Source organism: Aromatoleum buckelii (genome assembly GCF_012910785.2).
Classification (GTDB): Bacteria; Pseudomonadota; Gammaproteobacteria; order Burkholderiales; family Rhodocyclaceae; genus Aromatoleum; species Aromatoleum buckelii.
Genome location: NZ_WTVH02000001.1, coordinates 229,122 through 286,792, shown reverse-complemented (window position 1 = coordinate 286,792; position 57,671 = coordinate 229,122). Strand labels below are relative to the sequence as shown.

Genomic DNA, 57,671 nt, shown 5'->3' with positions numbered 1-57,671 from the left:
GAAGGGCAAGCGCAACAAGCCGCTGTCCGAGTGCCAGCAGCGACGCAACAAACGCATCGCCAAGACGCGTGCGCGGGTCGAGCACGTGTTCGGGGCCATCGAGCAGATGGGCGGCAAGCTGCTGCGCACCATCGGTCAGGCGCGGGCGAACTTTGCGATGACGATGATGGCTGCCTGCTACAACCTGAAGCGGCTGGTCTATTTCAGGAAGGCCGGAATCGAGGCCTTCTGACGCCCGAAATGGGCCGCATCGCCGATGTCCGAGGCGATTCGAGGCAAAAACTGAGCGACACCGCGGGAAGAAGCGGTGATTTGCCGAAGGAACTGAACCGAATTCGGTCGCGGTCATCGTGTCGCACCGGGGTTCATTGAAAACCTCGGGTTATTCGAGGTGCCCAACCTTTGGTTTTGCTCGGTCGGCTATTTATCGGTTAACTACTCTTATGCATAAAACGCGTCGAATGTCAGCTTCTCAATCCTGCAAACACTGTGCGTTACTATTAAATTGCGATGTCATTCAGACCCTGCCAAACTACCGCCACTCCAAAGAATAGGGGGCTCCGTGACTTACATTCTGATAGTTCTGACGGTACTCATAGGCTTTGCGGCGGCGTGGGTCGTGTTTCGGGAAAAGCCCGCGCAAACGGAGCCGGTATCGGCAAGTAGCACGCCTGGCGAAACATCGAAGAACTACGCACTTTTCCTCGATCTCGAAACGACAGGCCTGGATCCTGAGAACGACAGGATTACGGAAATTTGCTTGTTTCGTGCAGCTTTTGGGGAAACCGTCCACGACGGACTGGGTACCTTGATTAATCCTGGTCGGCCAATTCCCCGACGGGTTGTCGAGTTGACGGGGATTACCGACGAAATGGTGACCGACAAACCGGGAGAGGAAATCCTTCACAAATTTTTTGACTACATCGGCGCCGATCCGGTACATGCTTACAACGCCGATTTCGACATGGGCTTTCTGCGAGCGGCCGCAAAGCGTCTGGGGCGATCTTTTAACAATGAATCCCGTTGTGTGCTTGAACTGCTACGCGAGAAGCATCCGAATTTGCGCTCGTATAAGCTGGGGGATGCCTGCACCGCGCTCGGCATCCATCCCGAGGGCAAAGCGCATAGGGCGCAAGGAGACGCAATCCGGGCGATTGCTCTATGGGATGCTATAAGAACAAAAAAGCAGCCTGATGCCACGTATCTGCGTCATTCCTATGTCGACAACGATGACGATGACGAGGAATGCGAAGTTTACGGCCATTTCAACATGGCCGGAGAGTGCTTTTACGTGCGGACTGTGCGCGGAGGGCAATCAACAATCCCCGACAAGGATCCGATCTGGGCATTTTACACTGAGCAAATGGTTGCTGGTAAATACGATATTCGCCTGCTGGATAACGGACTTACATATGAAAAAGCACTAGCTGTCAAAGACAAATTGCTAAAAACTCACGCAAAAACGGTACTCAATCGCGCTAACCCATGGCGGAAATACAACGCAAAGGCGCAGGAGAGATATCAATCGCTAAAAGGCCAAATTGATACCCTGATTAATTCCGGGAAGCTCGTCGAAAAAACTAATCCAGATGATGCGTTGGACGCCTACCGACGGGCGATCAAGCTGGGGGAAGAGCAGTTGGATCTGTTACTGGAAGACAGTTTGCTTGGAGAGGTTGATCGAGCTTACGGAAAGATTCATCGATGTAATTCGCTATTGAAAGCGGTGGATCGGATAACGATGGTTTTATGCCGGAACAAACTACACGTCGAAGCGGCTGCCACGGCTGATGATCTATTTAATCGTTATCCAGGCACAAATTCGCTCCCCGGGGCGGAGAAAATCCGTGACCGTATTTCAAAGAGGTTGGGAAAGGGTAGCTCGCGGCAACAGCACCCGGATACATGCTAACGGCGATAACTGTTAATCGAGGATTGCGTTTTTAGCAGACCTTCGATGTCTGCGTCGACCATATGTAGCAGCAAGAGTGGGCGGGCTGCTTACCTTATTCGTTAGGCGCTTAGCAACATGCGTGAGTTTAAGACCGAGACATGAACGAAGAAAGATTAAGCTACGTTTACAGCTTTAAGTGCGGAGATGACATTAAGCATTTGGAAAAGCTGTCAGATCAAGTGCAAAGTAATATAGAGCGTTACATAGTTCAAGTTATCTCCGAATCCTTTGTTAAACCGGGAGACGAGGATTATATAACCGCTCGGTTATTGGCTCAAAAAGGAATGCACCGCGCATTTTTCTGGGCAGCCTCGCAAGCAGTGGAAAAATACCTAAAGGCTTTTTTGTTGATGAGAGGGGCTTCGGTCAACGAAATACGTTTCCAAGGGCATCCGATAGGCGACTTATTTCATGAAGCGTGCTCGGTAGATGAAGAGCTAGCCTCTGTCGATACGAATCCACATTCAAGAATTAAGTTTCATCCGAATGTCGCTGACTCTTTTGATGAAATCTCAGTAGCTAGACTCATAAATGATCTTGAAGCGCAAGGAAGTCCAGACAACCGTTACAACTCATTCGGTGTTAGCTTTAGCTCGGGCTATTTGTTTGCGCTTGATAGCTTTGCTTTTGGTCTTAGGCAGCTAATTGGTGTGCCTCCCATACAGGAAACGCTTAGGAAATTGGATCAAAGCCTAGTTGAGACATTCTATTTCTACAATCCATGGTTCGCGCAAAGCGACACCGGTCTTGCTGAAATTCCTAATGAGAATTTTAAACTGAGGTTATCTGACTCCGTCACGACCTTGGAACAGCTTATCAGCACACACTCGCCATATGGTTCTAGATATGCGCTTCAATGGCTTGACAAGAAAATGAAACTACCAGGAAAGGTGAAGCGATATTTGAGGGGGGTTTAATGTACTATTCGCGTAATGCGCTTAATAATCAGCTACAACGGAGCAAATTCCGCTGTGTTTCATTTGCCCGCTGATTCGGGCGTTGAGCGGTAGTTTTCCTCAAAGCTCAACGGCCGCATTGGGTTAGGCCAGGCATTCAGATGTCCGATTTGGAGCGGAAATGGCTGGCCGCTTATGGCCGAGCTGAGGCCCCGGGAAGGCGATGGCCAACCTCTGGAGCGCTCAGAAAGCTGCCCGTCGTACGCCAAAAGTCGCGTACGCAGGGCAACGGCGGCTTGCGGGTGCGCTGTCCCACTCAACGTCAGCTTTGGGGAAAACGGCCATTGGCCGTTTGTGGCCGGTAGCGAGCCCTCAAGATCTCGCCGGTGAGCAGCCGGTACTGCTTGAAGGGCTGTGATCGCGCTGCCACCTCGAATCGGATGCCGCTCAGGGTGATCGCTGGGCGGCCGGTGCAGGCCAGCGGACTTGGTGGATGCAACACCTAGCGGCCTGTCGGACTACGCCACCGACGGTAGCGAAGTCCGACAGGGTGCTAGGGACCCAAGGCGCTATCAGCACGTAGCCGCGCAACCGCAAGATCGACGAAGCTGCGCACCTTCGCCGAGCCATGGCGCCCCTCCCGATGGACCACATGTACCGGCAGATCGGGCGCCTCGCAGTCGGTGAGGACGGCCCGCAATTCTCCCGAAGCGAGTTCTGGCGCGATCTGGTAGGACAACAGGCGCGTCAATCCGTAACCTCGCCGGGCGGCCTCGAGGGCGGCGTCGTTGGTATTCACGATGATGCGCGGTTGCACGCGCACGGTCCGTTTCTCGCTGGCCGACTGAAAGACCCAGTCGTTTGTCGGGGAGACCCCGCTCGCGGCAACGAGACGATGCCTCGCCAAATCTTCCGGCCTTTCGGGCACGCCGTGCTCGTGGAAGTATGCCGGGGCGCCCACAACGACCCGGTGCACCTGTCCGACACGGATCGCGCGCAGCGACGAATCGGGCAGTTGGCCGATGCGGATGCCGACGTCGATGCCCTCCTCCACGAGGTTCACGAGCCGGTCGACGAATAGCGCGGACACCGACGTCTGCTCGAAGGCCGACTGATATTCCGCAATGACCGGCATCACATACAACTTGCCGAAAAGCACAGGGGCGGTGACAGCCAAGTGACCGCGCGGCGCGGCGTTAACACCCGCGGCCGCGACATCGGCCTCGTCCAGTTCCATCATGATGCGGCAGGCATCCTCAAGGTAGCGCGCGCCGGCTTCCGTCACCCGCACGACACGCGTGGTGCGGGTGAGCAAGCGCACCCCAAGGCGCTCTTCGAGAGCGACGACGGCGCGCGTGACAGCGGGCGGCGAAAGCCGCAGGCGACGGGCCGCTCCAGCGAAGCTCTCCGCTTCGGCCACGGCGACGAAGACGTTCATCAGGTGAAAGCGGTCCATCAGTATTACGCCGTACGGAATAATGAATTTCATTCTACGGCTATTCTTGCCTGAAATCGCCTTTGGCAAAGTGGTGAGCGTCGACGGTGCTCCGACACCCAAATCCGCTCATCACGCAAAGGAGAAACATCATGGCCCGCATCAACGTCGTCACGCACGAGACTGCCAATGCCGAACAGAAGGCGCTTTTCGACGTCATCCAGTCCAAACTCGGCATCGTTCCGAACTTCCTCAAGGTGTTCGCGAATTCGCCGGAGGCCCTCAAGGCCTTCCTTGGCCTGCACGGCATCGCCAACACGGGCAGTCTCGATGCGCTGACGCGGGAGCGCATCGCGCTCGCCCTGGCACAGCACAACGCCTGCCAGTACTGCCTGTCGGCCCACACCGCGATCGGTCGCAAGGCGGGGCTCGACAATGCCGAGATCGAAGCCAACCGGGCGGGCGGCAGCCACGATGCCAAGGCCGCCGCGGCCGTCAGGTTTGCCCGCGCCCTCGTCGCTCACTCCGGCGAGGTCACCTCCGCCGAGCTGGCCGACGTGCGCAACGCCGGCTATGGCGATGCGGAGATCGTCGAGATCATCACTCACGTCGGCATGAACATTCTCACCAACATCCTCGGCAAGGCCAGCCGCGTCGACATCGATTTTCCGCAGGTCGAACTGAGGCCCGCCGCTTGAGATCGACGCGAGCGCGGAAGGCCTTCCCCTTCCGCGCTACTTCCAGGAGAACTCAATGGCCAACGCATTCATGGAGATTGCCTTCACCCCGAACGTTCGGGCGCTGCAGGCACGCATGGGGAGCCGCGACGCGTATGCCCGTGGCGATGAGGACGTTGTAAAAGAGCCCGTGCTCGGTCCATACGAGATTCCCTTCATCGAAGCACGCGACAGCTTCTACCTGGGGACGGTGAGCGAGACCGGATGGCCGTATGTCCAGCACCGCGGCGGGCCGACGGGTTTCCTCAAAGTACTCGACTCGCGCACGATCGGCTTCGCGGATTTCAGCGGAAACCGACAGTACGTCTCGACCGGCAATCTGGCCGGCGACAACCGCGTCAGCCTGTTCCTGATGGACTATCCGCGCCAGACGCGCCTGAAAATCCTGGGGCGGGCACGGGTCGTCGACGAGGACAGCGAATCGGAATTGATGGCACGCCTCGACAACCCGCATTACCGCGCGCGAGTCGAGCGCGGGATCGTTATCCGCATCGAGGGTTTCGACTGGAACTGCCCGAAGTACATCACCCCTCGGTATACGGAAGAGGAAGTCGCGCAGCGAATCCGGGATGCTGTCGAGGCCCACGCGGGAACCGTGTCGCAGGGAAGCCCGGGATCCGATGAGCCGCTCGGCAGCGGGGAACTTGCGCTTGCGGTCACCGGCGTCCGGCAACTGACCTTGCGCGTAAGAGCCTACGAGTTGCGTGCAGAAGGTGCGGGCCTCTTGCCGCCGGCGGAGGCGGGGTCACACCTCGAAGTGCCGGTACGGCTTGCGGACGGATCCGTCGTCACGCGGCAGTATTCGCTTGCCGCAGACCCCGCAAGCTGCGATGCCTATGAAATCGCGGTGCTCCGCGAAAGCGAGGGACGCGGAGGATCGCTTGCGATCCATGAAACGTGGCAGATCGGTACGCGGCTGCGTGTGTCGCGGCCGATCAACCACTTTCCGCTACACGCCGACTCACGGCCGGCGGTGCTGATTGCAGGCGGCATCGGGATCACTGCGATCAAGGCCATGGCGGAAGCGCTGCGACGGCGGAACTCCAGGTTCGAACTGCATTACACCGGGCGAACTCCTGCCGATATGGCCTATCACCGGCAGCTCGCTCGGGAGCTGCCGGCAAGCTATTTCACCTATTCCAGTCGTGTTCCGGGTGAAGAGCGTCTCGACGTCTCGAAGGTGCTCCCAGGCCCGTGCGCGGATGCGGTGTTCTACGTCTGCGGACCCGCCGCCTTAATCGAGGCCGTGCGCAGCGAGGCCCGACGACTCGGCATTGCGCCGGAGCGGGTGCAGTCCGAATCGTTCACCTGACTGTCGAGAAACTCGCAACCACGCCTCGATGAGAGGGCTTCGACTTGGACGATTGGGAGTCCTTCCTACTCACAGCCCTCGGCACGACACCGCACTTCGGACATGGACCCCTTGACGGCCCGCACCGCCAGCCTGGTGACCGCGACGCCGCCGATGAGGACCAGATCGGTCGGCAACGCCGATGGCCACAGTGCAGGAATTGCGGGGAGCAGCAAAGTATCGTTGCCCTCGGATCAGCGCGACACCACTCCCCCTCAGCGCACCGCCAACAGCCGAGCGCAAGCACACGGAGGCTGGTGCGGTGCGCATGTGAAAGGAATTGCGCTGCCGTGCGGAAAGCAGCATGCCTGTGGGCATCCTCAAGGTCGACCGCACCTTCGTCACCGAGCTCGCCGATACCGGCCCGGACCCCGCTATCGTCCGCGGCATCATCGCCCTCGCTCACCAACTGGAACTCGAAGTCATTGTCGAAGGCGTAGAGACAGCGATCCAGTACGATTTAGTTCGCAAAATGGGCTGCGACGTCGTGCAGGGCTACCGGCCCGGCAGGGCGATCTCCCCGCTAACGGCCACAGCACCACTCCGGTCAGAGATTTTCTCGCCGACTGGCCCGCAGCGGGCAGCGAATCGCATCTCTGGGGTTCCGCCCATTGCCAACGATCATGCATCTTTGGTCCGCCGTCGGCCGCCTAAGGGAGCCGCCGTTTGCCACGTTGGGGTGAATTCCGGCTTATCGGCCAATGCCGCCGGCCGCCTCGCGCCGTATGAGCGGCGGCCGTGAAGCGTACAGCTGCCGCATACTCTCCACCCTGGGGCGTCCAGGCGCTCGGTTGCCCACCACCGTACGAAACGCATGAGCTGGGCCCTCGGCCCGGGGCCAGCGCCCTCATCTATGCTGATGTCGTGACCGCGTGCGCCAGCTCGCGTAGCAGCGAACTACCGTCGCCGCGCCAAGCGCTACCGTGCATACACGCCAGCGTCTTCGGCTCCTCGCTAGCCAGCCGGTTCAACGTGGCGCTGGTGCTCGGCGCATGGGCGAAGTAGTCCATCGGCCGCCGGAATGCTTCACTTGGGGCCAGGATGTCGGCTTCCGTCAGTGCCGCCTCGCCGCTGCCCGGCTGTGTGAACAGGTCGCCACAGAAGAAGGTGCGGGTGGACTCCTCCATCATCAGTCCGCATTCCCAAGCGTGTGGCACGTGCGGCGTGTCGAACCAGCGCATCGCATGGCGGCCGAGCACGAGCAGCTCGCCGTCGGCCATCGCCCGCGGTGCACGGTCCGCCAGGTCGTTCATCGAGACCATGGCGGCGATCTGCCCGCACAGAGGCACGGCCCGCGGGGCGATCGCGAGGAATTCGTTCATCGAGCCGCATTCGTCGGCTTCCACATGTGACAGGCCGACGTAGCGCAGCCGCTCGAGCGGGAGCACGTGCCCGATCGCCTCGCTTACCACAGGGAACAGCTTGCGCGGTCCCGTGTGGAAGAGCAGCGGGTCCTCATCCACCACCAGATACTGGTTGAAGCTGAACCGCGCTCCATCCGGCAATCGGATCGGGGTGTTGATGCGGTAGATGCCCTCGGCGATCTCGTGGACGTTCGTGCCTGACTGGGAGTTGGTGATCATGGACGCCTCCTGTGAAAAGACTGCAGGATGTGTCGCCACCCGGCAGATCGTTACAAGCTTTTTCGCGCGACACGGGGGCTATACTGCTCCGCCATGGACCCGGAAGACGTCGGCAAGGAAGACATCGAAGCGCAGCTGGCCCGCCGCATCGCCGGGGCCCCAGCGGGCGAGGCCCTGGACGCGGAAGCCCGCCTGTACCGCCTGCTGGCACCGCGTGCCCGTCGTTATGGCCTGCGCCATCTGCGCGACGAGCATGCCGCTTCCGACCTGATGCAGCATGTGATGACGCTGACCATTGAACAGTTGCGAAGCGGCGCGTTGCGCGAGCCGGGACGCGTCGTGTCGTTCGTGCTCGGCGCGTGCCGCATGACCGTACTGGAGATGCGCCGTGGCTGGCGGCGCCGCGAGGCCTTGCTCGAGCGCTATGGCGATACGCTCTCCATCGCCGACATCACCGCGCCGCAGCGGCTCGACCATGAACGCGTGGCCGACTGCCTGCAACGTCTGCCGGAGCGAGAGCGCTCTGTGCTCGTGATGAGTTTCTACGAAGATCGACCTTCGGAAGACGTGGCGTCCATGCTCGGCCTGAGTCCCGGGAACGTGCGCGTGATCCGCCACCGGGGCATCGGGAGGCTGCGCACTTGCATTGAATCCGGAGGGAAGCGGCCATGACGAAGACATCCGCCCGCGATCACCCCGACTTCGGCGATCTGCTTGACTACTGGTTGGGGGACAGCGACGAGACGACCACCGATGCCCTCGACGAGCATCTGTTCGGCTGCGAGGCCTGCGGCGCGCAACTCGACCGCATCGCCGCCCTGACTCGCGGTGTGCGCGAGGCGTTCGATGCCGGACGCCTGAGCGTCGTCGTGACCCCGCGCTTTGTCGCCCGGCTGGCCGAACAGGGGCGGCGGATGCGCGAGTACCGGGTGCCACTCAATGGAAGCGTCAACTGTTCGGTGGGTACGGACGACGAGGTGGTCGTCGGCCGGTTGCAGGTGCCGCTGGAGGGCGTGCAACGGCTGGATATTACCGCCGACGCCTCGCTGGGCGGGGACACCGAATGGCTGCGCGACATCCCTTTCGATGCCGCCAGCGGGGAGGTGGTGCTCCTGTCCAAGCTCGCCGAACTGCGCGAGATGCCAGCCCATGAAATGCGCGTACGCGTGCTGGCGGTTGAAGACCAAGGCTCACGCGAGATCGGGCACTTCACCTTTCGGCATACGCCATCAGCAGCACCTTAAGTTGGCGTAAGTCAGCTGCTAGTCACGATGTGGATAATTGGTGTGGCGTGGCGGCCTATCGTCACGACGATCACGCGGCGGTTCTCAGCAGCGGCCAGCAGCGGATCGCCTTCAACAGCTGCCGCAACCGGCATTGTCCGAAGTACCAAGCGCTCACGCGCGCGGAGCGGCTCGAGAATCGGCGTGCCGAGCTCCTCCCGGTCGAGTACTTCCATGTCGTCTTCACCTCGCCGCAGCAATGCCGGGTCTGCTTTGTTACCTGCCGTTAAACCCATAATGGTGGCAATGGCTGGGTCGGAAGCACCCAGTCACCGTCACTCGACACCCGCCATTCTTGATCGCAGCTTCCCGCCGCACGACCGGCAGGTTTAGCGGGAAGGGCGCTTCCCAGGCAACAGTTCAAACCCCAGGTGCTGCGTCAACGCGTCGTACGAGATGGGCCTGCCCAGGCGAGCTTCATCAGTGTTGGGCAGCCAGTGCGCCCACGCGCGGTTCTTGGTAGCGTCATACACGAGCTTGTACACATGGGTTGGTACCGCGACGGGACTGGAGCCAATGGTGGCTCGGTGCCCTTGCCATGCGGGGCCTGTAAACACGTGAACGGTCGAGCCGCTGCGCTTCACGTAGGCCCGGGTATCCCGCTCGACTTTGGCCCAAGTCCGCCTGTTGTTGTTCGGCGCCTGGGGAACCACGTTCGCCAACGAAAAACTCTGCGCCATCGCTTGAGCGGTTGGCATGTCAGCTGCCGGCGCCATGTGACCACGGTCGAAGCCCGACCGGTGGTAATCGTCGAGGTGCGCGCGCTCTAATCTGGGCAGGCGGGCGTCGGCGAAGAACCGATTGGTCCGTTCCTCGTCGTCCGCGTCGGTCAAGCTTGCGCGGGTGAGCTTCTCAACCACGAACAGCGGCGTGCGGGTTTTGCCCGAATGCAGAAGTGCGAACGCGTCGTAGCACAGTTCGCGCAGCTTCCAATCCGCGGACCGCTTGATGACCGGAGGGGGGCCCGGGAAAGCGTCCGGGCAACTGCGAAAGCCGTTGCCTGCGGCATAGTTAGTGGTTGTTAGCAGCAGGGCGGCTAGGGCAACGACGGAACGCGTTCGCATACGTTTTCGTGGGTCAGTCTTGGGCGGGGGGCGCCACCATAACCCACTGGACGACCGCAGCGTCGACGAGAGGTGCCGCCTACAAACGGGCTAAGTGTTCTGCGGCATCGCGATCTGAGTGTACCCCAGGAGAATTCAACTTGAAGACGTCATGATGATGGGGTACCTTGGCTGCGCTATTGGCGTGATCGAGCCCCCTGCGGAGATATAAATGCGCGCGTTGATTCTGGCTCTTCTAATGGCACTCGTCAGTCTCGCAAGCCATGCGGAAGAAGGCTCTTGCAGTGCTCGATCTGCCGAGAAGAAGCTGTCAGGCGCCGCCAAAGCGAGCTTCATGAAGAAGTGTTCGCGGGACGCACAAGCGGCTTGCGAAGTCGCGGCGACCGAGAAGAAACTCGCGGGCGCTGCACGTGCCAGCTTCACCAAGAAGTGCGCGCGCGATGCCGTCGGGAACTGAGCTGCCTTGAGCCAACTTACGGCAGGTAGCCGAAGCCCCTCGGCTGATCGTTCGTGCGGGGAGCTTTTTTGGCAGCCAGCTTCTGCGGTCGCCTTTCAGGTTGCTTTTCCGGCCGTTTAGGCATCTCCCGAAGTTCTGCGACTGTCACGGTCGTCTGCGCGTCGGAACCGTAGGCCACCTGAAGCAGGATCTTCACTGGATTCGGGATAGTGCGCCCGGATTCATAGCGAGATGCCCCGGATTGCGTGATGCCGAGCCGCATCCAGAATTCACTCTGGTTCAGGCCGAGCATCTTGCGTCGAGCGACAACGTCGGCGTTTGTCTGGAACCAAAAATTGCTGGTCTTCGCAGGTGGCATGTGACGGTCCTCACTGGTCGATGTCGAATCGTCGGATATTCTATCGGCATTTCATGCGTCGTTGCGACATCGACGATCTCCCGTGGCTCTTTTCGTGCAAACGATCGGAGCTGCTCAGGCCGGCGAGCCTCGCGGTGTTCGCGGACTGATTGGGCGAGACGCTCGCCCGGCCGATGCGGGGGACTGCCATGCGGGCCGGCAGATCGCAGCGGTGCGTCCCGATCCGCCATGACGGCAGGATTCAGAAGATGTGTTCCAACTATCGACCTGCTCGGAGTGCCGAGCTTGCGCACTTTGGCCCTCGCAGCGTTTTGCAGCAAGCCAAGAAGCTCTAGCAAAATGAAGTCTATGCCTTCTGCAAGTGTTGCCAGCAGAAGATGCAGCAGGCGATCTCGAAGGCTTCGTAGCCAATGACGGGGATGCGCTCGAAGCGGATGCGAAGTCCGCGAAAGGGGTGCAGCGAGCCGAGCGTATGCTCGACGAGCAGCAGCCTTTACCGAGGCCTCCGGTGCTGCTCCCCGTTTCGGGCAAGCTGGGTTTCCATTGGCACGGGCGCCAGTTGATCTCGGGCTAGACGCGACTGCCGCTGCCTGCGTACCATGCATGGGGTAGTTTGAACGCGATCAGCGGCGCCGCACCTCCTCACACTGGGCTTGCGAGCCGTGATTCGGGTCGCAATTGTCCGGCGGCAAAGGGCTGCTGCCGACGCGAGCGATACAGGGCGTAGAGCGTTTGCGCGCCGACATCAGTGATGCAGGTCTAAATTCACCCCGATCAAGCGGGGTCCAGCGAAGAGGAACACGAGAGATGGCAGAGCGCGTGGCCGTATTGGCCGTCGACGATCGGCCGGTAAACCTGTCCGCCATCGAGGCGCTTCTCAACGACCAGGAGGTCGATGTGGTGAAGGCGCTGTCGGGAAACGACGCGCTGCGCCACACGCTCACGCGAGAATTCGCGCTCGTGCTCCTCGACGTGCAGATGCCCGGCATGGACGGCTTCGAGACGGCCGAACTGATGCGCGCCAATCCGAAGACGCGCCATCTGCCGATCATTTTTGTCACGGCCGGCATTTCCAACAGGGGTATGCAGTTCAAGGGCTACGAGCTCGGCGCGGTCGACTACCTGATCAAACCCTTCGAGCCGCACGTGCTGCGCGGCAAGGTCATGGTCTTCTGTGACCTCTTCCGCCAACGCCGCGAACTCGAAGCGGCGAAAGCGCTGCTGGAGGCGAGGATCGAAGAGCGGGTCGAGCAGTTGCGGGAAAGCGAGGAGCGCTTCCGCCTGCTCGCTACCCACGCGCCGGTCGGCATCTATCAGCTCGACCGCGACGGTAATTGCTTGTCCGCGAATCCCCGTTGGTACGAGCTCTGCGGCCTCGCGCCGGAAGCTGCTGCGGGCCAAGGGTGGCGGGTCACGCTCCATCCCGACGATCAGCTGCTGGTCGACGCGGCAACTCGGAACGCCTTCGAGCACGATACCGGATATGCGCTCGAATACCGCATCGTGAGCGGAAGCGGGCCTACGCGGACCGTCCTTGCCCGGGCCGAAATGATCCGGGATCACAACCGCCGGCCGCGGCACCTTTTCGGGACGCTACTCGACATCACGGAGCAAAAGACAGTCGAAAACGAACTGGTGCTGGCCAAGGCTGAGGCCGAGCGGGCGAACGAAGCCAAGTCGCGCTTTCTGGCCGCCGCGAGCCACGACCTGCGTCAGCCCTTGGCGGCTATGACGTTGTACCTCGACGTTCTGCGACAGGAAGTGCCGGCGAGCAGCCAGAAGCTCGTCGGGAATCTGCGCCAGTGCGTCAGCAGCTTGAGCAAGCTGCTGACTGACCTGCTGGACATGAGCAAACTCGAAGCTGGCGTCGTGACGCCCACGATCTCGGATTTTCCGATCAACGACATCCTTGCGAGCGTGCTCGCAGTTCATGCGCCGGAAGCACGCCTTAAGGGCCTGTGGCTGACCTATGTATCGACGCGCCTCACGGCCCGCACCGACGCCGTCCTGTTCCAGCGCATGCTCGGCAACCTGATCGCCAACGCGGTCCGCTACACCGAGCACGGCCGAATTCTGGTCGGCTGCCGGCGCCGAGGTGGCAAGGCGTGGGTCGAGGTCTGGGATACCGGGGTCGGTATTCCGGAAAACAAAATGAGCGAGATTTTCGAGGAGTTCAAGCAGTTGGGCGACGGTGCCCGCACCCGCGGTAGCGGCCTCGGACTTGCGATCGTTGCCAAAACCGCCGCGCTGCTTGGTTTGCAGATTCGGGTCGGATCGCGACTTGGACGCGGCTCCATGTTCGCGCTCGAATTGCCGCTCGGCAAAGCGCCCCGCCAACTGCCGCAGCAGCCGGGGCCGCAGCGCCGTTCGCTACGCATTGCGCTCGTTGAGGATAACCCCGCCGTTCTGGACGCCGTGAAGTGCGCGCTGGAGTCCGTCGGACACGAGGTCATCGCGGCACAAAGCCGCCACGAAATGCTCGAGGCGCTCGGCGAGCGCCGCCCGGACGCCGTGGTGTCGGACTATCGGCTCATGGATGGCGAAACGGGCCTCGACGTCATCGAGTCGGTGTGGGAACTGCACGACAGTATGATCCCGGCCCTCGTTTTGACCGGGGAAACCGCTCCCAGCTTCATCCGCAATATGGCAGATCGTGCGATCGCGGTGCAGCACAAGCCATTGGATCTCGAGGCGTTGCAGGTCTGTCTGGCCAATTTGGTCGCCGCTGTCTCCGGAATCGATCCGTTGACGGGTGTCCGGAACCTCCGGCGCATCGAGTACGCTTCGCGCCATGCCATTCGCACCGGAGCCCGGCGTGACCAAGCGCCGTCGCTGATCTTGTTTGACATCGATTGCTTCCAAGATTTCGCCGGCGAGTTTGGTTCCCAGCGCGGGGACGATGTTCTGCGCGAGATTGCGCGACGAGCGGGCGCCACCCTGCGCGAGGGCGACGAACTGGGGCGCAAGGGGGGCGCAGCGTTCCTCGTACTTGCCCAAAATACTTCCCCCGCGGCCGGCGAGACGCTCGCCGAGAGTCTGCGCCGCGCCATCGAGGCCGAGCCCTGTCCGACCGTCGGCAAGGTCACCGCGAGCTTTGGCGTAGCCGAACACCTAGCCGGCGAGCCGTTCGAGGAATGGCTGGCACGTGCCGATGACGCCGTACGCCTCGCGAAGAACGCCGGCGGTAACTGCGTACGCCTGCATCCGGCTAACCTCTTGTGGAAGCCGCGGCGACCGGTCGACGGGCAGTTCGTCCAGCTCGTCTGGCATGAACACTACTGCTGCGGGGAGCCGACACTCGACGCCCAGCACCGAGCTCTGGTCGAACAGGCTAATGCGCTGCTGACGGACCTTATGGGGGGAAGGTGCCCGACGCCCGAACTCGTGCTGGCGGCGCGGCGCGTTTTGAGCGAGGTGGCGCAGCATTGTCGCGACGAAGAACAGATTCTCGAAGCGGCCGCTTATCCCGACCTCGACTGCCACCGGGCCGAACACGCCGCCCTGCTGCGCAGAGCAGAGAATTTCCTGGCACGCCTCGGCAATGGCGCGCAGAACGTAGCCGGGCTGCTCGAGTTCATCGCCTACGAATTCGTCGCGTTGCATATGCTCGGCACCGACCGGGAGTACGCAACTCACCTCGGAGCGTTAAATTCAATGGCAAGCAGTTCGCCCGGTTAGAACCTCCAGCATCAAGAATCGGGCGGCCGAAGCGGAAGCGACGGTCGACGAGATGTTCGGCCGGATGAGCAACCTGGAAGTGCGCGAGATGAACAAGGCGCTGGACGAGGATCCGGGGATCGGTGCGGGGCGTTATCAGACGATGCGCGAGCACCGGCTGGCCGAGGAAATTCTGGCCGAGAGGCTGAAGTTTCCACGGAGCCGCACGACGACCGCGACTTGAGGCCTTCATCCTGGCGCAATATCAATTTACCCGCCCAGGGGTTCAGCGGGCTCATCGCTCGCGCATTGATCGAGTGGAAAGGTTATGGTGAGACAGCGATAGCCGCACCCGGCATCTCGGCTGGGCCCACGCCGCTTTCGTCCAGCGCAGCCGAAGAATCGGGCCGTCGGGACAGTCAAGCGGGAGCCAGCCTCGTCGCCCGGCTGCAGCTCGTCGCGAAGAAGATGCGAAATGGGGAGCTCTGCGTCCTGGCGACGCTTGCGGATCTTTCTGATGGTACAGACGCAGCAGTAGCCGATTACGGCAAGTAGGGCCAGCACAGCCGCGACCTGTTCCATGACGTCCTCCGTGCTCGGGCGCCGACGCGCCCACGAGTGCTGCATGAACCAACCAAGCGAGTGTGGCGATCGTTTCGCACTTTGGTTCGCACCGAAGTTCGCACTTCAGGTTCGCGCCCGATTCGCGCGCGTGTCTACCCTTTCCCTGCCTGGGCCCTGAGCGACTCGTAGAGCTTCCCGGGCCCCAGCAGAATCGACTTGAGGTCGGCGCGGATCTTCTCGGACTCCAGCGCCTGCTTGCTCATCGACGTGAAGGCCGACAGCGCCTCCATCACGGCGTCCAGGATTCGGTTGTCGAGGTCGGGCGAGTTGCTAAACTGCTCCTTGAGGCCAGCCGATTCACTGGCGAAGCGTCGGGCCAGACAGCGCAGCGCATGGAGGAGTATTCCCCTCGGAGCACGATCCTGGAGACGTGGCACCGACGCCATCCCTGCCGTGAGGCTTGGCGATTCGATGCCGAACAGGTGAATCAAGCCTGGCACGTGGTGCCGGCTCGGCCCATCCAGGCGGAAGTCCGCTTCCGGCATGCACGACCCTGCGATCTTCGGGCGCACCCCGGCATATCCCGGCACGAGCCGTCCGTCTTCGAATGCCGGCCACCAGCTGCGGATCGCGGCGTAAAAACGCTGCGCCCGTACGGGATCGACGTCGTAGGCGGGCGCGTCGATCCATTCGACGTCCGGTCCGAACTACGCCTGCCCGCCCAGATCGAGCGTCAGATGCACCCCAAGCCCGCCGGGCTCGGGGATCGGAATGTCCACTCAGCACCGGACTACCGAATGCGAACATTGCGCCGTCGCGTTCGGCGTCGCCGAGCAGCGCAAGCATCAGCGCGTGGCTGTCCACAATGCCCGTCGAAGGCGACAGCAGCGCCGCGTGGACGTCCAGCGCCGGTTCAAGCGCGGCAACTGCCGCTCGATCGAGCTCGCGCAGGTCGCCCACGCCGTCGGCTTCGGCGCGCGCCGCGACGACGAGCATGTCGCAGCGCGCATGGGGATCATCCGCTCCTGGCAGAACGCGTAGAGCATTTCGCGCCCCTCGACGCATAACCGCGCCTTGAGCGAGCCGGGCGCATAGTAAAGACCAGCGTGGATCACTTCGCTCTTGCGCGAGCTCACGCCAGTTCCGAAAGTGCGTTCTCGCTCGGTTGTCCGGATTTTGCAGAGGTATTCAGCGAGATAACGCGTTCGCCCCCTCTGCGGCCTGGAACCGGTCGTCGCACCGGGCCGCAAAAGTGAGCACCGGCTGAGCTTCGGCCGCCCCGCCTCGCGTGGACAATCGGCTGTTCGAACCGGACCGGACTTGTCCTAGTCCGCCCTCGCGCCATTGGCTCGAAACTGCAGGAGACCGCCCGGCGGCGCGCGGACAAATTTGCCCGGTGCTGCGCCCCCTCGGCTTGAAATTCCGCCTTCCGTCACGTCTCGCGCTGGCATGCGCTATGCAACAGCAGGTTCGGTGGGTGCTGTTCGTGCAAACCCTTCTCGAGCGCCGAATAAATGTACACAAGCCTTGCCGCAACCAGCGAAACGCTGCGCCAATTATTGTTGGATTCGATGACGACCGATGTCGGACCAAGCGGGCTGGCAACGTTCTTCACCGGAACGACGACGGTTTCGCTTGAAACCCCGCAGGAAATGGTGGCTGCCGGGCGCCAGGGGCTGTCGGTCTGGCTCTACCGGATCGCCCGCGACGAATTCCGGCTCAACGAGCCGCCGAGCGTGCGCACCCTGCCGGGCGGCGCCACCGAACTCGTGCCGCCGCCGCTGCCGGTCCGTCTGCATTACCTGCTTACGCCGCTCGCCCCCGGGATCCCGGACACCGAGCAGCGCATCCTCGGCCGCGCACTGCAGCTCTTCCACACGCATCCGGTGGTCGCCGGCGCCTTGCTGCGCGCCGAGTTCGCCGGCACCGATGCCGAAATCCACATCCACCTCGAGGCCCTGAACATTGAGGAAATAACGCGAGTCTGGGAGGCACTTGAAGGCTCCTACCAGCTCGCGGTCTCGTACGAAGTGACGCTGGCCAATATCGATAGCGGCGCCGACCCGCTCACCGCGCCGCTCGTCGAGTCGGTGCGGAGCGACGAGGCGGTGATCGTCGGGAGCGAAAGCTGATGGCGCGTCGCGAGGTCGTCCACGACTCGATCCGCTATACCATCGCCGACGGTGATCCGCCGCCCGCTGACCTTTCAATCTGGGCAGTGCTGCGCACGCGCGTCATCGACGAGCTGACGCTGGCGCCGCCGGCCAACCGGATCCGGCTGACGACGAATCTGCGCCGCGCCACGGTACGGATCGCCGAAGGCGGCTATTGCGGACTCGTCGCGCGGCCACGCGACGTCTCGGCGGCGCTCGTGATGCCGGGCGCACTGAGCGCGAGCGTCGAGGCTGCAGGCTACCTGCCGCGTGACCTGACGCCGGCGATCGACGCCGCCCGCCGCGCGCTGAACGCCCCTGCGAACCCCGGTGCCGCCAGCCTCGACGTGCTGCCGCCGGACACCGTACCGCCGCTGCAGTTTCGACCTGGGCGCGGGGTGCTGCTAGAGCGCACGGCCTCGATCGAAGCCGAGCAGTTCACGAACGTCGTTTCCCCGCCGCCGGCACCGGCGACGGTGCCGATCGCCGACGGCCCGCAAGTCCTCCGTCCGTCCGGTACGCGCGTCAGCGGGGTGCCGCTTGCACTGCCCACGCAGCCGCTGCACCGTGCAGCGCCGCTCGCGCTGCGCGTTCTGATGCGCCGGCGCAGCAGCCCGACAAGCATGGTGGCGGCGACCGGTGCCGAGATCGGCATCGCCGGAATTTGGTTGGCATACCCGGACACGCAGACTTCGCCTCCGGTTGCCGGCGATTTCTGCGCGGTCGAGCCCGGCTTGCGGTTTGCGCACCCTGTCGGCGCCCCGATCCACCGCTGCACACTCACCGCGTCGGGTGCGCCGCGCCACCTGCATGAGCTCGCGCCGCGCGGCGCGACATCGATCACGGTGGCGCCGAACGCCGGGCTCAATCCGGCCGGGGGCGACTTGCTGCGCCTCGGCGATCCCCTGCTGCCCGAGGTCGAGATCGTCGTCAGCGCCGGCTTCGGCCCGGTCGCCGACCCGAACGCCGCGGTGACGATCCGCCTCACCGCGCCCACGGCGGCGATTCATCGCGTGACCGAGCCGGTGAGCGACCTCGCCGTCAGCGCCGCAACCCCCGGCGGCAACGTCAGCCGCGAGGCGCTGCCCGGTGACGCAGTCGTCTTCGCCGCCGGAATCGGCGCGCTTCCGACCTCGAGCGTGATCGCCATCGAGCACCTGACCCCCCACGCCGCGTATTACACCGCGACGCAGTACCCGGCGTGGGACGGCGTCAATTTCACACACCAGACGGTGCTCGACGCGAACGGGCGGACGGTGTGGCCGCCTCTTGCGCGCATCGCCCAACTGCGACTGTTCGCGCGCCGCCCGCCGCACCCGGACCAGCAGCTCGACTTCGCGCTCGAGCAGATGGCCGACAACCTGGTTTCGATCGTGTTCAGCTGAAGGAGAACCTCGATGCCCGAATACCTGTCCCCCGCGGTCTATGTCGAGGAAGTCGACACGGGCAGCAAGCCGATCGAGGGCGTGTCGACCAGCACCGCCGGCATGATCGGCGTGGCCGAGCGCGGCCCGGCGCACGTGCCGATTCTCGTCACCAGCTACGGCGAGTACCAGCGCTGGTTCGGACAGGGCCTCAATGCCGCGGTGTACGGCGAACACCGTTTCCTGCCGCACGGCGTCGAGGGTTTCTTCATCAACGGCGGCAAGCGCGTCTATGTCACGCGCGTGCTCGAGATCGACCAGGCCTTGCCGGCGAATCGTCAGCTCGTCGCGCCCGACCTCGCTGCACCGTTGTCGGCGCGGCTGATCGTGCCGTCCGCGCCGACAGAGACGACGATCACGATCGACGCCGACCCGGGGTTTCTCGTCGGCAATACGCTCCAGCTCGGCGAGGGCATCAGCGCCGAATTCGATGATGTCGCCGCCCCCGCGGTCGCCGCGAATACCGTGACGCTGCATCTGCCCCTGTCGTTCGACCACGCCAGCCCGCAGGCTGTCGACCAGCTGCCGATCACCGACGCCGCGCCACCGGCGTCGCATTCGTCGTCGCTGGCTTCCCCCACCGCGATCGGCGCGACCTCGGTGCTGCTCGGCGCCGGGGCGTTCGCGCCGGCGATCACCGCCGGCGACGTCTTCCGCATCGACACCGGCGACCTTGAGGAACTGGTCGTCGCCGCCGGGCCAGTCGCCGGCAACCGGCTGAACCTGCGCGCCCCGCTCTTGCTCGCGCACGCTGCGGCGGCGCAGCTGCGCCGGCAGGCGATCGGCGCCGTCGCCGCCGCCCGCCAAGTGGCGCCCGGGGCGGGAGTCGCGCCGGGCAGCGCGGTCGTGCTCGTCAACAGCAACGCCGGGCTGACGACCCCCGGCGACGGCGTGCGATTCGCGCATCCCGACCCGGCTCGGGTCGAGTACCGCCGCATCGGCGCGCTGACGCGGCTGACCTTGTCGCAGCCGGCGTACGCCGACTATCCGGTGGGCACGCGCGTTTCGGAGGTCACGCTCGGCGCCGCGTCCGCAGCGACGACGCTCGGCGCGAACGCGGCCCCTGGGGCGACGACGATCGCCGTGCTCGACCGAACGACGATGAATGTCGGTGACATGCTGGAGATCGGCACGCTCGGGGACACCGAGTTCGTCGAGATCGTCGCGCTGCCGGCGCGTCTGCCAGCACCCGATGCCGGCAACGTGGTGCTGCGCGCGCCACTACGCGTGCAGCACCTGAGCGGCGCCAGCGTCGCACGACGTGCTCCGCCGACCGCGGCGACCCTCAACACCGTCGTCGCGCTGGCGGCCGCGGTCGGCTCGCCCGACGTCGTCGTCGCCCTGGGCGGCTATGCTGCCAGTGATGCGTTGCGCATCGAACCGCTGGCCGGCGGGCCGTTCTATCACGTCGTTGCCGGTGCGCCGGCGGCCGTGACCCCGCAGACGCTGACGCTCGTCAATCCTCTGACGCAGCCGCACGGCGCAGGGGCGCTCGTCGCCCGCCGCAACCCGATGATCCTCGTGCGGGCGCTCGACGCCGGCGCGTGGGGCAACCGCCTGCGCGTCGCGATGGAGGCGATGAACCCGCCGCAGGACGCGCCGCTGCTGACGACGCGCGTGCGCCAAGTGCTGCCCGGCAACCGCCTGCGCCTGAACTCGGCGGCCGGCGTCGAGACCGGCAGCGAGCTGCTGGTCACCGATTCGACGAACACGACGACGCCGCTGAAGGTGCTGTCGATCGACCGCCAGAACGACTTCCTCATCACGCTCGAAGCATCGACGCCGCTGCCGGGCATCGTGGTCGCCGGCGACGCGGTGAGGAGCCGCGAGTACCGTCTGGTCGTCGAGCTGCTGCGCCAGCCTGACGCGGCGTATCCGGCGCGCGACACGACCGCGATCGACCGCGAAGTCTTCGCCGGCCTGTCGCTCGACCCACGGCATTCGCGCTACTTCCAGCGCGTCGTCGGGACGACGTGGAACATGACGACGACGGCCACCACCTTCGACGACGCGGGCCGGCCGCTGCGCCGCGCCGACCGCCGCTCCGAAGGCGAGTCGGACTACATTCGCGTCCTCGATGTGGCGCCGTCGACGGGCGTGCGCCCCGGACCGGTCGCCACTTACGACGTCCGCCCGGGCGTACCGCCGCGGCTCGTGCTGCTGCCGCTCGGCAACGGCACGGACATGGTGCCGGGCATCACCGACGCGACGTACATCGGCACGGACAGCGTCGACCCCGAGCAGCGCACGGGGCTCTTCACGCTGCGCAACGTCGAGGAGATCAGCATCGTCGCGGCGCCGGGCCGCACCAACGTGCAGATGCAAAGCGCGCTGATCAACCACTGCGAGCTGATGCGCTACCGCTTCGTCGCGCTCGATGGTGCGCCGCCGCCGGCCGATTCGATGAGCGACATCCAGGCCCAGCGGCAGCAGTTCGACACCAAGTATGCGGCGCTGTACCACCCCTGGCTGCTGATCCCCGACCCGTACCCGACCAACCTCGCGGCGGTCGCCGACTACCCGATACCGCCCAGCGGTCACGTGCTGGGCATCTTTGCGCGCACCGACATCGAGCGCGGCGTGCACAAGGCGCCGGCGAACGAAGTCGTGCGCGGCGTCGTCGGGCTGCAGCGGCTGCTCAACAAGGAGCAGCACGACATCCTCAACCCCTACCCGGTCAATATCAACGTCATCCGCGATTTCCGCCCCAACAACCGCGGCATCCGCGTCTATGGCGGACGCGTGATCACCAGCGATTCCGACTGGAAGTATGTCAATGTCAGAAGACTGCTGATCTTCATCGAGGCGTCGATCGACCGCGGGCTGCAGTGGGTCGTCTTCGAGCCCAACGCCGAGCCGTTGTGGGCGCGCGTGCGCCGCGCGATCAGCAACTTCCTGACGCTGGTGTGGCGCAACGGCGGCCTCGAAGGGACGAAGGTCGAGGAGGCCTACTTCGTCAAGTGCGACCGCACGACGATGACGCAGACCGACATCGACCAAGGCCGGCTGATCGTCCTGGTCGGCGTCGCGCCGGTGAAGCCGGCCGAGTTCGTCATCGTCCGCATCGGATTGTGGACGGCGCACGCCGAAGACTAGGAGAAACGACATGCCAGCGACCGACCAGCGCAACGACCCCGTCCGCGGCTACAACTTCTCGCTTGAGATCGACAACGTCTCGCGCGGCGCCTTCTCCGAGGTCGGCGGGCTGACTGCCGACGGCGACAGCGTCGACTACCGCGAGGGCACCGACCTGCAGTCGAACGTGCGCAAGCTGATGGGCCTCAGGAAATACACCAACATCACCCTCAAGCGTGGCTACACGCAGGACAAGGAACTGTGGCAGTGGTACGTGAACATCATGAACGGCGTCCCCGACCGGCGCAACGTGACGATCGTGCTGATGAACGAGGCGCGTCAGCCGGTGCTGCGCTGGCACGCTGAGAACGCGTGGATCAACAAGATCGAAGGCCCGGCGCTGAAAGCGTCGTCGAACGACGTGGCAATGGAGTCGCTCGAGCTCGTGCATGAAGGGCTGACGCTCGAGATGTGATCCGGGTCGCGACCATGCGCATCTACGAAACTCCCGGCGTCCATTACGAGCGGGCCGACGCTTCCGGCGGCGGCATCGCGGCGCTGCGCACCGACATCGCCGGCTTCGTCGGCCTCACCCGGCGCGGGCCGCCTGGGATCGCGGTGCCGGTGGAGTCGGCACGCCAGTTCGAGGCGTGGTTCGGCGAGCCGATCGACAACGGCTACCTCGCCTACTCGGCTCGCGCGTTCTTCGAGAACGGCGGGCGACGCATGTGGGCGGTACGCGTGGCGTCGGACGCGGCGTCGACCGCAGGGCTCACGCTCGAGGACGCGGCCGGGCCAGCGTGGCGCATCGACGCGTCGAGTCCCGGCGTGTGGGGCAACGCGCTGGCACTGCGCGTCACCGAGCAGCGCCGGGCGCAGACGCGCGCGATCGTCGACGCAGTCGATCTCGCCCGCGTGCACGTCGCCGACAGCGCCGGCTTCGCCGCGGCTTCGCTCGTCGAATGCCGCGCCGGGGCGCTCGTCGAGACGGCGCGCGTCGCGGCCGTCGAGGCCGCGTCCCATACCCTCGTGCTGGGCGCGCCGCTGGCGCTTCTGCCGGCCAACGCGGCGCTGCGCGTCGAGACGATCACTTATGCGCTGGAGGTTTTCGATGGCGGCCGCCTGGTCGCGCTCCATGACGGCCTGTCGCTGATTCCCGAGGCCGGCCGCTACGGGCCGCTGGTGCTGAAGCAGCCGTGGCAGACGCCGGATACGCGCCGCCCCGACGAGAACGGCTCGCGTGCCCCGCAAGCCGATCTCGCGCTCGACTACTTCCGCGTCGCACGCAACCGCGGCGCCGTCGCACCGCCGGTGGTCGTGATCCGCGAGCTGCGCAGCCAGCCGCGCCGCGACGCGCTGCGCCCGCTCGTCAGCGTCGGCGGCGCCGCGCCGGCCGCGCCGATGCCGCTGCGCGGCGGTGCCGATGGTCTGGCTGCGCTGGTCGCCGACGACTTCATCGGGGCGGTCGCACCGCCGGGAACCGACACCGAGAGCGCTGCCGCGATGCGCCGCGGCCTCGCCTGTCTCGAAGCGGTCGATGAAATCGCGCTGGTCGCCGTGCCCGACATCCACATCCAGCCGCGCCCGCCGCATGGCACGCTGCCGCCGCCCGAATGCGTCGTCGACCGCTGCATCCCGGTGTCGCCGCCGGCGGCGAGCCCGCTGCCGCCGCCAGTCGGCGACAGGCCGCCGCGCTTCCCGCTCGCCGACATCTACCGCGTGCAGGCGGCGATGGTCGGGCACTGCGAGAAGAAGCGCGACCGCCTCGCGCTGCTCGACGCGCCGTTCGACGCGTGCGCGAAACTGAGCTACTCGGTCAATGAGCTGCGTGCCTGGCGCAGCCGCTTCGAGACGAAGTTCGCGGCGCTCTACGCACCGTGGCTCGCGGTCGTCGACCCGCTGCGCTCGCGCGGCGCCCGCGCGCTGACGCGGGCGATTCCGCCCAGCGGCCACGTCGCCGGGCAATGCGCGGCGATCGATCTGCGGGCGGGGGTGCATGTCGCGCCGGCGAACGTCGCGCTGCAATGGGTGCAGGACACGACCCTCGCGTTCGACGAGGAACGGCACGGGGTTTTGAACACGCTCGGCCTCAACGTCGTGCGCGCGCTCCCGGGGCGCGGCGTGCGCGTGCTCGGCGCGCGCGCGCTGTCGTCAGACAGCGATTGGCGCTTCATCAACGTGCGCCGCCTCATGTCGATGATCGAGAAGGCGATCGACGTCTCGATCCAGTGGGCCGTGTTCGAGCCGAACGACTGGCGCACACGCGCCAAGCTGACGCTGGTCCTCAGCTCGTTTCTGCGCGAGCTGTGGGCGCACGGCGCGCTCGTCGGCAGCTCGGCCGACGAAGCGTATTTCGTGCGCTGCGACGAGACGAACAATCCGCCCGCCGCCAGGGACCGCGGCGAGTTGCTGATCGAGGTCGGCGTCGCCGCGACCGTGCCGTTCGAGTTCATCGTGTTGCGCATCGGGCGCGACGCGAGCGGCTTCGCGGTCAGCGGCGAAGGCTTTGCCGCGACGGAGGGCGCATGAACCGGTATCCCGTCCCCCCGCCGACCGTCCACTTGTAACGGAGCAACAGAGCAATGGCCCTCCTCGCCCCTACTGCGCTGCGCGCCGATCCGGTGCTCAACCACAACTTCGTCGTCAGCCTGCTCGACACCAGCAGCGTGCTGGCGACGATCGGTTCGGCAGCGCTGTCCGCGGCGCTCGACGTCGCCGTCGGCGGCTTCTCCGAGTGCTCGGGGATCGAAATGACGATGAAGCCCGAGCCGTACAAGGAAGGCGGCGCCAACGGCTTCACGCGCCAGTTCCCGAACCGCGTCGAATGGTCGGCGATCACGCTGAAGAAGGGTATCGGCTCGGGCAACACGCTGTGGGACTGGCACTACGGCTTCGTCATCGGCAAGGGCAAGCGCCGCGACGGGCTGATCGTGCTGCTGAGCGACCTGCACGTGCCGAACAACGTCTGGTTCTTCCGCCGCGGCCTGCCGAGTAAGTACTCGGGTCCGCAGATGAACGCGATGCAGAACAGCGTCGCGATCGAGTCGATCGAGATCACGCACGAAGGAATCTTCCAGCTGCCCTTCGTCGGCGCGGCAACCGCGCTCGCCTCGGCGGTCGCCGGCGGCGGCTTCGGCGCGAGCATCGCGGCGGCCGGCAGCACGCCGGGCGCGATCGGCAACCTGCTGTGAGGCGATGACCATGGCAGCCCCGCAAATCCGGATTCGCGAAGTGACGGGAACGATGCGGGTCGTCGACAGCGAGTCGCTGCTGACGCCATCGATCCTCGAGCGCATCGTCGCTGCGGTGATGGCGGCGATGGAGAGCGAGCAGCGCGACCGCGAGGCGCACCGGCGCGACACGCATATCGGCGGCGGCTGCAACGCCTGCGAGGAGAAGCACAAATGAACGAGCCGGCGAAAGCGATCTTCCGCGTCTACTGGTTCGGCCTCGACCAGCCGCAGGACATCCCCGTGCAGTACAACCCGACCGAGTATTCGTTCGACAAGTCGGCGCAGATCGGCGAGGTGCAGATCCCCGGCCTCGACGCGCCGCTGCAGCAGTTCGTCCGTGGCAACGCCGAGAAGCTCACGCTCGAGCTGTTCTTCGACACCACGGAGCTGGGCATGGGGGCGGGCGCGACGAGCGTGACGACCGAGACCGACAAGATCTACCAGCTGATCAAGATCGAGCCGAAGCGGCACGCGCCGCCCATCGTCGAGTTCATCTGGAGCCACGAGATGGCCGGCACGCACATCGGCGGCGCGCCGGGAAGCGTCGCCGCGGCGCTGACGCAGACGGTCAGCGGCGCGGCGCAAGCCGCAGGGGCCGCCGTGGGCGCGGCGGTGCAGGCCGCCGGCAGCACTGGAGCAGCGGCGCAGTCGGTCGTCGGGCCGCCGCTCGGCAGCCAGCGGCGCAACGGCTTTCGCTGCATCATCGAAAGCATCAAGCAGAAATTCACGCTGTTCTCGCCGGAAGGCATTCCGCTGCGCGCGACGCTGACGGTCAGCCTGCGCGAGTACAAGCGCCTGCGCGACCAGCTGCTCGAACTGCACCTGAGCTCGCCCGACCGCACGCACGTCCATCCCCTGCAGCAGGGCGAAGTGCTGGCGAGCGTCGCCAACCGCTACTACGACCGGCCATCCGAATGGCGGCCCATCGCCGAGAACAACGGCATCGACGACCCGCGTCGGCTGACGCCCGGCGTCTTCCTGACGATTCCGCCCCTGACCTAGGACAACGACATGCCTGCGACGACGCTGCAGGACGCCTCCGCGACTTTCGAGGACTTCTACGTCCCGCGCTTCGAGATCCACGTCGGCGGCAAATCGCTGCCGCCGGCGGTGCTGCGCGACGTCATCCAGGTCAGCTACAACGACTCGACGACCGAGATCGACAGCTTCGACATCACCGTCAACAACTGGGACGACATGACGAAGAATTTCAAGTACGTCGGCAGCGAAAAGCAGGCGAAGCTCACCGGGGCGAGCCCGGATGAACAGGTCCAGCGCCTGTTCGAGCCGTGCCTCGCCGACTTCGAGCTGAAGCTCGGCTACGGCTCGAACCTGCTGAGCATCGTCAAGGGCACATCGACCAGCCTCGAACCCAGCTTTCCCGCGGGGGGCGCCTCGACGCTCACGGTGCGCGCGCTCAACGTGCTGTTCAAGCTGCGCACGAAGCAGTACCGCGACCACTGGGAGAACAGGAAGATCAGCGACGTCGCCGAGGACATCGGCCGGCGCACCGACAACGGCAAGAAGCGCTTTCCGCTGCCGATCCGCACCGACGCGCAGGCCAAGCGGCGCGAGCCGAAGCTCGATTACATCGCGCAGGACAACCAGTACGACATCGACTTCCTGTTGCTCGAGGCGAGGAAAGTCGGCTACGTCGTCTACGTCGACCTCGAGCCGCAGGGCAAGGGCAAGCCGCCGCGCGAAGTGCTGCACTTCGGGCCGTCGAACGCGAAGAACCCGAAGGTGCCGGACGTCACCTACGAACTGAAGTGGGGCATCTCGCTGATCGACTTCACCCCCAAGCTATCGACGGCGAACCAGGTGAAGTCGATCGAAGTGCGCAGCTGGAACCGGCAGACGAACAAGTCGGTGCGCAAGAAGGCCGACCTGAAGCACCCCGACCTGCGCGTCAACGCCGATCTCATCCACCTGCTCGATCCGCCCGGCTGCACGCCGCGCGAGGAGGTCGTCGTCAACGAGCCGCAGTACACGCCGGAGCAGGCCGACCACCGCGCCGCCGCGCTGCTGTCGGAGCGCCTCAAGCAGATGGTCGAGGCGACCGGGACGACGGTCGGGCTGCCCGACCTGCGCGCCGGCCAGCGCGTGCGCATCCGCGGCCTGGGCGCACGCTTCTCGGGCGTCTATTTCGTCACGAAGACGACGCACACGATCAACGACAGCGGCTACCTGACCAAATTCACTGCGCGCCGCGAGAACAACGACGAGGGGGCGGTATGACGCAACGGACGGAGTGGGCGGCAGGCCAAGGGAGGCGTTCATGACTACGGGAACCGGTGTCGTCACCGCCTTCGTCGAGGAAATCGATGCCAAGCAGGGGCGCGTCAAAGTCAGGTACAAGAGCATCGAGGACAACCTGAAGTCGCCGTGGGCGTATATCGCCGCGCCGATGTCGGGCAAGGGGCGCGGCGCGCTGTTCATGCCGGAGAAGGGCGACGAGGTGCTCGTCTGCTTCGGCGAAGGAAGATTCGGCTTCCCGTACATCGTCGGCTTCCTGTGGAACGGCGAACACGTGTCCCCGGAGACCGAAGCGCACATGCGCGTCATCGTCACGCCCGGCGGGCACCAGCTGCGCTTCGAGGACAAGAAGGACGACACGCGGGTCATCCTGAAATCGAACGGCAAGCATTCGCTGACATTCGAGGACAGGGCGAGCGGGCCGCAGGTGATGATCAAGAGCAACGGCGGGCGCGAAGTGCTGCTCGACGACATGCAGGGACTCGGCAAGGTGCGCATCAAGTCGGGCAGCAACGAAGTCCTCATGGACGACAACCCGGCGGCGACGAAGGTCGAGCTCAGGGCCGGCTCCGGCGTGGGGGTGACGATCACGATGAACGCGACGCCGCAGCCGTCGCTGTCGATTTCCGTCGGCGCCGGCAACACGATCGACGTCAGCGCCGCGGGCGTCACGGTGAACGCCGCCGGCGCGCTGTCGATAACGACCGCGGGCGCGGCCAACGTGACGGTCGGCGCCGCGGCGAACATCACCGTCGGCGGGGCGGCCACGATCACCGCGGGCGGCGCGGTGGCGCTCACCGCGGGCGGTGCGGCAAGCATCACTGCGACCGCCTTGTCGGTCACCAGCGGCGTCGCGACGTTCTCCGGCGTCGTGCAGGCCTCCGCCGTCGTCACCGGCGCGGTCGTCAGCCCGCTGTACACGCCGGGACTCGGCAACCTGATCTAGGGGCGACGCAATGTTCCCGCTCTCGATCCCCGTGCCGCAATTACCGCTCGATCCGCCCGACGCGCCGCCGACGATCGAGAGGGTCGTCAACGTGTGCCTTGCGCCGCTCGCCTTCGCCGACGGCACCGCGCTCGCCGGCGACGCGATCGACAGGATCGGCGTGCATCTGTACCGCGCCGCCGCCGGCGCGGACGAGATCTGGAACGACGCCGAGCAACGCTGGGGGCCGGCGCCGCTCGACCTCGACGCGCTCGCGCCGCTGCCGCCGCTGCCGCTGGTGTTCAAGGCCGGCGCGGCGCTGCCATGGCAGGGCATCCTCGTCGCGGCAGGAGCGAAGGACAGGAACGGCGCGCCGAAGATCGCCAAGGCGACCGGCGGCAATCCGCGTTACCGGCTGCGCGCGTTCGTCGAGGCGCACCGCGATGGCGGCGTTTATCGGGGCCTGAGCGACCCCTCCGCCGACCTCGTCTTCGCCAGCCTCGCCGACACCCAACGCTTCGCCGTGAGCCTGGACACCGGCGACGCGCAGACCTGCGAGCGCGCGCGCCTGCTGCTCAAGGATTCCGCGCTCGCGGCAGCGGGCTTCGTCGAGATCCGTGCCAACAGCGGCCGCGAGGTCGAGATCGCGAGTTGCGCGCCCGACGGCGCGGTGCGCGCGCGCATCGTGCTGCTCGACAACGGCGACATCCGGCTGCAGCCAGCCCCCGGGCGCAGCATCGTGCTCGCCGGCCCGCTCGATGCCGAAATCATCCGCTACCAGCCGCAGGGCGGCGGGCCGAAACAGGAGCTGTGATGGACGGCGAACGCAGCACGAATCGCGAATTCCTCGGCGTCGGCTGGCGCTTCCCGCTGCAGGTGACGCCAAGCGGCCGGATCGCGCAGGCGCGCTACGAGCAGCGCATCGAGGAAGCCATCGTCATCGTCCTGTCCACGGTTCCGGGCGAGCTGCCGATGTTGCCGGAATTCGGCTGCGGCATCCACAACACGCTGTTCGCGCCCAACGACTCGCGCACGGTGGCGCTCGTCGTGCATGACGTGCGCCAGGCACTGACGCGCTACGAGCCGCGCATCGACGTGCTCGACGTGCATGCCGAAACCACCCTCGACGCGCCGAACTTGCTGCTCATCCGCATCAACTACCGCGTGCGCGAGACGAACTCGATCGGCAACCTGGTCTATCCGTTCTACATCCGGGAGTCGAGATAAATGCCGCTGAAGGACGCCCTGCCCGTCATCGACGACCGCCGCTACAGCGACATCGTCGCGGAGATCCGCTCGCGCATCGCGCGCTACACGCCGGAGTGGAAGCCCGAGTGGAACGACGTCAACGACAACGACCCGGGCATGATCCTCGCGCACGTCTTCGCCTGGCTGTCGGAGATGCTGCTCTTTCGCATGGCACGCGTGCCGCAGCTCAACTATGTGAAGTTCCTCGAGCTGATCGGTATCGAGCTGATGCCGGCGCTGCCGGCGCGCGCGGACGTCAGCTTCGCCGTCGACGAGGCGTGGCCGCTGCCGACCGTCATCGTGCCGGCGCGCACGCAGGTCAGTGCGCCGTCCGACGAGGGTCCGCCGATCGTGTTCGAGACCGAGCGGCCGCTGACCGCGGTCGCATGCAGGCTGCTCGCCGTGCAGGCGTACGACGGCGCCGTCTACCACGACGTCAGCGCGGCGAACTCCAGCGTCTCGCCAACGCCGCTCCGGCCGAACCCGACCGGCTTCGCGCCGTTCGGCGACGCGCCGCGCGACGATGCGGCGCTCGTCCTCGGCTTCGGGTTCCCGCCGACCTACCCCACGCCGGATCAGTTTCCGACGCTCAGCCTCGACCTCGCTTTCTGGGCCTTCGAGCAGCCGACGCAATCCCTGACCGTACAATGCGCACGGCCGACGCGTGCGTTCGCCGCGGCGAAGCTCGAGTGGGAAGGCTGGGACGGCGCCGAATGGGTGCGCGTCGATGCGCTCAACGACGAGACGCTCGCCTTCACGCGCACCGGCCACATCATGCTGCGCATCGACAGCAAGCTCAATCTGGCGCGAAGTTTCCTCGGCGAGTACGACGCCATCGACCCCGTCACCAAGCAGCCGCGCGAGCCGCTGTTCTGGCTGCGTGCGCGCCTGTCCCGCAACCAGTACGAACGCGCGCCGCGTCTCGCCGCCGTGCGCACGAACACGGTGCCGGCGCTGCAGGCGCAGACGGTGCAGCGCGAGATCCTCGGCGGCACGACGGGCGCGCGCAACCAGACTTTCCAGCTTGAAAACACGCCGATCGTGCACGGCAGCCTCGTCATCGAGATCGACGAAGGCATCGCCGACGACGCGGCCGCGGCGCCCGGCGCCTCTGCACGCCGCTGGGCGATCGCCGAGGACCTGTTCGGCGCCGGCCCGACCGACGAAGTGCTGGCGGTGAATTGGACCAGCGGCGAGGTGCGCGCCGGCGACGGCGAGCACGGCCAGATTCCGGTCGCCAACGCCGACAACCCGGATACCAACGTCGTCGCCGTCGAATACCGCTTTGGCGGCGGCAAGCGCGGCAACGTCGCCGCCGGCACGATCGCGACGCTCTTGTCGCCGATCGACGGCCTCGACGGCGGAAAGACCACGAACGTCTTCGCCGCCTACGGCGGGCGCGAGGAGGAGCGCTTCGAGGAGGCGCAGGTGCGCGCACGTCGCGCCCTGCGCGCGCGAGAACGCGCCGTGAGCGTCGACGACTTCGAGCTGCTCGCGCAGCAGGCCGGCAACGTCAAGCGCGCCAAGGCGTTGCCTCTTACGCATCCGCGCTTTCCCGGCGTCGCCGTTCCCGGCGCGGTGACGGTGATCGTCGTCCCCGACGCAGCGGGGCCGAATCCGCTGCCGAGCGACGGACTGCTGCGCACCGTCTGCGCGTACCTCGATGCGCGGCGGCTGTTGACGACGGAACTGTTCGTCGTCGCGCCGCGCTATGTCGCGGTCGAAATCGACGCCCAGGTGGTCGTCGAGGACAACGCCGATCCGGCCGTCGTGAAGCAGAACGTCGAGAAGGCGCTGGCGACGTATCTGCATCCGTTGCTCGGCGGCGACGACGGGTCGGGGTGGCCTTTCGGCGGCGCGTTGCGCTATTCGAAGATCGTGCAGCAGGTGTTTGCCGTCGTCGGCGTCGACAGCGTGCCGCGGCTGGTGCTGACGGTCGAGGGGGACGAGCAACCGGAGTGCCGCGACGTGGCGATCTCGCCTTTCGCGCCGAATGCGCTGGTGAGAGTCGCGGCGTTGCGAGTGGAGGTGCTGACGGCGTTCGAGTTCGAAGGAGCGGGCGGATGAGCACCGACGTCTCGCGCCTGCCCCCCGTGCCGGCCCCGCCGCACGACCCCTACTCCCTGCTCCTCGCCGGCCGGCTCGGCCCGCGCCCTGCGATCGGCTGGCGTCTGCGCCGAGCGGAGCGCGTCGACATCGACGGCGGCACGCGCGCCCTCGTCCTCGCTCCCGCTCCCGCCACTGCGCGCTGGCTGAGCGAACCCGACGGCAGCTTCGGCGGGCTCAAGCCGCCACCGAATGTCGTGCAGACACCGAGCGGCGACATCCTTCTGCTCGAACCGACGACCGGCGCGCTCACGCGCTTTGACCCGTGCTGCTGCCGTTTCAAGCCGCTGCCGTGCACGACGCAGACCGCCGCCGACCCCACCGGCTGCCTCGACCGCGGCGCGGCGGGCATCACCGCGGCGCTGCCGGTCCCGCTCACCCGCCTGCTCGATGCGCAGGCGATCGCCGTGTGCGCGGGCGAACTGTTCATCGCCGACCGCGGACATGGCCGCGTCGTCCGCGTCAGCCTCGCGGGCCTCGTCCCGCGCGGCGCGCTGCGCCTGCCGCCGAGCCAGCAGGCGGCGCTGCCCAGCCCGCCGTGGCACCCGACCGGCCTCGCCGTCGACGGCCATGGCATTCTTTACGTATCCGATCCCCGGAACGGCCGCATCGACCGCTTCGGTCCGCGCGGCCAGTGGCTCGGCGCCGTGAAGGCGGGCCTCGGCGTCACGCATCTCGCGGTCGACTGCCGCGACCGGCTCCACGCGGTCGTGTTCGAGACGAAGTTCGTCGCGACGGCGGTCGGTGCAACGCGCGTCGCGCTGCAGGTCGATGCGCTCTCGGCAGGCTTCCACTGGCACACGCTGAAGCTCGGCGCGCCGCTCCCCGCTGCGCGCTTCTCGATCGCGATCGATGCCGGCGACGAGCCCTGGACGCTCGTCGAACTCAACGATGCCGCGAATCCGCGCTGGACGCCGTGGCTCGCGGGTACCGACCTGCCGCGGCTGGTCGATCCGCTGCCGTTCTCGGGCGTCGTCGGCCGCTACCTGCGCCTGAGGCTCGCGCCCGAGCCCGGCCATGCGGCGACCCCGGCGTTCGACGTGATCGCCGCCGGCGCGCGCGTGGTCCGCATCGCCGGCGACAGCGTGGAGATCGTTCCGGGAGCGCGCGCCGACCTCGTCGAAGGTTTCCCGCCGAGCCCGATCCACGTCGATGCGCGCGGTCACCTGCACCTGTGCGGTGTCTGCGGCCCCGACGTCTTCGATCGCTACGGACGCCCTGTGCCGCCCGAGGAGCGCCTGAACGGCGAGCGCCACGAGCGCACCGGCCATTACTTTTCGCACGCTCTCGACGCCGGCATCGACGGCTGCCAATGGCATCGCATCGAGCTCTCGGGCGCCCTTCCCGCCGGCGCCTCGATCGAGGTGCGCACGACGACTGCGGCAATCGAACTGTCGCCGGCGGAGGTCGATTCGCTGGCCGAATCCGCGTGGGCGACCCGCCTCGTCTCGACGTCGATGACGCCGCCCGACAAGGCGATTCCGTCGGCCTGCACGTGGGACTGCCTGATCACGAGCCCGCCTGGCCGCTTCCTGTGGATCGACCTCAAGCTCGCCGGCGACGGCCGCGTCACGCCGTGCATCGGCTCCGCGCTGGTCGAGTACCCGCGCATCACCCTGCGCCGTTACCTGCCCGGCGTCTTCGGCTTCGACCCGGTCGGTGCCGACTTCACCGACCGGCTGACGGCGATCTTCGACGCGACGCTGCGCTCGATCGAAGGACGCGTCGACCGCGAGGCGATGCTGTTCGACCCGCTGTCGGCGCCCGCCGACGCGCTGCCCGGGCGGCTCGATTTCCTGTCGTGGATCGCCGACTGGATCGGCGTGACGCTGTCACGCGACTGGCCCCTCGAACGCCGTCGTCGTTTCGTCAAGCAGGCGGCGAAGCTCTACTGCCAGCGCGGCACGCCCGACGGTCTGCGCAGCCAGCTCCTGCTGCTGCTCGGCTTCGATCGCACCTACGCCGAGCACTGCCTCGCCGAGCGCCCGCAGACGCGCTGCCTGCCGCTGCCGAGAAACTGCGGCCCGTGCCCGCCGTGCACGCCGGCCGAGCCACCGCCGCTGATCCTCGAGCACTTCAAGCTGCGGCGCTGGCTCTATGCATGCCATGGCCGCCTCGGCGACGACTCCGTGCTGTGGGGGAAGCGCATCGTCGGCCGCTCGCAGCTCTCCGGCAGCGCGACCTCGCAAAACCCTGAGCGCGGCAACGCGCAGGTGGGCGTCACGCGCCTCGACAGCGTTCCCGACCCGCTGCGCGACCCCTTCCACGTCACCGCGCACAAGTTCAGCGTCTTCGTCCCCGCGCGCATCCGCGACTCGGCGAGCGAGAAGCGCGCGCTCGACGACCTGCTCGCGCGCGAAGCGCCGGCGCACACCGCGGTCGACGTGCGTTACGTCGAGCCGCGCTTTCGCGTCGGCGTGCAGGCGATGGTCGGGCTCGACGCGGTCATCGCGCGCACGCCCTGCGGCGTACGCCTCGACGAGGCACGGCTGCGCCAGGGCACCGTCCTGTCGAGTGCCCCGTCGGCGCCGGCCGGCAGCACGCGCCCACCCTCGCTCGAAGTCGGCCGCGCACGGGTCGGCACGTCGTCCCGGTTGGCATAGGAACTCTCAGAAGAGGACCCGACCATGGCTCACCACGAACACCAGCATTCGGAACCGGATAGCTGCCCGCAGTGCGAGTTCGAGCCGTTCGTGCGCAACCATTTCTTCACCGGGAAGATGATGGGCGCCGGCGAATTCGTCACCGAATCGCACTACCACGCCGAGAAGATGCGCCACCATAACGTGCGCCTGCACGGCTGGGGCGTTGTCTGCGGTCTCGCGGTACGCCAGCACCCGTCACCCGAATGCCGCAAACGCTACGTCGTCGTCGATCCCGGAACGGCCGTCGACTGCTGTGGCCGCGAAATCCTCCTGCCGCAACGCGAGATCGTCGACATCGCGCAGCACCCCGCGGTGCAGAAGATTGCCCACGACGGCCAGCTGCATACGTTGCAGCTGGCGATCTGTTATCGCGATTGCCCGACCGAGGAAGTGCCGGTGCTGTACGACGAGTGCGGGTGCGACGACACCCAGTGCGCGCCGAATCGCATCCTCGAGTCGTTCGCGTTCGACGTGCTGGTCGATCCGCCGGTGTCCGGCGAAATCGGCAACGCCGCGGCACTCGCCGCCTTCGTCGCCACCGATCTGCACGGCGCCGTAGGCGCCATCGGCGCGACGGCCGCCGGCAAAGTCGCGGTCATCGATCCGGGCAACGCCACCCGCGCCTTCGTGCTCGATCCCTTGCACCGGAGCATGATCAGCGTGACGCTGCCGGCCGCCGCCAAGGCGATGGCGCTTGCCCCGGACGGCGGGCGCTTTTTCGTCGTGACCGCGCCGCACGCCGGAACGGAATGCGAAGTCCATGTCTACGCCGTCGCAGACGGGGCGGAGGTGGCGACCGTCGTCGCCGGCGCGGTGCGCAAAATCCCGGGATCGACGGCAGCGAGCGTGGTGTTCGCCGCTTCGACGTCGGCGGCGGCAAGCGCCCTGCTCGTCCTCGAGCAGGGCAGTGGCAAGCTGTTCCGTTTCGCCGCCGATCCGACGCACGGCGTGACCGATGCCGACGACGGCGCGCCGATCGCCACGCCGGCCGGCAGCGGCACGCTCGCCGCGAACGGCGACGGCACGTTCGCCTACCTCGTCGATACGACCGGAAAAGTGCAGGTCGTCAATCTGACGACGCCCGGCGTCGTCCCGCTCGGCGGGTTGCCGGCAAGCGCCAAACCTGTCGCACTGGTGCCGTTCGTGCTCGGCCTGACGCCGATGATCGGCATCGCCAGCGGCAGCGAAAAGCGCGTCCATGTCATCGCCGTGGCCGCCGGCACCCTCGAAGCCACGATCGACGTCGCACACACGCCGCGCTTCCTCGCCGCCACCGGCACCGCCGCAGCGCCCTGGCTCACGGTCTATGAGGAGGACACCGGCCACGCCTGGGTGCAGTCGATTGACCTCGCACCGCTGTCGACCGGCAACGCGCCGCTGGTTGCGGCGCCGCGCGCACTCAGGCCCGGCGTTCGCCACATCGTGCTGATCCTCGCCAACGGGCAACTCGCCTCGCTCGACGTCACCGCGCTCGCCGACAGCGACTGCGCGGATCACCTCGTGCACCAGATCGACGGCTGCGCGGGCTGCGACATTGCCGATTGCGTCGTCCTCGCGACCGTCGCCAACTACATCCCCGGCATGACGATGCTCGACCTGCCGGCGGCGGCCGACGACATCGCGCAGGGCATCGCACGCATCGACAACCGCGCCGGCCGCCGGCTGCTGGCGACGACGGCGACGCTGCAGGCGTGGCTGGAATGCCTGCAGATGAAGGGCGGCGTACCCGGCCCTCCCGGACCACCGGGACAGAACGGCGCAGACGGCCAGGACGGCGCAGACGGCCAGGATGGGCAGGATGGCAGTCCGGGCGTCCTCGACGTCGTGCTGGAGGTCGGCGACTGCTCGACCCCGCCTGCGCTGACGCTCGCCAACCAGGTGCTGACGCTGACGCTGCCCCGGTGCTGCGACGGCGACCTGGTGCATGTGTGCCGCATCAACTGGAAACACGCCGACGTCGTCGCCGAGCAGGACATCGCGTTCATCGAGATCGCCTTCGACGGCGACCTCGAACCGGCCGACCTGAAGCAGAAAATGCTCGAGCAGGCTTTCATCGTCGAGACGATCCACGGCGACCCCGACGAGCGCGAGCGGCAGCTCGACTGCTGGTGCCAGCTGCGGGGCAAGTACGAGCGGCTGCGCCTCGACAAGCCCTGCGAAGAGGGGGGCGAAATCGTCAACGGCGTGCCCAACGCGCTGCGCTTCCACCCCGAGCCGCCGCTCGTGCCCGGCAACACCTACCGCGTGCGCCTGCACGGCGACCTCGTCCGCGACGCCAAGGGGCAGCGCGCCATCGACGCCAACCACCTGCCGCCATGGGTGTCCGGCGGCCGCAGGAGCGGCGACTGCATCGAGGGCGGCACCTTCCTCAGCTGGTTCGCGGTCGCCAGGCGCGGCTAGTTCCCATTTTCGCCCGGAGATTCCGTCATGTCGCACGACTTCATGTACGACGCCACGCAACGCCTCGACACGGTCAACCCGTGGGCGCCGGCACGCCAGCGGCCCGACCCCTGCGCGGAGGACTGCACGCCGCGGTGTCCGGCATGCGGCGGACTCAAGTGCCTGTGCCGCCCGCGTTTCTTTCCCGGACAGCTGCTGACGGACGACGACCTCAATCGGCTCGAGCAGTACGTCATCGACAAGAACCGCCTGCACAACCGCTACCTGCATGGGTGGGGCGTGGCCTGCGGCCTCGAAGTCGGCTGCGACCCCTGCGCGCCCGGGCACGTCATCGTCCGCACCGGTTACGCGGTCTCGCCATGCGGCGACGACATCGTCGTCTGCGCGGACCAGTCGGTCGACCTCTGCGCGCTGATCAACACGTGTGCGCCGCGCCAGCCGGTGTGCGACCCGCCGTACGACACGCCGCCGCAGGACTGCAGCGGCAAGGCGCGCGACTGGGTGCTGGCGATCTGCTACGACGAGCGGCCGGTGCGCGGCATGACCGCGCAACTCGGGATGGGCGACACCCCTTGCGGCACGCGCTGCGCTTGCGGCGGTTCGACGAGCTGCGGCTGCGCCAGCTGCAGCGGCGCAGCGCCGGGCAGGAGCGGCGACTGCAGCTGCGGCCTGAATGGGGAGACGGCCCCGCCGCGGCGCAAAGACTACGCGCCGCAATGCGAACCGACGCAGGTCTGCGAAGGCTACCGCTTCGTCGCCTACCCGGCGCCGAAGCCGGCGAAGCTTCCGGACCCGGCCGGCGAGCGTTCCGGCGACCTGATCTGGGCGTGGCTGTACGCGAACCGCGCGCGCTTCGGCCCGCTGCTCGAACGGCTGCTGTGCTGCGTCACGCGTGCGATGGAGCTGCGCGCGGCGATCCGCGAAGGCAAGGCGCTCGACGTCACCGCCTCGCTGTCGGTCTATACCGACTACGCAGCCGCGCTGCAGGAGTTTGCCGCCGACTTTTCCCTGCACCGCTGCGCCTTCGTTTCCCGCGTGCAGCGCCAGTACGACGACGCGCGCGAGTTCGTTCGCCGCGTCGGCGAACCTCGCGTTCTCACCAGGGACCAGGTACGCCAGCTCAAGGGCAACGTCGCCGCGCTCGACATGACCTGGCTCGACATCATCTCCGAGTGCTTCTGCTCGGCGCTGCTGCCGGCGTGCCCGCCGCCGTCGCCGGACAACTGTGTTCCGCTCGCGGTCGTCACCGTCGGCGGCGACACCTGCCGCGTGGTCGAGATCTGCAATTGGGAAGCACGCAAGATCCTCGTCACGTGGCGCACGATCATGTACTGGCTGTCGTGGCTGCCGTGGGGGCTGCTGCGCAAGTGGATTTCCGACCTGTGCTGCGGCGACGAGCGCGAGCGAAGCGTCTACCGGCTGCTGATGCTGATGATCGGCGTCGCCTTTTCGGGCCAGCAGGGCGGGGCCGCGAGCACGCCGGGAATCGCCAGGGCGGCGGCGAGGCGCCCGCCGACGACCCCGTCCCCGGAAACGGGCGGGGACCCGCTCGCCGACGCGCTCGCCGCCGACCACCTGCTGAGCTTCATGCTCAAGGACTATGAAGCGCTGCGCAGCGAAGGCGCCGCGTCGAAGCACCACCCGCTGTGGGCGGCGCTGCTCGCGCGCGCTTCCGACGCCTCCGCGCTGGCCCCGCTGGCCGCAGCAGGGCCGGCCGCGGACGTCAACGACATCTCGCGCAAGGTCGCCGACCTCGAGCGCCTCGTCGCCGCGCAGCAGAAGCAGATCGACAAGCTGAACAAGCGGCAGTAGGAGAGGCACATGCGACCGATCCGTGCTCGTCGTTCCGCGAACGAAGGTCATCCCGGCGCAGCGCCGGGGGGCGCCTGGGCACGCACGACGCGGAAAGTGCCACGCCTGCCTCGCCTGTCGCATTCCCCCCGAGCCACTCGCTAGGAGCACGCCATGGGCGCCCAGGACCAACGACCGCGCTTCTTCGAAGGCCAATATCTCAGCGCCGACGACCTGACGGCGATCGTCGATGCGCAGCGCATCGGCGACGCGCGGCACGTGCTGGGCGCGCACACCTGGGGAATCGCCGTCGGTCTGACCTTGAGCGAGCGCGCCGCGCCCGGCGCGCCGAACCGTGTCGACGTGACGCTGCTGCCCGGCTTCGGCTGGGACGGCTTCGGACGGCCGCTCGCCGTAGCGCGGCCGACGCGACTGCCGGAAACGCTCTTCGCCCAGATCCCGTTCAGTCCGGCGCTCGACGATCCGAACACCGGCACCGGGCGACTCGTGCCGGTGTGGATCGCTTACGACGAGATCGCGACCGGCAACCCGCAGCCCGGTTTCGAGACCTGCGCGACCGACGACCAGACGGCGCGCATCGGCGAGAGCTTCCGCTTCGTCGTCGGCCAGCAGCCGCCCGCCGCGCAGCGCTCGCCGGTGACGATCGGTACGGCCAGCGTGGATGCGCTCGACGCGCTGACGCAGTTCGACGCAGCGGCGCCCAAACTGTGGGACACCTCGGTGCCGCACCAGACTTTCCCTGCGGGCAAGCCGCCGCGCTGGCTCGTGCCGCTCGGTTTCGTGCGCTGGATTGCACGCGACAACGCGCTCGGCTACTTCGCCAAACGCGACCTCGTCGCGACCGACGAAGTGGACGGGCGCATCGCCGCGTTGCGCCGTTACGCCGGCGTCGTCGCCGAGCGCATCGAGGCGGCCGCCCGCGTGATCGTGCTGCACGCGCGTGGCGAGGACCCGACGGCGCTACACCGCTACGTGCGGCTGCTCGCGGACCCCGCCAAGGTGGCTGCATTGCAAGACGACCTGGTATGGGTCGAAGGCAACCTGCGCATCGGCGGCGACGCCAAGATCAACGGCGGCAAGCTGCACTTGCGCGACGGCGACGGCGAGGAGCGCAAGACGCCGCTGTATCTCGCCCGCTTCGGCGACGATCTCGGCGGCGACGGCAAGCGCGAGTTGCGCGTCGCCATCGGCGATACGAGCCAAACCGACAACAGGCTGTTCGTCGGGCCGGTCGAAGCGGGGGGGACGATCGCGCCCCGCCTCGTCGTCGTCAGCGGCGCCGCCGGCAACACCGCCGAGGGGCGCGTCGGCGTCAACACCGCTACGCCCGCCGCGGCGCTCGAAGTCAAGGGGGACTGGGCCGGAAACGAAGACGGCGCACTGCGCCTGTCGGGCGCGCAACCGACACTGCGCTTCGACGGGGGCGTCGGCGGCGAGACGTGGATCGCGCAGCTCACGAACTCGCCGGCGGGCTCGCTGCGCCTCGCGCACCGCACCGGACCCGGCACCTGGCGCGGCGTCGTCTTCGTCACGCCGAACCACCGCGTCGGCGTCGGCGCCGACGTGCCGCGCAATCCGCTCGCAGTGCGCGGCCAGACCTCTGCGTCGCCGGACTTCGACGAGCTGATCAGCCTCGAGGACGCCGGCGGCGCCAGCAAGTGGCACTTCAACCTGCACCGGGATCCGGCCGGCAAGGCGCTCAACGTCGCCGAAACCGGCGTCGCCGACGGTCGCCTCTATCTGCAGGCTGGCGGCAACGTGGGTATCGGCACGCTGCTGCCGGCAGCGAAGCTGCACGTGCAGGGCGACCGCGTGCGCGTCGAGAACGTCACCGGTGCACCCGGGTCGCGCGTGCTCGAGCTGCGCACCGACGGCAGCGCCGTCGACGTGCAGTCGACGACCAGCCACCTGTATCTGCGCAGCACGCACCCGGGCGGCCCCGCCGACCGCCACATCGTCATGAACCCTAGCCCCGGCGGGGAACCCGACGGTCTCGTCGGCATCGGCCTCGTGCCGCACGTGCAGAAGCTCGAAGTCAAGGGCAACATCCTCTTCGGCGCCGTGCCCAACCTCTTCGCCGTGGGCGCCAACGCGGCGACGCGCATGATCTTCGGCCGGATCGAGGCGGACGGCAGCTTCACCGGCAGCGGCTTCGTCGCGGTCAGGAACGGAGCAGGCTCCGGCAACTACTCGGTGAGCTTCGCGCCCCTCTTTTCCGGCGCGCCGATCGTCGTCGCCACGCCGATCGACTCGCTGAACGACGACAATGTCCTGACGCTGTCGGGGGTCACGTCTGCCGGCTTCGTCGTGCGTGTGCGCGACGTCGTCGGCGGTGGGGCACCGTCGCCCCAAGACACCGCGTTCAGCTTCATCGCGATCGGCACGTCGTGAAACCATGCCCGCCACCTGCACCATTGACCGCCTGCACCTTTCCGTCGTCGCCACGGCCGCGCCGGATCGCGCCGACGCGCTGCTCGCCCGCCTGCGCGACGTGGCGGGGCGGCGGCTCGCCGAGGCGATCGCGGTCGGCCTCGAGGGGGCCGACGACGACAGCCTCGTCTTCATCGAGCGTCTGAGCTTCGACTGCGCGCTGAACGCTGCGTGGGACGACGATCGGATGGCACACGTCTTCGCCCGCGACTTCATGCGCGCGCTGACCGTGCACGGCGACGGCGGGAGCGTACACCGCTTCGCCGACCGCGCCGAGTTCGTCGCCAGCTTCGTCATCGCGCTCGCCGATGGCGAGGCCGACCGGCGCTGGTGGTTCGACGAGTTCGAGGGGCTGCGCCTGTTGCCGCTGTCGTCGGCGCTACGCACGGTGCTCGGCGACGAAGGGGCGACCGGACGCGCGGCGCTCGCGCGCCTGACTGACGACGCCGCGCGCCGCGTGTTGCAGGCGCTGACTCCGGCCGATGGACAGCGGCTGCTGTCCGCGCTGACCGGCGACGGCCCCGCGCCCTCGCTCGCCGCGCTGCGCGAAGCGCTCGCCTCGCCGCTCGTCGAGCACTTCGCCGGCGCTCGGCATCGCCTGCTCGCGGCGCTGACGACGCTCGCGCGCAACGTTCCGGAAGCGGCCGGAGGCGCTGCCGTGAACGCTCTGCATGCGCTCGAAACGTTGCGAGCCAGTGCCCGCGCCGGCGCGCTGGCGTCGATCCTGGCAGCCGCTTCGTCGCCGCGCGTCGCGCTGCTGCGCTGCTGCGCGGCCGTCGGCATCGGTCCGGAGACAGCCGCGGCATGGAGCGATGCCGAAGTCGACGAACTGCTCGACGAGCTGAACAAGGCCCGGCAGGGCACGGTGAACGCCGCGGCCCCCGACGCCGTTCGCGAACGCAGCGCGTGGGGCGGCATCTGGCTGCTCTTCGCGCTGCTCGGGCGGCTCGGCTGGTGGCAGCGCTGGCACGCCCTCGAGCCCTGCGGCGCCGCACAAGGTCTCGTGCTCGCGGTCGCGGCGCGGGCGCTGCTGGGCGATGCGCATGCCCTCATCACCGAAGATCCGCTGCTGCGCCGCGCTCTCGGCCACGCCCCTCGACCGCCAACGGCGTCGCTGCGGCAGGTACTGGCGCTGCCGATCGTCCCGCTGCAATCGCGTACGTTCGCCACGACGATGCTCGGCGCCGGACGCCGCCGGCGCGTCGCGCTGATCGAGGCGGACCGCGGCAGCGTCGTCGGCCTCTACCGGCCCCCGCGCGCGGCCTCCGCGGTGGCTGCCGCACTGCCGGCCGGTGCCGTGCTCGTCTCGGCGAACGTGCCTTCGTCCGGAGCGCCGGACGACGTCGCCGCCGCGGTCGCCTGGTGGGACGCCCACGACCCGGTTTCGGCGCACGGCGAGCTCGACAACGTCCTCGCCGTCGTCGCGCTGAACCTGCTGCGCGAATTCGCCTCGCGCCTTCCGGGCTGCCGTGAATCGAGCCCGGCGTACCTGCGCAGCCAATGCCTGTCGATGAGCGCAAGCGTCGCGCTGGACAGCGCCGGCATCACGGTGCGCTTGGGGCGCGCCCCGCTCGACGTGCTGCTGACGCTCGTCGGCGTCAATCGCGGCACGATAGTGTTCCCGGACGGACGCGCGCTGCGGATCGAGGCCGAGCGGTGAAGGCGGCGCGATGCAGCGAGCGACAACCCTCACGATGACTCCGCCATGATCGCCGACTCCCTCGCCGCGCTCGCTCCCGAGCTCGCCCGCCTCGACACCCGCATCGCGCGCGCGATCGAGCGCCTGCGGGCGCGCTACGAGCTGTCGCTCGACGAATTCCGCGGCCTCTACATCAGCGACGAGCAGGTCGACGACCTGTTGCGCTCGGTAGCCTCCCACCCCGACGAGCCGGCCGACGCGATCGCGCAGCAACGCGCCGCGGCGCCGCTGTCGCCCTGGTCGCACGTCGCCGCGGCGCTCGCGCTGAGCGACGACGAGCGGGACCTGCTGCTCGTGTGCCTCGCGCCCGAGCTCGACGGCAAGTACGAAACCCTGTACGCCTATCTCAACAACGACGTGACGCGGCGGCTGCCGACCGCCGAACTCGCGGCGCGGCTCCTGGCCGCCGACGCGGCGCACGCCGTCGCGCTGAAAGGTCTGCTGGCGCCCGAGGCGCCGCTGCTCGCCTGCGGCGCCGTCGAAGTCGTCTCCGGCCAGCACGACCTCGCGCGCGCGCGGCGCGGACTGCGCGTCGCACCGGCGCTCGTAGGCTGGCTGCAGGGCCTGCCGTGGATCGACGAACGCCTGAGCGGCGTCGTCCGGGCGCGCGACTCCGACGCCGTCCGGGCGATCGAGCTGCCCGCAGCGCTGGCGCACGTGCCGCGCCTGCTCGACGACGGTATGCCCCTGCCGCTGCTCGTCGTCACCGCTCCCGGCGCCGGCGACGCGGCCCTGGCGGCGCAGGCCGTTTTCGCGCGTGCCGCCTGCCCGGCGCTCGTCCTCGACCTCGCCGCGCTCGCCGCCGCGCCGTCGCCCGCCGACGCCGTCGCGGCGGCCGGGTTGATGCAAAAAGTGCTCGGCGTCGCCATCGTCGCGTCGCCGCTCGACGCGCTGACGGACCCCGACGGCCGCAACGTCGAGACCGTCGCGGCCCCTTTGCGGCGGCTGGCGGCGCGATCGCCCACGCTGATGCTCGCGGCGTCCGAAGGAAGCCGCTGGCGCCCGCTCCTGGCCGAAACGCCCGCGCTCGAAATCCGGCTCCCCGAACCGGACGCGTCCGCCCGCCGCCGTCTGTGGCGCAGCGCCCTCGGCGCGCACGGCGACGCGGCCCCCGTCGACGCGCTCGCCGACCGCTTCGTCCTCGGTGCCGAGCGCATTCACGAGGCTGCCGCCACGGCGGCGCACGCTGCGTTGCTCACGGGCGAGCCGGCGGCGTCGCCGCGGCAACTGTTCGCCGCGGCGCGCGCCGCTTCGGGCGACGCCGGCGCCGGCACGACGAGCACGGTATCCACGCCGTTCGCCTGGGGCGACCTGATGGTGCCAAGCGACGTCCGCGCCCGCCTGCACGACCTCGTCAGCGCCATCGAGCTGCGCTGCCGCGTCCTCGACGACTGGGGCTTCGCCGCGCGCCTCGGCGCCGCCCGCGGCGTCAAGGCGCTGTTCGCCGGGCCGTCCGGCACCGGCAAGACGATGGCCGCGGGCATCATTGCGCGCACGCTCGAGCTCGAACTGCAGCGCATCGAGCTCGCGCAGGTCACGTCGAAATACATCGGCGAGACCGAGAAGAACCTCGACCGCGCGTTCGCCGCGGCGCGCCGCGCCAACGCCGTGCTGTTCATCGACGAGGCCGACGCGCTGCTCGGCAAGCGCTCCGAGGTCAAGGATGCGCACGACCGCTACGCCAACATCGAAACCGCCTACCTGCTGCAGAAGATGGAGGACCACGACGGCATCGTCATCCTCGCGACCAACCTCGCGAAGAACATCGACGAAGCCTTTTCGCGCCGCATGCAGTTCGTCGTCGAGTTCCCGATGCCCGACGCGGCGAGCCGCGAAGCGCTGTGGCGGCGCATGATCCCGCCGCAGGCGCCGCTCGCCGCCGACGTCGACTTCGCCTTCCTCGCCCGCCAGTTCGCGCTCGCCGGCGGCGACATCCGCAACATCGTCCTCGACGCGGCCTACCAGGCGGCGCGCGCCGCCGGCGCCATCGGCATGACCGACCTGCTGCGCGCGGTCGCTCGGCAGAACACCAAGCGCGGCCGGGTATCTACGGTCGCCGAGTTCCGCGAGTACTTCTCGCTGCTCGCCGAAACCGCGAGCGCCGATGGACGCGCCGATCGCCGTCCTGCCGGAGAACCGACCCGATGAAGGCGCGGGACTTCGAACCCGTCCCGGCCCGCCGCCGACCGGCGCGCACCGCGCGGCCGCACCCCGGCACGCACGGCGCCGCGCTGCCGGCTGCAGAAACGCCTCGGCCCGCCGGCAACCAAGACGTCCTCCACCAGCTCGGCATTCGCGCCCGGCTCACGGTCAGTGAGCCGGGCGACGCCGACGAGCGCGAGGCGGACCACCAGGCCGACGCGTTCGTCACCAGTCGCCCCCTCGCCCGCCCCTGCTCCGGCTGCGCGCCCGACAGTCCCACTCTGTCGCGGAAGGCCGACGACTCTCCCGCACCGCCCCCCGTCACGACGCGTGCGGTCGCCGGCGTGGCCGGCAGCCGCGGCGAGGTGATGGCGCCCGCCGTGCGGCGTCCCTTCGAGCGCTTCTTCGCCACCGACCTGGGCCACGTCCGCGTGCACGACAACCACGCCGCGGCGCATGCGGCCCGCGCACTCGGTGCCCGGGCCTTCACGCGCGGCGCCGACATCTATTTCGGCGTCGGCCGCTTCGCGCCCGCTTCGGAGGAGGGCCGCCACCTGCTCGCGCACGAACTCGCCCATACCCTCCAATCGGGTCCCGACCGTGTCCGCCGCCAGACCGAGCACTGCAAGGAGGCGCTGCCGGAAAGCCCGCCGGCGCCCACGTGCCGGCCCTCGCCCGGCGTCGCCGACGGCGGCGTCACCAAGCCCGTCGTGGAGGCCGTCGGACGCGGCGACGTCCACGCGGTGACCGGCAGGCTCGACACGCGCACGATTCCCGAGCTCAAGGCGATCCGCACCGCGGTCCATGACGAGAACAAGGTGCTCCTCGAACGCTGGCTGATTGCGCCGGTGCGGGCGGCGGCGTGGAAGAGCGCGGCCGCGACGGCGCTGCCGCTGCTCGGTCCGCTGGTGCCGGGCGCCGGCCTCGCGGCGCCGCTGCTCGCCGGCTCGCTGCGCACCAGCGGTCGCGCCGCGGCGGCCACCGCCAACAAGGGCCTGAGCCTGCTGTGGCCCGCGATCCCGCTGCTCGAGCGCCTCGCGTTGTACGACGAGGGCTACCGGGTCGTCGAGCAGGCGCAGATCGAGGTCATCTGCTCGACGCCGATGGCCGAGCGGCGCGAAGCGCTGTGCGACGTCGCGCGCCTCGACGCCGTCTACAAGAAGATGGAAGCGTCCGAGGAATACGAGGCGCGGCTCCTGATCAAGCCGGAGGATCGCTACGAGGCGGTCGACCAGTTCGTGCTGCGCGCGCAGGGCATCGTCAGCGACGACGAAGACCCGCTCTTCACCGCGCTGCTGCAGCTGTCGCCGGCCGACCGCAAGCGCCTGTGGAAAGCGCGCGAGCAGAAGCTGCGCGCGCTCGTCATGGACGACTTCTTCGCCGACCTGCGCCTGCAGCGGCTGCAGGAGCTGGTCCAAGGCGGCGAAGTGCAGGCGCTGATCGCTCGCCTGCAGCTCGCGACCGAACGGCGCAAGGACGACCCGGCCGGCGTGCAGGCGGTCGTCGACCGCGTCGTCGCGCTGTTCCGCGAGCGCCGCACGCTGCAGCTCAAGCTCAAGTCGCCCGGTCTGTCCGCCGACGAACGCAAGAAGGCCGAGGCGCGCATCGAGGAACTCAAGGAGCTCGACAAGCTGCTCGACTTCCAGCGCAGCGAGACCGGCGTGCTGCCGCCGAACACCTTCATGGCGATGCTCGCCGAGGCCCGCGGCGCCGAAGGCTTCGGTGCCGACGTCGCACGATTCGGCGAGTTCGTCGAGGCGAAGGACGCCGAGAAATTCGCCATCGACGCGGCCCGCCAGCGCATCCTCCTGTCCGCCGGAGACGCCGATGCGATCGCGCTGATCATCAAGACGTTGCATGCGCCGCCGGTCGATCTCGCACCCGGGACGGAAGCGCGCGAGCGCGAACACCGCCAGCACCTCGCGAACATCGCGTTCCGGCAGAAAGTGCTCGACAACGGTCCGGTGCAGGGAGTGATCGCCGGCCTGAAAGGCAGCGAGCAGAGGCGAGTGAAGGATGCGATCGCGGCCGACCGCTACGACGAAGTCTATGCGCAGGCGCATGCCGCCCTCAACGCCGCGCGCTGGGGCGAGTTCTTCCAGGTCGTCTTCAAGATCGCGCAGAACCCGGCGTGGAAGAAGAAGTTCGAAGAGGAAGCGACCCAGCACGTCGGCGCCGCGAGCGTGTTCGCACGCGCCGATGCCGCCGGCGAGCCCGGCAAGGTCATGCGCGAAATCCTCGCCGACCCGCGCCGGCTGCCGCTCGCCAAGATCCTCGCCTACAGCGGCAACGTCGAGCTGATCCGCGACGCGTTCGCCGACATCGGCGAGGAGCAGCGCGCGCAGCTGCAGCTCGGCTACTTCCTGACGAAGCAGCCGCCGGCCGGGGCCTTGACTAAAGCGCAGGACGACGCGCTGCAGGCCTACCGCAAGCTCGAAAGCGAAGTGCGCGCCTCGCAGACGACCGCCGGCATCTTCAGCCGCAGCGGTTTCACGGCCGTGCTCATCGCGGTGCTCGGCTCGGAGCCGACCGCCGCCGAACTGGCCAGCGACGAAGGGCGCTACCAGGCCGCGGCGATCATGTACGAGCAGCAGCTCGCGCGGCTCGCGCTCGGTCGCGGCGTCGTCCAGCACTTCACCGAAACCGACGAGACGATGGACGCTGCCGCGCGCGAGTTCGAGGCGCTATGGCTGCGCGTGCGCGACCGCAAGAAGCTGTCGATGATCGACTACTCGACGCTGGTCGCGCTGCATCAGCGCTTCGAGTCGCGCACGCAGGAGTTCGTCGATACCGGCAACATGATCGGCGAGATGGCCGGAATGGTGGCGGCCACGGTGGCCGGCATCGTCGTTGTCGCCGCCACCGGCGGCGCCGCGACGCCCGCGGTCATCGCCCTCGCCGCGGCGGCCGGCGCCGGCAGCCGCGTCGTCACGCGCGAGATGTTCGGCGGCGAATACTACAAGGCCCTCAGCGACGAAGGCGCCCGCGATGCGCTGCTCGGCGCGGTGGATGCGGCGCTGGCGGTCGTCGGCGGCCAGCTCGCGTCGCGCGGCACCGAGCTGCTGGGTTTTGGCGGCCGCGCGCTGACCAGCAACGCGGCCCGCCTGGCCGGCGAAGTCACCGAACAGGCGACGCAGAAATTCGCCCGTAAAGTGGCCGCGAGCGCCGTCGAGGGCGCGCTCGACGGCGCGTTCTCCGGCAGCATCAGCGAAGCGTTCGGCGCGATGACCGACGCCCGCACGTGGCGGCGCGGCATCGCCAACGGCCTGGCGCAGGTCGGTCAGGCGGCGCTCGTCGGCGGGCTCGCCGGCCTCGGCGGCGGCGCGGTCGCCGGCGCCGCGCTGGCCACGCTCGGGCACGGCACCTCGTGGCTGCGTAACGCCGTCGCGATGCAGGGGCTGGAAAGCACGCTCAGGCAGGCGGGGGTCGAGCCGACGCTGAAAGCCGCGCGCGAAGCGGCGCTGCGCGGCGACCTGAAGGCGATGAACGAACTCGTCGACAAGCTCGAAGCGCATCTGACGCAGGATCAGGCGCGCGTGCTGCGCGAACAGCTCTATGCCGATTTCCGCAGCGCCGCGCGCCACCCGCCCGGGACAGTGGTCGGCAAGGAGCGGGAAGCGGTCCTTGCGAAGACCGCCGGCAAGTCCGACGGCAAGACCTTGACCGCGGCGGAGCGACAGGCCGAGATCGACGTCGTCGCCGCCAGCCAGCCGCAGCCCAGCACCGTCGCCGGCTACGTCGACGAGGTCGATCTGGGCAATCAGCACGTCTGGCGCCGACGTCCCGACGGCACGTGGTGCCGGTTCAGCGTCAAGACCCTGTGCGGAACCACCATTCCGGGCGCCAAGCCGCCGAGTCCCGAGCAGCTGCAGAAACTGCAGAAGCTCGAGTCGGCGCAGGCGCGCGTCGCCGAAGCGCAGGAGAAAGTGGGCTTCATCCGGCAGGAATACGATCTCCTGCGCAAGCTGGAAACGCAGCAGCCGCCAATGCGCGTCGGTGCCCTCAGCCCGTCCGAGCGCGAAACGCTGGCGGCCGTCTTCGGCGAGCGCGACCCGGCCAGCCTGACGCTCGCCGACGTTCAGGCCGCGCGCGCCGATCGCGCGCGCGAGCTGGCGAAGACGACTCAGATCGAGATCCCGAACCTGCTCAAGGCGGCGGAAAAGGCGCGCCGCGAAACCGCGGAAGGCGTCTACAAGCAGCTGCGCGCCCGCTCGCCGGGAGACGTGCGCGATCAGATCATCGCCCGCGCCCGGAACGCCGAAGGCAAGACGATCGACGAGATCAGCCATGCGCCCCTCGCCACGTCGAACATGTGGGTCGATCACGTGGTCCCGCTGCGCGAAATGATCGACATGGACGGCTTCCTCCTGCTCCTCCCCGACGAGCAGCTCAAGCTCGCCAACGAACTCACCAATCTGAAAGCGATGAAGGCGGCGGCCAACCAATCGCGCAACGCCCGTCCGTTCGCCGCCTGGCCGCAAGGCCTCGAGCACTACACCAAGGAGCAACTGGCAGCGATGGCGCAGGCCGAGGCCAAACTGCGCGAGACGCTGCAGGCGAGGATCAACGAAATGCTGGCGCGGCGAGGGGTCAGCCGATGACGACGACCACGCTCTCGCGCACCATCGGCGGCCGCCACGTCGCGCTCGCCTGCGCGCCGTCCCGCCAGCCGCTCGCCGAAGACTTTCTCGCGATACTCACCCGCATCGCCCGCGACGACCCGCTGCACGCAGGCATGAAGGTCCGCTTCGGCTGGTCGATCCTGACCCTGCGCGACGACGGCGGCGCCCTCGTCGTCAGCGAGCCGGACTTCGCCGGCGATCCACTGCGCGACCAGCATCCAGGCGTCGACACGACGCTCGACGTGCTCGCGCAGCAGGCGGCGCTCGTGCGCCGCGTCGGCGCAACACCGCTGGACGCGGGCTTCGAGCAGTTCGTCGTCGTCGCCCGCGGGGCGCTCGAATCGCGCACGCTGCAGCTCTTCCGTTCGCCCCCCCAGCGCGATGACGACAGCGGCTGGACGATCTCGTCGCCGGAGCAGCCGGGATCCGCGCATGACGCGGACGCGTTCGACGCGCAGCGCGTCTTCACCCTCCTGCGCCAGCGGCCCGTCGTGTTGTCCGCACTCGCGCTGCCGCCCGGGTTCGCGGTGATCATCGACGGCGACGCGATCTCGGCGGTGTTCGATGCGGACGGACGCAAGCGGCTGTGACCGCCGAGGCGCCACGAGACCAGGATGACGCGCCTGTCCCGCTTCGCCCCGCTCCGTCGGCCTTCTCCCGCACCTCGTCCGGCGTTCTCTGCCCCACCGGCCCCCGAACGGCGGGGCGCCGACAACTTGGCGACCCAGCAGGCCGCGCGCGCGAGACCGCCGCCCCGGCGCAGCACGGCCGCCGAAAGCGCCGCCGAGGAAGCGGCAGCACGCGAAGCCGGCCAGCGCGCCGCGCAAGGCGACCATCCTGACGTTCCCCCAGGCGTCCGCCTGCACACCGACGCCGCCGCCGCCCAGCGCGCGCAAGCCGTGCAAGCACGCGCCTTCACCTGCGGCGACGACGTCTACTTCGCCGCCGGCCGCTTCGCTCCCGCAACGCCGGCCGGCCGCGCGCTGCTCGCGCACGAACTGCACCACGTGCGACGCCAGCGCGAGACCGGCGACAAGCACATCGCCCGCGACCCGGACGTGCCGCCCGACCCGCAGCAGCAGAAGGAGCGGCGCTACGCCGAATGGGTCCGTTACGCGCTGGTGGGGGCGCTCGCCGACCAGCGCCTGACGACCGCCGAATTCGTCGCCGAACTCGTCAAGCACGCGACGCTGCACATCGGCGACGCCAGCGAACTGGCGACTTTCCAAGCACGCGCCGCCGTGCTGCCGCAGGTCACCAGCCCGCCGTGGGATCTCGTCAACGCGCCGCGGCTGGTCGTCGCCGTATCCGGCCTGCCGAGCGAGCTCGAATCCGGCGTGCCCTCGGTCGGCACCGAGTCCTTCCTCGGCGGCTGGACGCTGGCCGTCGCGCGCTACCTCGCCGCCCCCGACGACCTGCAGGCGCAGGAACGCTTCTCGGAGCTGGTCGATGCGCTTGCCGGCATTGCGGTGCGCTTCGGCTCGGTCGCGTCGCTGTTGTGGTTCGAGCTGCACGACACGCTGATGCACCTGGTCGAGCTGCGCCAGCGCCTCGCCGACCTGCACGACGACCCCGGCGTGACGCCTGCCGCCAATCTCGCCAAGCGACGCACGATCGGCGACGAGATCAACCGCACGGCGCGGCACGCGCTGCTCCTCGACCAGGCGATGAAGGACCCGGCGCTCGTCGGAACCCCGCTCGACCCGTCGTCGTCGACGCCGCTCGAACGGCAGCTCGGCCCGCTCTCCGGGCGCCTCGCCCAGATGCGCGAGACCGAGAAAGGCGAAGCCGCCACCCAGCAGGCGCTCGGCGCCAAGCCCGAACTCCTCGCCACGGCCATGCCGGGCGGAATGGGCGTCGAGGTCGCCCCGGAGGAAGCTTTCCCGCGCACCGCCGACGAAGCCGCCGAGAAATGGTCGGTGGCGCTCGCCAACCGCGCCGACGAAGTCTTCAAAGACCTCGAAACCACACGCAGCAAGATCGTCCCGGCAACGCCGCCGCAAACGCTCGACGACTTCGTCAAGGTCTTCGACAGCTGGTTCACCTTCCTGCCTTCGCGCGCGATCGCCGCCGATCCGGCCATCGCCGACGCCATGCGCGGCTGGCGCAACGCCTCGCAGGGCCTGATGCAGCTCGGCTTCGAAGGCTGGATGGCGAACCAGCTGCTGAAGCCGGTCGGCTACTCCAACTACGCGATGCTGGCGCTGCCGACGCTCTGGGGGCCGCTCGGCGCGCCGCGCCTGCGCGACCTGACCGGCGCCGGCCTCATGCCCGACTACGAATTCGTGCACGAGTTCGTACCTGAATACGGCGCCATCGAAACCCACGCGGAGGACCGCCAGATCGCGCTCGAACAGGGTATCGGCGTGTCCGGCGCGGCCTTTCGCGCGTTGTGGGCGATGCAGCACGCCGGCGTGCCGGTGCTGCCCGCTGCGCGCGCGATGCAGCTCGCGCCCCCGGCCGCGACCTACCTCTTCCTGCGCGACCCGACGGCCGCCGAGGGCTGGCACTACCTCGTCTATTACCAGAGCATTCTCGACGACAGCTACAAGGTCGCCGAGCAGAAGACGATGGCCGCCCCGCTGGCCGAGTACGGGGCCACCTCGGCGCAGGCCGGCGCGCTGCTCGCCCAGACGCACCACCCGAAATCGGCGGGCGGCGCCCCGCTCGGCGAAAAGGCGATCCGCGAGCACGGCATCGAAGGCGCCGAAGGCCGCAGCCAGGCGCGCTACGGCCTCACCGCGGCGCCGACCAACGTCACCGTCGACACCGCCCGCGCGCGCATCGAAGAACTTCGCAAGCGCTTCGACAGCAGCCAGCTGTCGGCCGGGCACATCATCGCGTCGCTCGAACGCTCGATGAGCGAAGGGCTCGCGCGCAACGATTCGGCCGTATTCCGCGTCGGCGCGACGCTCTACGTCGCCTACCGCGAGCACGACCTCAAGGACGTCGTCCTGCAGTATTTCGCCCCCAAGGTGCTCGCCGAAGCGGTCGCGCAGGCGGTGGCCATCTCCCTGCTGCTCGAAGCGCTCGCCCAGCTCGGACCGATCGGCCGGCTCCTCTCCGGCATCATCGGCAAGATCATGGCGAAAAGCGGCGGCTCGCCGCTCGGCACCGTGCTCGCGCTGGTGAGCTGGATCTTCGACGCGATGCATGTCAACCACTTCGCCGGCGCGCGCGCGCAGGCCTACTTCGCCGTCGACGTCGTCGACGCGCTGGCTGCGTTCGTCCAGGACAAGGTCGTCGGCGGCCTCGCCAAGAACGTGCGCAAATGGGGCAGCCCCGCGCGCTGGGCGCCGAAGACGACGCGCGAAGTCAGCGAAGCCGTCAAGGCATGGCTCGAACCCAGCCAGCTGCCGATCGTGCATGCCGAAGTCAAGGCCGCGCGCGAGCAGCTGGAAAAGTCCAAGGGTGCGCACGACCCGCAGGTGCAGGCGCTCAAGGCGCTGGAAGCCGACCTCGGCGCCCCGCCGCCGGGAGAACCGCATCCGGCGCCAGTGCCGGTCGAGAAGCCGACGCTCGCCACGCGCCTCGCCGCGGCGACGGAAACCGCGAAACAGGCCGGGCTGCCCGAAGCTGACGTCAAGCGCATGGCCGACCAGGCCCGCACTCAGCACCACGCCGACCTCAAATCCGCGGTCGAAGCCGGCATGGGGCCACTGAAGGCAGGCGACACCGCGCCCCCGGTGGAAATCGTCAGCGCCGACAAGATCGGCCCGGCCGGCAGCAAGCGCACCGCCAAGGTCGTCGTCGAGAACGGCAAGGTCACCAAGATCCTCGTCTCCGAAGACGCCTCCCCCGCCGCCGTGTACGAGGAAGGCGTGCACGCCGCGCAGTCGCTCGACCCGCGCATGAAGAAGCTCTTCGCCCAGCTCGACCCCGGCAAACCGTGGGCCGAGCTGACCCCCAGGGAAAAGCTCGCGGCGACCAAAGCCGCGATCCAGATCGAGATCGACGCCAAGAAGCGCATCGCCGAACGGCTGCAACAGTCAAACGATCCGCTCTCCGAAGACGAGTTGATCCGCGCCTACGAGGACATCAGCAACCTGCGCGCGAAGCAGCTCGAACTCGCGCAGATCAGACCGTGGAAACTCGGCAAAGCCAACCTGCCGGACATCCTCAGCGAGCCGGCGACCCTGTACGCGAAGAAGACGATCGACGGCTTCAGCATCGACACGGCCTGGAGTCAGGGAACGCTGAGCGAATTCAACTCGGCGTTCGAGAAAGCGCACCCGGCCGCGAACCTGACGAAGGCCGAGATCGGTGCCATGTACACCAAAGCCAAGCGCGCGGACAACCCCAACCGCGTGCCCCGGACCGTCGAAAAGTACGACGAGCCAGCAAAGCCCGGCAAGACCGAGGAGCTATCGTTCAGGACCACCGGCAAGCGCGCTGAAGGCGATCTCCTGCTGACGCCGCGCCAGCGCGCGACGATCGACAAGCTGATCGCCGCGCGCGACCGCGCCCGCCGCGAGCGCACCAATGCGCTGGCGAAAAACAACGACGCCGCCGCGAAGCGTTGGGACCAGGCGGTGCGCGACGCCAGCCAGAAGCTCGGCGAGCAGGCCGCCGATGCCTGGGCGAAACAGCGCGCCTGGGCAGCCGACGCGCGGCCGACCCGGGTCTACGGCGGCGAAGGCTCGCGCGCGGGCGACTTCGACCGCGTCGACAAATGGACCGACGCGAACGGCAAGGTCCATTACCTCGTCATCGAAGCCAAGGGCGGCACGAGCCCCTTGGGCGGCAAGTGGTATAACGGCAAGTACGTGCAGCAGGGAAGCCTGGATTACTTCAACGCGATCCTCGACGACATGAGCCGGCCCACGTCGTCGAAGGAATCGAGGCAGGCGGCGAAGGAGCTGCGCGCGGCGCTGACCACCGGCAAGGATCTGAGCGGCAAAGCCGCGGAAATCCATTACGAGAAGGTACAGATCCCGTTCGACATCGTCGCTGCCCCGCGCACCGTCCTCGGCGAGAAAAGCGTCGCCACCGGAATCGAAGTCACCCCCTTCGATCTCAAATAGGCCGCGGCCCGTTCCCGGCCTCCCCTACCGCTCAGCCAGGCACACCGGACACGTTCTGGCGATCAGCGGATAAGGATGGGCGCAATACGGGCAGTCGTCGCGGTCCAGCCCCAGCCATTCGTCGAAGCCGAAACGCAACTCGTCGTCAGCGGCGACGTGGCCGCACGCGTGGCACGCGTGCTCGCCGTCTCCGGCCGGTGTCGCGCACCTTGCACAGGCGACGACTTCCGGCGGCTCGAGGCCGAGCAGCGCCTCGGGCAGATAGGGCGAGGCGACCGGCACGTCGAAACCCAGCGCCTTCGACCAGGCGACGAGACCGACCCCCTCCTCAGACAGATGCTGCACGCCCTCCATCCCCTTCGCCCGGCCGCGCGAAAAATGGTCGCGCCGCAGTTCGAGCAGCTTGACCAGCGCCGCGGTGAAACGCCCTTCGTCATGGTCGATGAGCGGCGTCAGGCATTCGAACACGGGAACGAGGATGTCGAGCAGCCAGTCCCGATCGGTGCGCTGCACACGCTCCGGGTCAGCCAGTGCCAAGGCCTCGATGAGCCGCTCCCCGGTGGCCGCGGCGCGTGTCATCGCGCCCTGCAGCGCCTGCACCAGCGGGCGGTCGAAAGCCTCGTCCGCGGCGAGCAGCGCCGCCGGCACCTGGGTCAGCAAGGCCAGCGAACACGCATCCCGGCTCGCCCACGCCAGCCAGAAGCCGGTGAGCCAGCTCGAAGCCTGCAAGGACTCCCGCCGGACTTCATCGCTCAGCGTACGGTCGATGTCGAGCAGGCGCCACTGTGCACGCTCAGGGCGACGCGCGAACGTGAACAACGCGGCCGTCGCGCGCGCGATGAAGCCGCACCACTCGGGGAGTTCCGGCGAATCGGGCGACAGGCGGGCGATGACATCGACCGATCGCCGCGCATCCGTCAGCGCCGAATGCAGCAGGCGCACCGACAACGCCGCGTCGAGGTAGCGGCGCTTATGCTCCAGGAGTTCGCGTTCATCGTCGAGCGTGGCGCTCAGTTGCGCGAGATTCACGTCGTGGGCGGTGACGAGTTCCATGATGGTCGACCTGTCTGCAAACGTTGGGGACGCGCTAACCGTCGTGCCGTTCCGGGACGCGGTAGCGTTCGGCATCGATGCCGTGCTTGCGGATGAGCTGCCAGAAGGCGCGTCGATCTTTTCCGGCCGCTTCGGCTGCGTGCGTGATGTTCCCATCGCACATCAGCAGCAGCCTCTCGATATACGAGCGCTCGAAAGCTTTCACGGCATGGTCCTTGGCTGCACGGAAGTTCTGGCACCGCGGCGCTTCGACCGCCGGCAGCTCGAGATCGACCGCGTCGATGAATTCCCCGCGGCAAAACAGTACGGCGCGCTGGATGGCATGCTCGAGTTCGCGCACGTTGCCCGGCCACCGGTATTCGGCCAGGCGGGCCAAGGCCGCCCGCGTCAGGCCGCGCACGGGACACCCTGATTCGGTGGCAAAGCGGCAGACGAAATGATCGATCAGTGGCATCAGATCTTCGCGACGTTCGCGCAAAGGCGGCAAATGCAGCGAAAGTACGTTTAGCCGATGGTAGAGGTCGCGACGCAGCCGTCCTGCCTCGACCAGCGCACTGGGATCGCTGTTGGTGGCGGCGACCACGCGCACGTTGGCCCGGCGGGGCCGCGCGTCGCCGACCAACCGGTACTCCTTCTCCTGCAGGAATCGCAACAGCTTTGCCTGCGCCGCCTGCGGCAGACTATCGATCTCGTCGAGAAAGACGGTGCCTCCTTCGGCTTCGCCGATCAGACCGACGCGCGCCTCGTTCGCACTCGTATAGGCTCCGCGCGCATGTCCAAACAACTCGGATTCCACCAGATCGGCCGGCAACGCTCCGCAATTCACCGCCACCCAAGGTCGCGCTGCTCGTCCGCTGAGTTCATGGATTGCCCGCGCGCACAACTCCTTACCGGTACCTGTCTCGCCAAGAATCAGCACTCCGGCATCACATCCGGCGATCACGGGGATGCGCTCGATCTGGGTCAGGAACGTCGGGTCCGACCCGATCAGACGCAACAGCAAGGGATGACAACAGCTTCGCGCGCAGTCCGATCCGGGGCGCGAACGAGGCGTCCTGCACAACCGCCAAAGACGCAGCTGCAACTCCTCCTGATCGCAATCACTGGCAACGAAATCCCGCGCGCCGAGTTGCAGCAACGAGCGAATCGCAGCCGCCCGCAACCTGCGACTCAAGATGATGACGGGTGTATTGCCGGGCAAGCTCGCTCCGAGCCAGCGCCTCGCCCCCGCCACGTTATTGTTCGCAACCAGCATCAGGATAGCGTCGAAAGGCGCCGCCGGATGCCGGTGCAACGAGTCCGCAACGCGCTCGTCATCGACCTCCAACAAAGCGTGCACCGCCATCCCATCCCGGGACGGGTAGCGTGCGATCCATTCGACAACGGACCCGGCGGCGGACGGCGGAGCCACTACCGCACACTGAATCTCAAGCTTCGTATCCATGGCCGGCGGTAATCAAGGTGGTTGCGTCCTACCGAATGGAGCCGGATGATCCGCTACGACACGGGGTTTCGATGGCCATGCGGATCGAGCGCGGCCCTTCGATCGTTGTTCGAGCAATCTGAAGTAAGAACCGGGCAGATTAAGCGTCCACGGTCACGGCGACGACACGGCACGCGGCGGCGGCCCTGCCCGTTGCGCACTGACTACCCATACTGGGTCGGTATAGCACACGGTTTTCTCCTTGCAAGGCCATGCTCGTCGATCGTTCTGCATCCGCCGCTGCCCGCGCTATTCACATTGTCTTGACCACCATGTTGTCTTGACCACTGCGGCCATGACACAGCCCGGGCAAGGCGGCAATCGAATCCACCCGTTCGCCCTGAGCCCTTCGGTTTCGCTCAGGACAGGCTGGTCGAAGGGCGCAAGGCTTCGGCCAGCTCAGCCCAACCGGTGTTGGGGTACCGGATTAATAAGTCGCATCGCCCACAGTGGAGTGCCGTACTTCGTAGTCCCTCCGCAGGGCGTAGAGTTCTTCCTTGCTTCGAGCGAGGTGCCTGGCGATCTGTTCGATGACATCCGGATGCCGGTAGTAGACGGTGTGGATCAGATTGGGATCCGCTGCCAACGCGCCGATCCTGTCG

The 57,671-nt window shown here is 67.7% G+C and carries 42 protein-coding genes and 2 pseudogenes (2 of these 44 cut by a window edge); 35 read left to right on the top strand and 9 right to left on the bottom strand.

Features of this window, described 5'->3' with window-relative positions:
- The 3 genes from GO608_RS01350 to GO608_RS01340 form a co-directional block, all read left to right on the top strand.
- Nucleotides 1–232 carry the final stretch of an IS5 family transposase gene (locus tag GO608_RS01350; protein WP_247002679.1) on the top strand. Its footprint begins 806 nt before the window's first position, so only the last 232 of its 1,038 coding nucleotides appear in the window; its start codon lies off the left edge, out of view; its stop codon occupies nucleotides 230–232.
- Between the two features lie 330 nt (nucleotides 233–562).
- Nucleotides 563–1,912 carry a 3'-5' exonuclease gene (locus GO608_RS01345; protein ID WP_169200499.1) on the top strand — a complete coding sequence of 450 codons (1,350 nt, stop codon included), beginning with the start codon at nucleotides 563–565 and terminating at the stop codon, nucleotides 1,910–1,912.
- Nucleotides 1,913–2,052: 140 nt separating this feature from the next.
- Nucleotides 2,053–2,871, top strand: coding sequence for a HEPN domain-containing protein (locus tag GO608_RS01340; RefSeq protein WP_169200500.1), 819 nt, complete (start codon nucleotides 2,053–2,055; stop codon nucleotides 2,869–2,871).
- Nucleotides 2,872–3,403: 532 nt separating this feature from the next.
- Here the strand turns inward: GO608_RS01340 and GO608_RS01335 are convergent.
- The gene (locus GO608_RS01335; protein WP_169200507.1) at nucleotides 3,404–4,306 is read right to left on the bottom strand and encodes a LysR substrate-binding domain-containing protein; all 903 of its coding nucleotides are present in this window, start codon (nucleotides 4,304–4,306) and stop codon (nucleotides 3,404–3,406) included.
- 131 nt (nucleotides 4,307–4,437) lie between these two features.
- On the opposite strand from GO608_RS01335, the gene GO608_RS01330 reads away from it, so the two are divergent.
- From GO608_RS01330 to GO608_RS01320, 3 genes are all read left to right on the top strand, one after another.
- Nucleotides 4,438–4,983 (top strand): carboxymuconolactone decarboxylase family protein, encoded by a 546-nt coding sequence (locus GO608_RS01330; RefSeq protein ID WP_169200501.1) that lies wholly within the window; start codon nucleotides 4,438–4,440, stop codon nucleotides 4,981–4,983.
- Between the two features lie 55 nt (nucleotides 4,984–5,038).
- Complete coding sequence (locus tag GO608_RS01325) at nucleotides 5,039–6,334, top strand: pyridoxamine 5'-phosphate oxidase family protein (protein WP_169200502.1); 1,296 nt, start codon at nucleotides 5,039–5,041, stop codon at nucleotides 6,332–6,334.
- Nucleotides 6,335–6,677: 343 nt separating this feature from the next.
- The gene (locus tag GO608_RS01320; RefSeq protein ID WP_169200503.1) at nucleotides 6,678–7,115 is read left to right on the top strand and encodes an EAL domain-containing protein; all 438 of its coding nucleotides are present in this window, start codon (nucleotides 6,678–6,680) and stop codon (nucleotides 7,113–7,115) included.
- 109 nt (nucleotides 7,116–7,224) lie between these two features.
- On the opposite strand, the gene GO608_RS01315 is transcribed toward GO608_RS01320, so the two are convergent.
- The gene (locus tag GO608_RS01315) at nucleotides 7,225–7,956 is read right to left on the bottom strand and encodes an oxygen-binding di-iron domain-containing protein (protein WP_169200504.1); all 732 of its coding nucleotides are present in this window, start codon (nucleotides 7,954–7,956) and stop codon (nucleotides 7,225–7,227) included.
- 93 nt (nucleotides 7,957–8,049) lie between these two features.
- Here GO608_RS01315 and GO608_RS01310 point away from each other — a divergent pair, with 93 nt between their 5' ends.
- The 3 genes and pseudogenes from GO608_RS01310 to GO608_RS01300 form a co-directional block, all read left to right on the top strand.
- Nucleotides 8,050–8,628 carry an RNA polymerase sigma factor gene (locus tag GO608_RS01310; protein WP_169200505.1) on the top strand — a complete coding sequence of 193 codons (579 nt, stop codon included), beginning with the start codon at nucleotides 8,050–8,052 and terminating at the stop codon, nucleotides 8,626–8,628.
- Nucleotides 8,625–9,200 (top strand): hypothetical protein, encoded by a 576-nt coding sequence (locus GO608_RS01305; RefSeq protein WP_169200506.1) that lies wholly within the window; start codon nucleotides 8,625–8,627, stop codon nucleotides 9,198–9,200. The genes GO608_RS01310 and GO608_RS01305 overlap by 4 nt, the downstream gene beginning before the upstream one ends.
- Before the next feature lie 92 nt (nucleotides 9,201–9,292).
- A pseudogene (locus tag GO608_RS01300) lies at nucleotides 9,293–9,436 on the top strand (transposase zinc-binding domain-containing protein); the annotation flags it as partial.
- Between the two features lie 132 nt (nucleotides 9,437–9,568).
- Here the strand turns inward: GO608_RS01300 and GO608_RS01295 are convergent.
- On the bottom strand, nucleotides 9,569–10,303 hold the full coding sequence (locus GO608_RS01295) for a DNA/RNA non-specific endonuclease (protein WP_247002677.1): 735 nt from the start codon (nucleotides 10,301–10,303) through the stop codon (nucleotides 9,569–9,571).
- A gap of 211 nt (nucleotides 10,304–10,514) precedes the next feature.
- Between GO608_RS01295 and GO608_RS01290 the strand changes: the two genes are divergently transcribed.
- Entirely contained in the window at nucleotides 10,515–10,760 is a 246-nt protein-coding gene (locus GO608_RS01290) for a hypothetical protein (protein ID WP_169200670.1), read from the top strand.
- A 16-nt stretch (nucleotides 10,761–10,776) separates the two neighbouring features.
- On the opposite strand, the gene GO608_RS01285 is transcribed toward GO608_RS01290, so the two are convergent.
- Entirely contained in the window at nucleotides 10,777–11,118 is a 342-nt protein-coding gene (locus GO608_RS01285; protein ID WP_169200657.1) for a helix-turn-helix domain-containing protein, read from the bottom strand.
- A 364-nt stretch (nucleotides 11,119–11,482) separates the two neighbouring features.
- Here GO608_RS01285 and GO608_RS19640 point away from each other — a divergent pair, with 364 nt between their 5' ends.
- The 3 genes from GO608_RS19640 (at nucleotide 11,483) to GO608_RS01270 (ending at nucleotide 15,019) form a co-directional block, all read left to right on the top strand.
- Nucleotides 11,483–11,692 (top strand): hypothetical protein, encoded by a 210-nt coding sequence (locus GO608_RS19640; protein WP_211159661.1) that lies wholly within the window; start codon nucleotides 11,483–11,485, stop codon nucleotides 11,690–11,692.
- A gap of 158 nt (nucleotides 11,693–11,850) precedes the next feature.
- Entirely contained in the window at nucleotides 11,851–14,796 is a 2,946-nt protein-coding gene (locus tag GO608_RS01275; RefSeq protein WP_247002675.1) for a response regulator, read from the top strand.
- A gap of 64 nt (nucleotides 14,797–14,860) precedes the next feature.
- Nucleotides 14,861–15,019: a hypothetical protein gene (locus GO608_RS01270; RefSeq protein ID WP_169199539.1), complete on the top strand. Its 159-nt coding sequence runs from the start codon at nucleotides 14,861–14,863 to the stop codon at nucleotides 15,017–15,019.
- A gap of 472 nt (nucleotides 15,020–15,491) precedes the next feature.
- Here the strand turns inward: GO608_RS01270 and GO608_RS19635 are convergent, their stop codons facing one another.
- Both GO608_RS19635 and GO608_RS19630 read right to left on the bottom strand, forming a co-directional pair.
- Nucleotides 15,492–15,911 carry a hypothetical protein gene (locus tag GO608_RS19635; RefSeq protein ID WP_425532288.1) on the bottom strand — a complete coding sequence of 140 codons (420 nt, stop codon included), beginning with the start codon at nucleotides 15,909–15,911 and terminating at the stop codon, nucleotides 15,492–15,494.
- A 193-nt stretch (nucleotides 15,912–16,104) separates the two neighbouring features.
- Nucleotides 16,105–16,521, bottom strand: a pseudogene (locus GO608_RS19630) (FAD-dependent oxidoreductase); the annotation flags it as partial.
- 332 nt (nucleotides 16,522–16,853) lie between these two features.
- On the opposite strand from GO608_RS19630, the gene GO608_RS01260 reads away from it, so the two are divergent.
- From GO608_RS01260 to GO608_RS01155, 22 genes are all read left to right on the top strand, one after another.
- The gene (locus tag GO608_RS01260) at nucleotides 16,854–17,471 is read left to right on the top strand and encodes a Pvc16 family protein (protein ID WP_169199540.1); all 618 of its coding nucleotides are present in this window, start codon (nucleotides 16,854–16,856) and stop codon (nucleotides 17,469–17,471) included.
- Complete coding sequence (locus GO608_RS01255) at nucleotides 17,471–18,877, top strand: hypothetical protein (protein ID WP_169199541.1); 1,407 nt, start codon at nucleotides 17,471–17,473, stop codon at nucleotides 18,875–18,877. The genes GO608_RS01260 and GO608_RS01255 overlap by 1 nt, the downstream gene beginning before the upstream one ends.
- Before the next feature lie 12 nt (nucleotides 18,878–18,889).
- Nucleotides 18,890–22,012, top strand: coding sequence for a phage tail sheath C-terminal domain-containing protein (locus tag GO608_RS01250; protein ID WP_169199542.1), 3,123 nt, complete (start codon nucleotides 18,890–18,892; stop codon nucleotides 22,010–22,012).
- Nucleotides 22,013–22,022: 10 nt separating this feature from the next.
- Nucleotides 22,023–22,466: a phage tail protein gene (locus GO608_RS01245; protein WP_169199543.1), complete on the top strand. Its 444-nt coding sequence runs from the start codon at nucleotides 22,023–22,025 to the stop codon at nucleotides 22,464–22,466.
- Between the two features lie 14 nt (nucleotides 22,467–22,480).
- The gene (locus GO608_RS01240; RefSeq protein WP_169199544.1) at nucleotides 22,481–24,520 is read left to right on the top strand and encodes a phage tail sheath family protein; all 2,040 of its coding nucleotides are present in this window, start codon (nucleotides 22,481–22,483) and stop codon (nucleotides 24,518–24,520) included.
- A 53-nt stretch (nucleotides 24,521–24,573) separates the two neighbouring features.
- Nucleotides 24,574–25,182 carry a phage tail protein gene (locus tag GO608_RS01235; RefSeq protein ID WP_169199545.1) on the top strand — a complete coding sequence of 203 codons (609 nt, stop codon included), beginning with the start codon at nucleotides 24,574–24,576 and terminating at the stop codon, nucleotides 25,180–25,182.
- 10 nt (nucleotides 25,183–25,192) lie between these two features.
- A complete protein-coding gene (locus GO608_RS01230; protein WP_169199546.1) occupies nucleotides 25,193–25,399 on the top strand; it encodes a hypothetical protein in 207 nt (68 codons plus the stop codon).
- Nucleotides 25,396–26,226, top strand: a complete 831-nt coding sequence (locus tag GO608_RS01225) for a CIS tube protein (RefSeq protein WP_169199547.1) — start codon at nucleotides 25,396–25,398, stop codon at nucleotides 26,224–26,226. Before GO608_RS01230 ends, GO608_RS01225 begins: the two co-directional genes overlap by 4 nt.
- A 9-nt stretch (nucleotides 26,227–26,235) precedes the next feature.
- Nucleotides 26,236–27,462, top strand: a complete 1,227-nt coding sequence (locus tag GO608_RS01220; protein WP_169199548.1) for a phage late control D family protein — start codon at nucleotides 26,236–26,238, stop codon at nucleotides 27,460–27,462.
- A 40-nt stretch (nucleotides 27,463–27,502) separates the two neighbouring features.
- The gene (locus GO608_RS01215; RefSeq protein WP_169199549.1) at nucleotides 27,503–28,426 is read left to right on the top strand and encodes a phage baseplate assembly protein V; all 924 of its coding nucleotides are present in this window, start codon (nucleotides 27,503–27,505) and stop codon (nucleotides 28,424–28,426) included.
- Nucleotides 28,427–28,436: 10 nt separating this feature from the next.
- Nucleotides 28,437–29,219 carry a hypothetical protein gene (locus GO608_RS01210; protein WP_169199550.1) on the top strand — a complete coding sequence of 261 codons (783 nt, stop codon included), beginning with the start codon at nucleotides 28,437–28,439 and terminating at the stop codon, nucleotides 29,217–29,219.
- Complete coding sequence (locus tag GO608_RS01205) at nucleotides 29,219–29,632, top strand: GPW/gp25 family protein (RefSeq protein WP_169199551.1); 414 nt, start codon at nucleotides 29,219–29,221, stop codon at nucleotides 29,630–29,632. Before GO608_RS01210 ends, GO608_RS01205 begins: the two co-directional genes overlap by 1 nt.
- On the top strand, nucleotides 29,633–31,720 hold the full coding sequence (locus GO608_RS01200) for a putative baseplate assembly protein (protein ID WP_169199552.1): 2,088 nt from the start codon (nucleotides 29,633–29,635) through the stop codon (nucleotides 31,718–31,720).
- A complete protein-coding gene (locus GO608_RS01195; protein ID WP_169199553.1) occupies nucleotides 31,717–34,362 on the top strand; it encodes a phage tail protein in 2,646 nt (881 codons plus the stop codon). Before GO608_RS01200 ends, GO608_RS01195 begins: the two co-directional genes overlap by 4 nt.
- Nucleotides 34,363–34,386: 24 nt before the next feature.
- Complete coding sequence (locus GO608_RS01190; RefSeq protein ID WP_211159491.1) at nucleotides 34,387–36,804, top strand: YncE family protein; 2,418 nt, start codon at nucleotides 34,387–34,389, stop codon at nucleotides 36,802–36,804.
- Nucleotides 36,805–36,831: 27 nt separating this feature from the next.
- Nucleotides 36,832–38,616: a hypothetical protein gene (locus GO608_RS01185; protein WP_169199554.1), complete on the top strand. Its 1,785-nt coding sequence runs from the start codon at nucleotides 36,832–36,834 to the stop codon at nucleotides 38,614–38,616.
- A gap of 153 nt (nucleotides 38,617–38,769) precedes the next feature.
- Nucleotides 38,770–41,007 (top strand): hypothetical protein, encoded by a 2,238-nt coding sequence (locus GO608_RS01180; RefSeq protein WP_169199555.1) that lies wholly within the window; start codon nucleotides 38,770–38,772, stop codon nucleotides 41,005–41,007.
- Between the two features lie 4 nt (nucleotides 41,008–41,011).
- Complete coding sequence (locus GO608_RS01175) at nucleotides 41,012–42,706, top strand: hypothetical protein (RefSeq protein WP_169199556.1); 1,695 nt, start codon at nucleotides 41,012–41,014, stop codon at nucleotides 42,704–42,706.
- 45 nt (nucleotides 42,707–42,751) lie between these two features.
- On the top strand, nucleotides 42,752–44,893 hold the full coding sequence (locus GO608_RS01170; protein ID WP_169199557.1) for an ATP-binding protein: 2,142 nt from the start codon (nucleotides 42,752–42,754) through the stop codon (nucleotides 44,891–44,893).
- Nucleotides 44,890–49,488, top strand: coding sequence for an eCIS core domain-containing protein (locus GO608_RS01165; RefSeq protein ID WP_169199558.1), 4,599 nt, complete (start codon nucleotides 44,890–44,892; stop codon nucleotides 49,486–49,488). The genes GO608_RS01170 and GO608_RS01165 overlap by 4 nt, the downstream gene beginning before the upstream one ends.
- Nucleotides 49,485–50,099: an immunity protein Imm33 domain-containing protein gene (locus GO608_RS01160; RefSeq protein WP_169199559.1), complete on the top strand. Its 615-nt coding sequence runs from the start codon at nucleotides 49,485–49,487 to the stop codon at nucleotides 50,097–50,099. The genes GO608_RS01165 and GO608_RS01160 overlap by 4 nt, the downstream gene beginning before the upstream one ends.
- A 126-nt stretch (nucleotides 50,100–50,225) precedes the next feature.
- Nucleotides 50,226–54,533 carry an eCIS core domain-containing protein gene (locus GO608_RS01155; RefSeq protein ID WP_247002673.1) on the top strand — a complete coding sequence of 1,436 codons (4,308 nt, stop codon included), beginning with the start codon at nucleotides 50,226–50,228 and terminating at the stop codon, nucleotides 54,531–54,533.
- 24 nt (nucleotides 54,534–54,557) lie between these two features.
- Here GO608_RS01155 and GO608_RS01150 read toward each other — a convergent pair whose 3' ends face one another.
- The 3 genes from GO608_RS01150 to GO608_RS01140 form a co-directional block, all read right to left on the bottom strand.
- Nucleotides 54,558–55,586, bottom strand: a complete 1,029-nt coding sequence (locus GO608_RS01150) for an immunity 49 family protein (protein WP_169199561.1) — start codon at nucleotides 55,584–55,586, stop codon at nucleotides 54,558–54,560.
- A gap of 34 nt (nucleotides 55,587–55,620) precedes the next feature.
- Nucleotides 55,621–57,030, bottom strand: coding sequence for a sigma-54 dependent transcriptional regulator (locus GO608_RS01145; RefSeq protein ID WP_211159492.1), 1,410 nt, complete (start codon nucleotides 57,028–57,030; stop codon nucleotides 55,621–55,623).
- A 466-nt stretch (nucleotides 57,031–57,496) separates the two neighbouring features.
- A protein-coding gene (locus tag GO608_RS01140) for a hypothetical protein (RefSeq protein WP_169199562.1) crosses the window boundary here: on the bottom strand, nucleotides 57,497–57,671 show its 3' portion. The gene runs 1,460 nt beyond the window's last position; the window shows 175 of its 1,635 coding nt (coding positions 1,461–1,635); its start codon lies off the right edge, out of view; its stop codon occupies nucleotides 57,497–57,499.

Coding starts and splice junctions, on each gene's coding strand:
- GO608_RS01225 (WP_169199547.1), top strand. CDS start 25,396: ATGAACGAGCCGGCGAAAGCGATCTTCCGCGTCTACTGGTTCGGCCTC.
- GO608_RS01320 (WP_169200503.1), top strand. CDS start 6,678: ATGCCTGTGGGCATCCTCAAGGTCGACCGCACCTTCGTCACCGAGCTC.
- GO608_RS01245 (WP_169199543.1), top strand. CDS start 22,023: ATGCCAGCGACCGACCAGCGCAACGACCCCGTCCGCGGCTACAACTTC.
- GO608_RS01165 (WP_169199558.1), top strand. CDS start 44,890: ATGAAGGCGCGGGACTTCGAACCCGTCCCGGCCCGCCGCCGACCGGCG.
- GO608_RS01150 (WP_169199561.1), bottom strand. CDS start 55,586: ATGGAACTCGTCACCGCCCACGACGTGAATCTCGCGCAACTGAGCGCC.
- GO608_RS01235 (WP_169199545.1), top strand. CDS start 24,574: ATGGCCCTCCTCGCCCCTACTGCGCTGCGCGCCGATCCGGTGCTCAAC.
- GO608_RS01215 (WP_169199549.1), top strand. CDS start 27,503: ATGACTACGGGAACCGGTGTCGTCACCGCCTTCGTCGAGGAAATCGAT.
- GO608_RS01335 (WP_169200507.1), bottom strand. CDS start 4,306: ATGGACCGCTTTCACCTGATGAACGTCTTCGTCGCCGTGGCCGAAGCG.
- GO608_RS01210 (WP_169199550.1), top strand. CDS start 28,437: ATGTTCCCGCTCTCGATCCCCGTGCCGCAATTACCGCTCGATCCGCCC.
- GO608_RS01315 (WP_169200504.1), bottom strand. CDS start 7,956: ATGATCACCAACTCCCAGTCAGGCACGAACGTCCACGAGATCGCCGAG.
- GO608_RS01260 (WP_169199540.1), top strand. CDS start 16,854: ATGTACACAAGCCTTGCCGCAACCAGCGAAACGCTGCGCCAATTATTG.
- GO608_RS01325 (WP_169200502.1), top strand. CDS start 5,039: ATGGCCAACGCATTCATGGAGATTGCCTTCACCCCGAACGTTCGGGCG.
- GO608_RS01190 (WP_211159491.1), top strand. CDS start 34,387: ATGGCTCACCACGAACACCAGCATTCGGAACCGGATAGCTGCCCGCAG.
- GO608_RS01340 (WP_169200500.1), top strand. CDS start 2,053: ATGAACGAAGAAAGATTAAGCTACGTTTACAGCTTTAAGTGCGGAGAT.
- GO608_RS01195 (WP_169199553.1), top strand. CDS start 31,717: ATGAGCACCGACGTCTCGCGCCTGCCCCCCGTGCCGGCCCCGCCGCAC.
- GO608_RS01180 (WP_169199555.1), top strand. CDS start 38,770: ATGGGCGCCCAGGACCAACGACCGCGCTTCTTCGAAGGCCAATATCTC.
- GO608_RS01305 (WP_169200506.1), top strand. CDS start 8,625: ATGACGAAGACATCCGCCCGCGATCACCCCGACTTCGGCGATCTGCTT.
- GO608_RS01255 (WP_169199541.1), top strand. CDS start 17,471: ATGGCGCGTCGCGAGGTCGTCCACGACTCGATCCGCTATACCATCGCC.
- GO608_RS01220 (WP_169199548.1), top strand. CDS start 26,236: ATGCCTGCGACGACGCTGCAGGACGCCTCCGCGACTTTCGAGGACTTC.
- GO608_RS01170 (WP_169199557.1), top strand. CDS start 42,752: ATGATCGCCGACTCCCTCGCCGCGCTCGCTCCCGAGCTCGCCCGCCTC.
- GO608_RS01230 (WP_169199546.1), top strand. CDS start 25,193: ATGGCAGCCCCGCAAATCCGGATTCGCGAAGTGACGGGAACGATGCGG.
- GO608_RS01270 (WP_169199539.1), top strand. CDS start 14,861: ATGAGCAACCTGGAAGTGCGCGAGATGAACAAGGCGCTGGACGAGGAT.
- GO608_RS01285 (WP_169200657.1), bottom strand. CDS start 11,118: ATGCCACCTGCGAAGACCAGCAATTTTTGGTTCCAGACAAACGCCGAC.
- GO608_RS01250 (WP_169199542.1), top strand. CDS start 18,890: ATGCCCGAATACCTGTCCCCCGCGGTCTATGTCGAGGAAGTCGACACG.
- GO608_RS01295 (WP_247002677.1), bottom strand. CDS start 10,303: ATGCGAACGCGTTCCGTCGTTGCCCTAGCCGCCCTGCTGCTAACAACC.
- GO608_RS01330 (WP_169200501.1), top strand. CDS start 4,438: ATGGCCCGCATCAACGTCGTCACGCACGAGACTGCCAATGCCGAACAG.
- GO608_RS01290 (WP_169200670.1), top strand. CDS start 10,515: ATGCGCGCGTTGATTCTGGCTCTTCTAATGGCACTCGTCAGTCTCGCA.
- GO608_RS01145 (WP_211159492.1), bottom strand. CDS start 57,030: ATGGATACGAAGCTTGAGATTCAGTGTGCGGTAGTGGCTCCGCCGTCC.
- GO608_RS01205 (WP_169199551.1), top strand. CDS start 29,219: ATGGACGGCGAACGCAGCACGAATCGCGAATTCCTCGGCGTCGGCTGG.
- GO608_RS01240 (WP_169199544.1), top strand. CDS start 22,481: ATGCGCATCTACGAAACTCCCGGCGTCCATTACGAGCGGGCCGACGCT.
- GO608_RS01160 (WP_169199559.1), top strand. CDS start 49,485: ATGACGACGACCACGCTCTCGCGCACCATCGGCGGCCGCCACGTCGCG.
- GO608_RS01200 (WP_169199552.1), top strand. CDS start 29,633: ATGCCGCTGAAGGACGCCCTGCCCGTCATCGACGACCGCCGCTACAGC.
- GO608_RS01185 (WP_169199554.1), top strand. CDS start 36,832: ATGTCGCACGACTTCATGTACGACGCCACGCAACGCCTCGACACGGTC.
- GO608_RS01175 (WP_169199556.1), top strand. CDS start 41,012: ATGCCCGCCACCTGCACCATTGACCGCCTGCACCTTTCCGTCGTCGCC.
- GO608_RS01310 (WP_169200505.1), top strand. CDS start 8,050: ATGGACCCGGAAGACGTCGGCAAGGAAGACATCGAAGCGCAGCTGGCC.